Source organism: Xanthomonas sp. LF02-5 (genome assembly GCF_034105325.1).
Taxonomy (GTDB): domain Bacteria; phylum Pseudomonadota; class Gammaproteobacteria; order Xanthomonadales; family Xanthomonadaceae; genus Xanthomonas_A; species Xanthomonas_A sontii.
This window is the reverse complement of record NZ_JAXGGF010000009.1, coordinates 1-54,392: the sequence shown is the minus strand read 5'-3', so window position 1 is coordinate 54,392 and position 54,392 is coordinate 1. Positions and strand designations below refer to the sequence as shown.

Below are 54,392 nucleotides of genomic sequence, written 5' to 3'. Positions count from 1 at the left end.
GTAGGGCTGGTCCGCGGCCAGGCGTGCCGCCACGTCCGCGTCGGGCATCGGCTGCAGCAGCCGCTGCGGATCGGCGGCCATGGTGGACGAGACGAACACGGCCGCGGCCAGCCGCAACGGTGCCTGTGCCAGGCGCCCCTCGCCCTGGCGGATGTCCACCTCGTGCTTCAGCGCGCCGCTGCGGCGGCGGATCATCGGCGCCGCGGCGATCCAGGCGCGGGTCTGCGGATCGAGCAGGTGCAACAGTTCCGGCCGCAGATGCAGGAAGTTGCCGATGCCGGTGGCGAGCAGGTAGTGCGGGGCGACGAACAACGCGTCCTCGGCAAGGAACTCCAGCCCACGCAGCAGGCTGTGCAGCGCCAGGGTCGACTTGCCGGCGCCGCTGCCGCCGAGCAGCAGCACGCCGCGGCCGTCGCGGCCGACGCAGGCGCCGTGCAGCGGCACCAGGCGCATGCCGTGCGCGGCAAGCACGAACACGGCGAACTCGATCAGTTCGTAACGCACTTGGTAGGCGTGCGCGAGCATGTCCTCGGACACCACCACCAGCGCCCTGCGCTGCTCGGGCACCAGCACGACGTAGTTGTGCGCATCGATCACCCCGCTCAATACACCCGCGCCGGAATGGGTCTGCACCGGCGGCGGCTCCATTGCCAGCGCGTAGGGCGCGTCGCCGCGGTCCACCAGGGTCAGTTCGATGCGGAACGCGGCGCTCTCCGGCAGGCGATGCGCCGGCACCGCGCCGAATGCCGCTTCCACCAAGGCCAGCAGCGCCGGACTGTTGCTCTCGAAGTGGAAGCGTCCACCCAGCAGCTGCTTGCTGAGGGTGTGGGGGCGCCGCAGCTGGGTGTGGAACGGATCGCAGGCACCACCCGCAGCGACGACTGGCGTGGCGTGGTCGCTTGTTGCCACGTCCAGAACACGCACGGTCGATCGCTGCATCGGAGAAGAGTCGCTTGGGTGGATGCAGCGTGGGTGCGCCTGCCGCGACCAAAGGTTGCACGGGGTCATGCCGGTGTTTCGCGCAACCAAACGGCGCAGCCCCGGCACCTACCGCCACGGCCACCTGCGCGCGGCCATCGCTGCATGCGCCCCTCCCCCGCGGCGCCGAACGAGACCTTTCGCCGATGCTCAAGATCCAGGTCAGCCACTCCTACTTCCTGCGCTACGACCCCAAGCAATGGGAACGCGGCAAACCGTACCCGCCGCTGGCCACGCTGCAGGTGGCGGCACTGCTGCGTCAGCACGGACACCAGGTGACGCTGTTCGACGCGATGCTGGCCGAGGGCGTGGAGGACTACGACCACGCCGTCCGCACGCAGCGGCCGGACCTGGTGGTGTTCTACGAGGACAACTTCAACTTCCTCACCAAGATGTGCCTGAGCCGGATGCGCGAGGCCGCGTGCCGGATGATCGCCGAGGCGCGCGCCGGCGGCAGCCGGGTACTCGTCGCCGGCTCCGACGCCTCGGACCATCCGGAGGCGTTCCTTGCGGCCGGTGCCGACGCGGTGCTGATCGGCGAAGGCATCGCGGCCTTGCTGGACCTGGTGGCGCGGCTGCAGGTGGAACCGGACATCGGCCCGGCGCGCTGGGTGGCCGGCCTCGCCGAGGTGGCCAGCGCGGTGCTGCCGCAACTCAAGCGCGCGCAGATCGGTGCGCGGCCGCCGGATCCGCGGCTGTCGGTGACGGCGGCCTGGGACCTGCTGGATATCCCGCGCTACCGCGCGTTCTGGCAGCAGCGACACGGCCATTTCAGCCTGAACATGGCCGCTTCGCGCGGCTGCCCGTTCCGCTGCAACTGGTGCGCCAAGCCGATCTGGGGCAATCACTACAAGCGCCGCGAGGCGCAGGACGTGGCCGCGGAGATGACCCAGCTCAAGCGCAGCTTCGCGCCCGACCATGTGTGGATGGCCGACGACATCTTCGGCTTCCACGTGGACTGGGTGGAGGACTTCGCCGATGCGCTGGCCGCCGCCGACGGCGCGGTGCCCTTCACCATCCAGACCCGTGCCGACCTGTGCAGCGAGCGCATGACCGCCGCCCTGGCGCGGGCCGGCTGCCGCGAGGCCTGGATCGGCGCGGAGAGCGGCAGCCAGCGCATCCTCGACAAGATGACCAAGGGCACCGACGTGGACGGCGTGATCGCCGCGCGCCAGCGGCTGGGCGCGCAGGGCATCCGCGTCGGCTTCTTCCTGCAGCTGGGCTACCTGGACGAGCAACTCGACGACATCCTCGCCACGCGCCGGCTGGTGGCGCAGGCGCGCCCGGACGACATCGGCGTCAGCGTGTCCTACCCGCTGCCCGGCACCGTGTTCTACCAGCAGGTCAAGGACCAGCTCGGGCGCAAGACCCATTGGCAGGACAGCGACGACCTGGCGATGATGTTCCGTGGCGCCTACGATTCGGCGTTCTACCGCCAGGTACGCGATCTGCTGCACCGGCAGGTGGACCTGCAATGCCGCGAGGATGCGCGCCCGGCGCCGACGCACGCGCAGGACTGGGCGGCGCTGGACGCCGACTGGGCAGCGCTGATCGCGCGCGAAGCCGAGCATCGGACCGACGCGCCGCCAGCACCGGCGGCCAAGGCGGTCGCCGCCGGCGGCAGCCGCCGCATCCCGCTGGTGCAGCGCTCATGAGCGACCTGGCGACGCCCTCGTCTCCGGCCGTGGCGGCCGACCTGCCGACAGCGGCAGCCGCGGCGACGCCGGCACACCTGCCGTTGCGGCGCATCGGCCGTGGCCTGCGCCTGGCCACCGAAACCCTGGCGCATGAGCTGGCACGCCCCGGTGCGCCGATGCCGGACTGGAGCGGCCTGCACTGGCAACTGGCCGCAGCCGCGGCGGTCGCGCACGGCGTGGCGCCACTGCTGAGCCAGCGCTCGCAATGGCCGGACCGGCCGTGGCGCGCGTTCCTGGAGGGGCAACGCGAACACGTGGCGCAGCGCTACCAGCGCATCGCCGCGTTGCTGCAGCGAATCGACGCCCTGGCGCAGACCGCCGGCCTGGCGATCGTGCCGCTGAAAGGCGCGGCGCTGCATGCGCAAGGCCTGTATCGGCCGGGCGACCGGCCGATGGCCGACATCGACCTGCTGGTGCGCCCCGAGGACGCCGAGCGTGCCGCGACTTTGCTCGCCGCGCTGGGCTACGTGGCCGAGTTCGCGCAGTGGAAGCACCAGACCTTTCGTCCAGCGCAGGCGCAGGCGGTGGGTGGCCTGGGCGAGCACCGCGACACGCCGATCAACATCGAACTGCACGTGCGCATCCAGGAACGCCTGCCGCTGCGCACGGTCGACCTCGGTACGCAACTCCTGCCGCGCGACGGCAGGCCCGGCCTGAATCCCTACCCCAGCAACGGCGCGCTGATGCGCCACCTGCTGCTGCACGCGGCCGGCGGACTGTGCAGCCGCAGCCTGCGGCTGATGCACCTGCACGACCTGGCCTTGCTCGCCCCGCGCATGCGCGCCAGCGACTGGCAGATGCTGACCGGTACCGACGCCTGGTGGGTATGGCCGCCGCTGCGGCTGATGTTGCGCTACTACCGAGCCGCGATCCCGCCAGCCGTGCTGCAGCAACTGCGCTCGCAGTGTCCGCCGCTGTTGCGGCTGCGCGCGCGCGGACTGGATCTGACCGCGGCGTCGTGCTCGCAACTGTGGCTGCCGGCGCTACCGGGCATCGAATGGGCGCGTTCGGGCGGCGAGGTGCTGGACTATCTGCGCCAGCGCCTGCAGCCCTCGGCGGAAAGCCGCCAGGAACGCGCCGAGATGATTCGTACCCAACTGTGGTTGCAGGGCCAGGACTGGGTGCGCCTGCCGCAGCGCCGCCGCGTGCTGCAGCGTCTGCTGCGTCCGGTGCCGCGGATGGACACGCTGTACGCGGTGCGCACCGCGCTGCAGGGCTATGCGCCGTCGTCGGAGTGACGCACGCCCTCCTAGAGCGCGCAGTAAGCGACCGTCGCGGGAGCGGCTTCAGCCGCGACAGCCGTTGTGGCGGCGCACGTCGCGGCTGAAGCCGCTGCCACGAAAAGACACGAGGCCGCCTTAAAGGCGAAGCGCCTGCACGCCGCGCTGCGCGTCAACCGTTCTGCGCCGCGCGCCGCTCATCGGTGCTGCGCGGTGCGCACAGGCGCTGGTACAGCGCGGTGAAGCCGCGCACGCTGCAGTCGGCGTCCTCGCGCACGGCCCGGCATTGCGCCGCCCAGGCCAGGCGCAGGCGCAGGTCGTCGTCGCTGAGTACCTGGCGTAGCGCATCGGCCAGCCCGGCCCAGTCGCCCACGGGCACCGCCAGCGCCGCCGACGGCGCCCACTCCTGCAGATGCCCGACCGCGGTGCCCACGGTCGGCACGCCGGCCACGGCCGCTTCCAGCAACACCAGCGGCCCGGCCTCGTGCTGCGACGACAACACCAGCAGATCCGCCGCCTCCACCAGCGGCCGCAGGTCGCGCTGGGTCTTGAAGCCGAGGAAGCGCACGCGCGCGCTCAGGCCAAGCGTGGCGACCAGGCGCTGCATCGCGCCGTCGAGGGTGTCCACCCCGACCAGGTCGATGCGGAAGTCGACCCCGGCGCGGGCCAGTGCGGCGAGTGCGCGCAACAGGGTCGTCTGGTCCTTCACCGGATTGAGGCTGGCCACGTGCAGCAGCCGCGCCGGGCCCTCCCCCCGCGCGCGCGGCGGGCGCGGCGGCCAGGCGCGCAGGTCCACGCCCAGGGGCACGCGTTCGGCGGCGATGCCCAACGCCCGCAAGCTGTCGAGGATGGGCGCACTGGCGGCGGTCACCGCACTCGCCAGGCGCAACACCAGCGCCTCGCGCAGCCGCCCCTGCCATTTGCGCCGGCCGCCGTAGCCGATCGCATGCAGTGCGACCAGTTCGCCGCCGGCGATGTGCACCAGGCTCGGCCGCCGCAGCCAGCGCGCTGCCGCCACCGCGATCAGGCTGCAGTGGCCGGAAAACAGCGACTGCACCACGTCGAACGGCGCGCGGCGGTGCTCGGCGCGGATCGCGGCGATCGCCCGCCAGCGCGTACGCGCCGCACCGATGTTGTGGATCCGCGCGCCCAGCAGGTCCCATTGCGCCGGCAGCGGTTCCTGGTGCAGCACGAAGACGTGTAATTCATGCACGCGCGCCAGCCGCTCGATCAGGCTCAGGAAGGCCGGAATCACCCGGTACTCGCCGCTGCGGTCGACGCCGCCCGGCACCACCAGGGCCAGCTTCATGCCGCGCTCCGCGACGTGGCACCGAGCAACTGCGCATAGGCGCGCGCCCAGCGCCGGCCGACTGCCGCGAACGACAGCTGCGCATCGAAATGCGCGCGCACCAGCGCTCGCGAAGGCCCGTCGCGCGAGGCCTGCAGCAGCGCGGTGGCCAGGCGTTCGGCGTCGCCGCACGGCCACAGCGCGCCGACCCGGCCGCCGTCGCTGAGCGCACGGAACGCCGGGATGTCGGTCAACACCGGCACCGTGCCGCAGGCATAGGCCTCCAGCGCCGCGTAGCCGCAGCTCTCGCCCAGGCTGCCGGACACGAACAGGTCGGCCGCGCGCATCAGGGTCTGGATCTGCGCGTGCTCCACCCGGCCCAGCAGGTGCACGCGGCCGGCCAGCCGCGGATCGGCCTGGATGCGCTGTTGCACCACCGGCAGCAGCGGCGCATCGCCGAACGCGCAGAACAACTGCAGCCCGCTCAGTTGCTCGCTGGCGCGGGCCATGCCGTCGAGCACGGTGAGCGGATCCTTGCCCTCGCTCAGATGGCCGACCCACAGCACGCAGGGCGCGCCATGCAGCCCGCTGTCGCGGCGCGCCTGGTCGCGCTCGCCGGGAGTGAAGCGGCAACTGGATTCGGGAATGGCGAACAGGCGCGTGGATCCGGCGAACAGTCCGGCGCCGACGAAACCGCGCGCCAGCTCCAGCGAGGTGAAGGCGATGCCGGCGGCGGCGGTGTACCAGCGCCGCCACTGCGGCCGCCGCCACCAGCGCGGCGGACGGTTGGCGTGGTCCTGCAGCAGGATCGGCCGCGACGGCCGCCAGCGCGCCAGCGTCGCCGCCTCGCGCGCGAACTGCAGGCCGTGCACGTGCACCACGTCGGCCTCCAGCTCGGCCAGCAGCGCGGCGATGCGGCGCAGATGGCGCCGGCGCCCGGTCTCGGCACGGCGCACGAAGTGATAGTTCACGCCGTTGCGCTGCAGTTGCGCATCGACCGCGGCGGCCTGGATCACCGAAACGCGGGTGCCGGCGCTGGCCACCGCCTCGGCGATGTCGGCCAGCGACGGCCACAGCGCGAACGCCTGCTCCGGCGTCACCCCGTCCGGCAACGGCACGAAGTTGAGTTGCACGGCATGCACGGCGCGGTCGACGTTGCCGTCCATGCTCAGATCCCGGATACCTGCGGCCGTTGCAGGCGCACCAGCCGGTTGGCCAGGTTCAGTTCCCATGGCCGGTCGTAGCGCCGGTAGCGGTAGCGCCACGCGGCCAGCGCGCTGAGGCCGCGTTTGGCCCAGCCCGGCGAGCGCTGGTCCTGCGCGGTGGGATAGCGGCAGCCGAGCACGGTGACGAAATCGCGGATGCGCTGGCGCAGCGCATCGGTGAGCCAGGGCGCATCGGCGTGGCAGGCGTAGTCCACCCACTGCGGCTGCGCCCATTCCTCCGGTGTGCGCGGGAACTGCACCGGCACCCCGTCGCGGTCGAGCAAGGGTGTGCCGGCGCGGCGGCCGCGGTCCTTCTCGTGGCGGCTGCTGTCCGGCAGCGGCGTGTACACGTAGACGATGATTTCCGACTGCGGGTTGATCCGCTTCAGCTCGCGGATGAACTCGAAGGTCTGCTCGGTCTCACGCTCGCTGTCCTGCGGCGGCGCGACCATGAACGACAGCTCCGGAATCACCCCGTTGCGCCGGCACAGTTCGGCCACTTCCAGGGTCTGGTCCGGGCGCGTGCCCTTGCGGATCTCCTTGAGCATCGCCCCGCTCGGCGACTCGGCGCCGATGTAGGCCATGCGCAGGCGGCTCTTGCGCACCAGTTTCCAGGTGCTCTCGGACAGGTTGAGCAGCGCGTCGGCGCGGGCGTAGCACCACCACGGCAGTTCCAGCTTCGCCATCACCTCCAGCAGCGGGATCATGTCGGCTTCGCGGTCGAAGAAGTTGTGGTCGAAGAACTGGATCGAGTCCGCGCCCAGGCCGTATTTCAGATAGCCCAGCTCGCGTTCCAGGCGGGCCGCGGTCGGCAAGGCGGTGGCGCCGCCGAACATCGCCGCCACCCCGCAGAAGGTGCAGCGGAAGCGGCAACCCAGCGCGGCCTGGTGCGAGGCGGTGCGGCGGCCGAGGAAGGTACGGCCGAGATAGCGGCGCGGTTCGCCGAGCTTCTCGTACGGCAGCGATGGCAGCGCGTCGCCGCGCTGGAAGGCGCGGTTGCGGTTGTGCACCACGGCGCCGTTGTGCTTCCAGGACAGCCCGTCGACCTGCGCCAGCGTCGGCCCTTCGCCGCGCAAGGCGGCCAGCAGTTCCGGCAAGGTCTCCTCGCCCTGCGCGCGGATCGCGTAGTCCACGTACGGCGCGGCCAGCGCGGTGTCCGGGTACAGCGTGGGAAAATAGCCGCCCCACACGATCGGCAGCGCCGGGAAACGCGCACGGATGGCCTGCGACAGCGCGATCGACGGCGCCAGTTGCGGCCCGCCCATCACGCTGATGCCGACCGCATCGAAGCGCTGCTCCTGCAGCGCCTGCAGGCTGCGGTCGATGAAGTCGCGGTCGACGTTGCCGTCGATGATGCGGCTGTCGCCAGTGCGATCCAGCGCCGCCGCCAGGTTCAGCAGCGACAGCGGAAAGCGGGCGCTGGGCGGCTTGGTGATGGTGGGATTGACCAGCAGCGTGTTGGGTGTGGAGGACATACGGGGCGAACGCAGGACGGGGGTCACGGCAGGCGCCGCAGGCGCAGCACCAGGGCCACCGGCACCTGCAATGCAGCGGGATCGAAATGGGCGCTGGCGGGGATGTCCGCCGGGTCGAGCATCGGTTCGCTGACCGCGTCGATGGCCAGCCCGAGCGCGGCGCAGGCGGCGTGCCAGTGGCTGTACAGGTGCTGGGTGTGGCGCACCGCGTAGCGCCGGCCGCCGGCCTTGAAGTCGCGGCGCCAGCCCAGCGCCGGGCCGATCGGGTGCACGTCGCTGCACAGCACCCAGCCGCCGGGACGGGTGACGCGGCGCAGTTCCGCCAGGGCCGGCGGCAGCTGCGGCAGGTGCCCCAGCGCCAGCGCGCACAGGCTGAGGTCGACGCTGGCGTCGGCCAGCGGCAAGGCCTCCAGGCGGCCTTCGTGCAGCGTGTAGCGGCCGGTATCGACGTCGCCCAGTTCCTGCGCGGCGCGCGTCAGCATCTGTGGCGACAGGTCCACGCCGGTGACGTGGCCGGCGCCACGCTGCAGCGCATGCAGCAGGTAGCGGCCGCTGCCGCAGCCGGCATCGAGCACGTGCTGGCCGCGCAACGACGACGGCAGCAAGGCCAGCATGGCGCGCTGCTCGGCCTGCATCACCGGGTTGTGCGCCTGCGCCGGGTAGCTGTCCGCCCACAGCGCATAGGCGGCCAGCGGATCGAGGGTCGGGACGCCGCTCATGCCGGGCATTCCTGCGACAGTTGTGTCGTGTGTGAACGCGGTGGCGCAACGTGAAGTTCCAGGCCCGGCTCCAGCGCGAGCAGCGTCGGGTCGGCCAGCTCCACTGCGAGCAGCTTGGGGGTCCCGTCCAGCGTCACCGGTACCGTGTCCACGCCGGCGGCTGCGAACCACGCGGCGAAATCTGGATCGGCGATCCGCGGCCGCCCGTCGCGCACGACCGCGCGCAATGCGCTGCGCGGCAGCCCGACCAGGCTCTGCGCCGGCGCGCCGCCACGGTCGGCGACGATCAGCAGATCGGCGTGTGCGCCCGGCGCCAGATGCCCGCGATCCGGCATGCGCAGGATGTCGGCCGCGGCGGTCGTGGCCAGGCGCAGTGCCTGGGTCGCGTCCAGGCCGTGGGTGGCAGCCAGGCGCAGATCCTCGAGCAGGTCGCGGCCGCCGCTGACCCGCGCATCGCTGCCCAGCGTCAGGCGCCCGGCCGCGCTCAGGCGCTGCGGATCGAGGGTGCGTCCGAGCAGGGTCAGGTTGCTGCTCGGGCACCACACCACCGCCGCGCCGCAGGCGAGCACGCGGGTGACGTCGTCCGCGCCCAGGCCCACGCCGTGGATCAGCACCGTGTTGTCGGCCAGATAGCCGCGCCGCTCCAGCTCGGCGAGTTCGCCGGCGGCCACCGCGTCGGTACCTTCGGCCAGGTGGATCATCCACGGCCAGCCGGCGGCGGACGCCGCGGCGAAGCTCCGTGCCAGCGGCGGTCCGTAGTCGGGGCCGTGCAAGGTGTAGCTCCAGCCGAACTCGCGCAGCAGCGCCACCGGGAAGTCGGCCGCATCCAGCGCGGCATGCCAGGGATCGTGGTGGGCCACGCAGGTCACCCCGGCCAGCAGGTTCTTCAACCCGCCATGGCGCAGCCGCAGCGACTTGGGCAGGGCCAGCGCGGCGGTCACCGCCGGCGTGCGGAAATGCGCGGCGAAGGCGTCGATCCAGGCATAGCTGTTGGCGAACGGCGCAGCCTGCGGCAGCGGCGGCACCGCATTGACGTGCAGATGCTCGTGGGCGTTGATCAAGCCGGGCAACACCAACTGCCCGTGCAGATCGATGCGCAACGCGGCCGGCGTGGCGGCCGCGGCGATCCGGCCGGCGCGCAGCGCCAGCGGCGCGTGCACCGCCCCACAGGCGTGCGCAACACGCGCACCCTCCAGGCAGAGGTCGATGGGGGCGGCAGACGCGGCCATGCTCAGCGCTTGCGCAGCACGATCAGGAAGTGATCGCCCATGTCGCGCAGCAGCGGCCAGCCGCCGATGCGGTCGTCGAGGCGGCCGAGCGCCTCGCCCAGGCGCGGATGGCGCTGGTAGTGGTCGACCAGGTACGGCGGCGGCAGGCACAGGCTGAGCGCGCGGTACGACTCCAGCGCGAAATGCGGCGCGAACGCGCGGTAGAACTCGCGTGGGAAGTAGTACCAGGTCCAGATCGTGTGCCCGTTCATGCCCACGGCGGTGGCGCCACGTGCGGCGCGCACGGCAGCACGGCGAACGCGGCCGCGCAGCAGGTAGTGGCCCAGCTCCCACGGGCACAGGCGACCGATCACCGAGAACACCAGGCGCCCGTCGCGGCGCAGCAGCCGTGCGCAGTGGCGCGCGACGTCGGGCAGATCCGGCGCGCAGTTGAGCGGGCCGAAGTTGGAGTACATGCCGTCGAACTCGCCGTCGAGCAGATCCAGTTGCTGGATGCCGACATGGGCCACGCTGAGCCGGCCGCGCAGACTCGGATCCTGCGCGCGGGCGCGGGTGCGCTCCACCATCTGCGGCGACCAGTCGGTGGCCAGCACGCGGTAGCCGCGCTGGGCGAAGGCGTGCGCATCCAGGCCGGTGCCGCAGCCCAGATCGACCAGCCGCGAGCCGACCGGCAACTGCGTCGCCACGGTATCCCACAGGGTGGTGCGCATGCGCTGGATCAGCGCGTTGTTGCCGCGCGGGCCGTCGTAATCGGCGGCCACGCTGTCGAAGGCGCGCTGCGTGTCCAGCAACCGCACCGGGTCCAGAGTGGTCGTGTGCGCCATTGCACCCGCCTTGCCATTCGCTGTCACCTGCACCTCTCCACTGCCCTGCCCTTGTCGGAATCCGCGCGCATCGAGCGCGCGGTACTGCAGGTAGGTGCGGCGGCAGCGCCGTTTGGTTGAATCGACGAGCTGCTGTTATGCGGCGGCGACGCTCGCCCCTGTCGGCCGCGCCTGCCGCCGGCGCAGCGCATTGCGCGCCACCGCGGCCAGTACGCCGCCGCCGAGCCCTGCCAGCAGCGCCACCGCCAGCACCAGCACCGGGTTGGGAAACGCCGCGCGCGGCGGCACGTAGGTCTCCCAGGGTGCCGAGGTGTCGTAGGTGTAGCGCGTGCCGAGCCGGCCGAGCAGATCCTCGCGCTCGGCCTTGAGGCCGCGCAGCGTGGTGGTCTTCTCGGACAACAGCATGTTGCCGAGCAATTGCTGCTCGACGCTGCCGCGGCCTTCGCGTTGCTGCTGCAGCAGGCGGTCGCGCTCGGTCTGGGTGGCGGCGATGTCCGCGGCCAGCTCCTGCAGCCGCGCAGTGGCCTGCTGCAGCGGGCCGGCCTGGATGCGCCGGTGCAGCGCCTGTAGTTGCGCGATGGTGGCCGTGGCCAGTTGTCGTGCCTGCTGCGGCGATTGCGCGCGCAGGGTCAACTGGATCAGGTTGGCGTACGGGTCGGGGTCCAGCTTCAGGCTGTCGCGGTACAGCGCGGCCTGGCGGCTGTCCAGGGCCACGCCGGCGCTGTGCAGCACCTGTTCCTGGAACTGCCGGGTCTTGATCCGGTCGATCACCCGCTGGAACGGCTCCAGCTTGGGGTCGCGCCCGGACGGGGTCGGGCCGAACTCGCCGACCTGCACCCAGGCGGTGGCCTGCCACTGGCGGGTCGCGCCGTGCAGGAACAGCGCCGCCAACGCCAATGCCAGCAGCAGCGGCAGCAGGCACCAGCGCCATTCCCGCCGCAGGATCCGCCACAGGTCGATCAGGTAGATTTCGTCTTGTTGCATGGCGGTGTCGGTCATGGCAGCGAGGATCTCGGGGAAATGGAAGGCAGGGCCGTGGACGGCGCGGCGTCGCGGCGGTTCGGCAGCAAGGTGCTGCAGGCGTGCAGCAGCAGGCACAGCGCGACGAAGCCGGCATTGGTCCAGGTGAACGCCTGCGGCGCGAACGGCGACATCACGCAGGCGTAGGCGATGCGCAGGAACACCAGCAGGTTGAACAGCGCCACGCCGCGTCCGAGCAGGCGCACGCTCCACAGCAGCGCCGCGTACAGCGCCAGCATCGCCGCCAGCGCGGCACCGGGACCGCCGGCCAGCAGGAACGGCAGGAACTCGGTGCCGACATTGATGTTCGGCGCATCCAGCGGGATGCCGGTCCCGGCGGTGGCGATGGAACCGCTGAGCGGCACCAGTTGGTTGATCAGGAAACTGGCGTTGGCGTAGCCCTTGCTGAGCAGCGCGCCGAAGTTGTACGGGCCGGCGCCGATGTACAGCAGCAGCCACTTGATGCCCTGCGGCGCGGCCCGGTACAGCGCGCCGAACGGCAGCGCCACCGAATCCAGCGAGCCGGAACGCAGCGTGCCCAACAGCGAGAAGGCGGCGGCGCCGGCGCACAGCAGCGCCAGTACCCGTTTCCACGGCAGCGGCCGTGCCGGGTCGCGGCGCAGCAACAGCAACAGGCCGACGCTGAACACTGCCGCGAACAGGCGGTTGCGGTCGATCACCAGCACCGGGAAGGCGAAGCCGGCCAGCAGCAGCGTATTGCGCACGCTGCGCTCGCGCACGCACAGCAGGCCGATCGGCGGCAGGATCCAGCACATATTCGACACATGCCGCACGTGCGCTTGCAGCGGGCTCAGGTCGGCGTAGGCGGAGGGGTTGTGCAGCAACGGGATCGGGAACAGCAGCAGGTCCAGCAGGCAGAACAGCCCCACCGCCGCGGCCAGGCCGAGCGCGACGAAGGCCTCGCGCGTGCCGGCGTACTCGCGCGACCGGAACGCCGCCAGCGGCGGCAGGCGGATGCCGAGCAGCGCATCCAGGCCCAGCGTCGCCAGCGCCACGGCGGCCAGCAGTGCGATGCCGGCTAGATAGCCCGGCGGCGGGTCGAAGGTGAGCAGGGTCAGCGCGCAGCTCAGCAGCAGCGGCAGGCCGAAATACGCCGACGGCAGGCGCAGCAGCCGGCTCATCCGCGCTGGGCCAGCGTCGGTTGGCCGCCCTGGCGCAGCCGCGCCAACAGCGACAGCCACGCATGCGCCAGCAGGTGTCCGCCCAGCGCCAGCGGGCTGCGCCGCAGGAACGCGATCTTCGCGGCGATGTAGTGCGCCTGCGCGTGCAGCAGGGTGCGGCAGGCCGGATCGAACAAGCGCGCGCGGCGCAGCGCCACCTGTCGCGACTCGGCCAGGTTGGCCAGGCGGCTGGGCAGGTGCCGGGTGCGGCTGGCGTTGTGGTCGTGCACGCGGTAGGCGCAGACCGCCACGTCCAGGAAACCCAGCGCGTCGCGCGCGACCAGGCGCAGGAAGAAGTCCCAGTCCTCGATGCGCAGGCCCTCGTCCCATTCGGCGCCCGGCTGCAGCGCGCTGCGCCGGACCAGCGCCACCGCCCCGCTCACCGCCCAGTGCCGGATCACCGCGCGGCGGATGCCGGCCTCGCTCAGGTACAGGCGTTTGTCCACGCCGTGCAGGTCGCGCATGCTGCTCTGGTGCACGGTGCGGCCCTGGGTGTCGACCACGATGGCGTCGCCGATCACCGCGGCCTTGTGCGGATGCGCGCCCAGGTAGGCCACCTGCACGCCTAATCCACCGGGCAGCAGATAGTCGTCGCTGGCCCCCAGGCGCAGGAACTCGCCGCGCGCCATCGCCACCAGGTGGTTGAGCGTGGCGGCGATGCCGAGGTTCTCGCGCGGCCAGAAGCGCACGTGCAATCTGTCGCCGTGCTGCGCGATCCATTCGGCGATGCGCTCGGCGGTGCCGTCGCTGGAGCCGTCGTCGACGATCACCAGCTCCTTGTTCGGGTACGGGTCTTCCAGCACGCTGTCCAGGCAGCGCTGCACGAAGCGCGCGTGGTTGTAGGCCGGAATCAGCACCGACACCAGCGGCAGCGTTGGCGGGGTATACGTTGCGTCCATCAGCCCAGTCCTCGCAGGTAGCGGCGCACCACCAGCATGTTGAACGCCAGGTACAGCGCGTAGTTGCAGGCGAACGCGTAGACCGCGCCGATCAGGCCCATGCGCGCGGTGAACAGCACCACCAGGCCAAGGTAGCTGGCGGCGAACAGACATTCGGAGAGCACGAACAGCCGCGTCATCGCCTTGGCCAGCATCAGGTAGGACAGCACGAAGGAGGCGATCTTGAGCACGTCGCCGAGCAGTTGCGGCGCGTACAGCGACAATGCAGCGGCGAAATCGGCCGAGAACAGCAGTCGGGTGATCCAGTCGCGGCACAGGTACACCGCCGCTGCGGCGAGGAGCACCGCCGGCAGCACGTAGCGATAGGCACCGCGCAGTTCCTGCCACAGCGCCTGCCGCGTATGCAACGCCGCCAACTTGGGCAGGTAGTAGACGTTGATGGCGGTGGTGAAGAACAGCAGATAGGCATCGGAGACGCGGCTCACCGCCTGCCAGTAACCGACCTGCTGCCAGCCGAACTGGCCGGCCAGATGATCGCGCACGCCGATGTTGACCAGCAGCGGCAGCAGCGCGGAGGCCAGGGTCATGACCGAGAAGCCGGCCAGTCGCCGCACCATCGCCGGATCGAAACGGATGCGCAGCATCTCGCGGCGGAAATACGGGCTGCGTCGCAGCGCCGGCACGCCGGCGCACAGCCAGGCCACCTGCCCCAGCACCAGGCCCAGCAGCGCCCCGGACAGGCCCATGCCGTGCGCCAGCGCGGCCACCAGCAGCACGCTCAGCACCGCGCCGCTGACCTGGACGAAGGCCAGCCGACGCACGTCCATGAAGCCGTTGACCACCGCCAGGATGTAGTTGGCCAGCGCAATGCCGAGCTGCGCCACCGCCAGCACGCAGATCAGCGGCTGGTACTGCGCATCGCCGAGCAGGCGCTCGGCGATCAGGCGGCTGCACAGCAGCGCGGCCACGCCCATCGCGATCGCGGCGACGCAGGCGTAGCCGAGTGCGCTGCCGAGCAGCCGGGCCAGTGCCGGCGCATCGTCGCGGTACTCGGCCACGTACTTGACCACGCCGGCGCCGATGCCGCCGCCGGCCACCACTGCCAGCAACGACATCAGGCTGGTGAACTGGCCGAGCCGGGCGACCCCGGCCGGGCCGGCGTACACCGCAACCAGCTTCAGCACCAGCAACGCGGACAGCAGCTTGGCCGCAGTGGCCACGCCGCTGTACACGCCGCTGCGCAGCACGTTCATGCCGCCACATCCCCGAAACGCTGGCAGGCATCGATCACCTGCGCCACGGCCGCAGCGTCCAGCGTCGGGCCGATCGGCAGGCTCAACACCTCGGCACCCAAGCGCTCGCACAGCGGCAACTGCAGGGTGGCCAGTTCCGGATAGGCCGGCTGACGATGCGGCGGCGTCGGGTAATGCACCAGGCAGTGCACGCCCTGGGCCTGCAGATGCCGTTGCAGCGCGTCGCGCTGCGCGCAGCGCACCACGAACAGGTGCCAGGCATGCGCGGCCGGGTCGGCCACCTGCGGCACGGCGATCTGCGGATGCGCGATGCCGTCGAGATAGCGCTGGGCGATCGCGCGGCGCGCGGCGATATCGGCGTCCAGGTGGCGCAGCTTGACCCGCAACAGCGCCGCCTGCAGCTCGTCCAGGCGCGAGTTCACGCCTTGCACGAGATGCCGGTACTTGATGTCCGAGCCGTAGTTGCGCAAGACGCGTAGCTGCGCCGCAAGTTCGGCGTCGTCGGTGGTCACGGCGCCGCCGTCGCCCAACGCGCCCAGGTTCTTGCCGGGGAAGAAGCTGAAGCCGGCGGCATCGCCGAAGCTGCCCGCATGGCGGCCGTCGCGGCGCGCGCCGTGCGCCTGCGCCGCGTCCTCAAGCAGCAGCAACCCATGGCGCTCGGCGATGGCGCGGAGCGCGGCCATGTCCGCCAGCTGCCCGTACAGGTGCACCGCCAGGATCGCCCTGGTGCGTGGGCCGATTGCCCGCTCCACCTGCGCCGGATCCAGATTGAAGCTGGCCGCCTCCGGCTCCAGCGGCACCGGCCGCAGCCGGTTCTCGCTGATCGCCAGGAAGCTGGCGATGAAGGTGTTGCCCGGCACCAGCACCTCGTCGCCTTCGTGCAGCCGGCCCAGCGCACGGTAGCCGCGCAGGATCAGGGTCAGCGCGTCCATGCCGTTGCCGACGCCGATGGCGTGAGCGGTGCCGCAGTAGGCGGCGAACTCGCGCTCGAACGCCTCCAGCTCCTCGCCGAGCACATACCAGCCCGAATCGATCACCCGTGCCGCTGCGGCCTTGAGCTCATCGGCATAGCGTGCATTGCTTGCCCGCAGATCCAGGAACGGCACGCTGGCCGGCGGCAGGCTCATTGCAACTCCCAACGGTAGAAATCGTGAACCAACGCGCGCGCGCCGAAGCGCTCCTTCTGCTCGACCAGGCCGGCATTGAGCACCTGGCCCTGCTGCTCGGTGGAAATGCCCAGGCTGAGGAAGTCGCGCTGCGCGTAGACCTGCTCGATGAGCTCGGCCAGCAGCAGGCTCAGCGCATCGGTGCGGCGGCCCTGCTCCGAGCAGGCCAGGTATTGGGTGTGGACGACGTGGCCGAAGTCGTACACCAGCGTGCCGGCCAGCAGGTCGCTGCCGTCGCGGACTTCATACGGCACGATCTGCGCCGGGAAGCGCGCGCACAGCAGGCGCAGTTCGTCCAGGCTGTGGGTCGGACGCGCGTCGTGGCGTTGCAGGACCTCGCCCAGCAGCGCATGCAGCGGCGCCGGGTCGTCCACACGCTGCACCTGCAGCCCGGCGCGGCGCGCCTTGGCCACCGAGCGTTTGCGTGCGGCAGCGAAGCGCGGCGGCGCGCGCAACGGCACCGCCGAGGACAGGTCGCGGCGGTAGAGACGCGCCCCCAGCCGATGCAGCGCGTACAGATCCTCCTCCGCCGGGCTGCGGTGGAACAGATGCGGCACCGCCTTGTACAGCAGCGTGCGCACGCCGGCGTCGCGGTAATGCGCCGCGATGCGCTCGAACACCTCCAGCGTGGCAGTCGCGCGCAGCGCGTGGGTCGACACCAGACCGGCATAGCTGAGTCCGGCATGGCTGGTCACCACGTCGCCGTCGCGGTTGGCCGGGAACACCGCCACCGGCGTGCCGGCACCCTCGACCAGCAAGGAGGCATCGACGAAGCGCGCCGCGTGATACTCCATGTAGCCGCGCCGGTGCAGCAGATTGCCGTTGCGCGAGGCCTCCACCACGGCATCCCACAGCGGTGCGTCGGCCGCGGTGTAGGCCCTAACCGACAGCATCGGCGTCCTCCCACACCATGCCGGCGGGCAGTTGCGCCTCGGCCACGCCGAAGCCGTCGCGGCCCATGTCGTTGCCGTTGTAGAACAGCAACAGCCGCTCGTCGTGGCGGAGCAGCGCCGGGTAGCACAGCGTGCGCGCATCCCAGCCCTCGGCCGACAGCGGCAGGCCCAGCGCCGTGTCGCAGCGCTGCCAGTGGCGGCCGTCGTCGCTGACGGCCATGCCTGGCAGATAGGCACCATCGCGGCTGCCGTGGGTGAAACACATCAGATAGCGGCCACCGTGCCGGTACACCCGCGGGCGGCCGATACGGTATTCGTCGCCTTGCGGTTGCAGGCAGACGGTGTCCTGCCGCGGGACCGCCTGCAGGTCGTCGGTCTCCACGCAGCGGATGTGGTAGCGCGGATACGGCGTGCCGCCGAGCCATTCCCAGTCGTCGCCCACCGCGTACCAGAGCTGCCAGCGGCCAGCGCGATAGCGCGCCGAATGCACCGCGGCGATGGTGCTGCGGCCCGGCGCGCGGTCCAGCAGCGGCGTGTCCTGGCGGCGCTGGAACGTGTCGCCGCCGTCGGTGGACACCGCCAGGCCGGTGAAGGCCAGGAACTTGGCCTTCGCCACCTGCTGGAAGCCGACGTAGAACATGTAGAGACCGTCCGGCCCGTGCACCACGTCGCCGAGGATCATGCCGTTGTCGTCGAAACAGCCGGCGCGGCCGATGTCCAGTACGGGTGCTGCGCTGACGCCCAGCACCCGGGTCGGATCGTCGGCGCGCACGTCGACGTAGCCGATGCGGCTGACCCCGGCGTCGTCGCGAAAGCCGGCGTAGATGCGCAGACGCTCGGCATCCAGGCGCAGCGGCGTGGGCGTCAGCGCCGAATGCCGCATCCAGCCGCCGACGCCATCGCGTGCGGTGTCGAAGACAAGACCGCGTTTGTGCCAGGCGAACATGTGCCTCACAGGTCCACGTCGAAGCTGGATTTGCCGGCCACCGCCCGCGCCGGCGCACCGACGTAGATGCGTCCCGGCTCGGTGTCGCGGGTCAGCAGCGCGCCGGCGCCGATCACGTTGTCGGCGGCCACCTTGACCCGGTCGCTCAGCGTGGCGTTGACCCCGACGAAGCTGCCCGCGCCGATCTCGCAGTAGCCGGAAATCACCGCATGCGAGGCCACGAACACGTGGTCATGGATCACCGTGCGGTGGCCGACGTGGTTGCCGCTCCACAGGATGCAGTTGGCGCCGATGCGGGTGAACGGCTGCAGCACGTTGTGCTCGAACACGAAGCAGTGCTCGCCCAGCTCCACGTTGCGCCAGACGAAGGCCTGCGAACTGACGTAGCTGGCCATGCGGTAGCCGCGGCGCTTGGCGTCCAGGTAGAAGCGCGTGCGCAATCGGTTGAGGCCGCTGGCGGGAATCGCCACGAACACCTCCACCTGCGACGGCGGATAGCGTTGCTCGAGTTCCTCGTAGGCCACCACCGGCAGGCCGGCCAGGGTCGGCGTGGACAGGTAGTCGCGCTCCACGCTGAAGGCCAGCACGGCGTAGTCGCTGTCGTGGGTGAAGTATTCGCAGGCGATCTGCGCCAGTTCGCCGGCGCCGACGATGACCAGGGGACGTGCCATGGCTTCAGGCCTCCTGGCGGCGCAGGCCCGCGGCTTCGCGCAGGAACTCGTCGTAGTCGAAGATGTAGTCGGTGGGATCGTAGGCCTGGTCGGCGAGCACCATCAGCACGCAGTCTTCGCTGAAGTCGTAGAGATCGCGCCAGACCATGCTGCCGAGCAGCAGGCCCTGCCGCGGATCGTCCAGCACCACCTGCATCGGTCCACTGCCGTCGTCGAGCAGGAACGACACCGAACCGTGCAGCGCCACCGCCAACTGGTTGAGATGGCGGTGCGCATGCTGGCCGCGATGCACGCCGTTGCGGGTGGCGAACAGGTAGTACACGCGGCGGATGTCGAAAGGCACGTCGCGCTGTTGTTCCAGCGCCACGAGCTGCCCGCGCGCATCGCCGTGCGTCCGCAACTGGATTCGTTCGATTGCCATCAGAGTGCCCGACCGGGCTCCACATCGGAGTGTCCAGGCTGAGTGCCCTCGGTCTGCGGAAAGGTTGCGCGAGGCCGACGCGCCGCGCGACGCAACCTTTCGCCGCAGCGCCGGCACCCATCGACGACCACCGCTGCCGCGATGCCCCGCCGGCATCGGGCTGCGCCCCACTTCGTTGCCCCCAAGGACACCGCGTACCGCCATGACCTCGCCCACGCCGGCCGCTCCGAAACCCCCTGTGTCCCCTGCCGCCGCGCAGGCCGCGTTGCCGCGGCCGATGGTGTGGCTGCACTGGCTCACCGTGCTGTGCCTGGTGCTGGCGGCGGGGCTGATCCTGCTGCGCGAAGAGGTCGAAGGCCGCATGTGGCGGCAGTGGCTGCTGGAAGGCCACCGCCACTTCGGTCTGTTCGTGCTCGGCCTGTTCTGCCTGCGCGTGGTGCTGCGGATGCGCTTGGGCAAGCGCCACGACCCGGAGGCCGGTTCGGCGCTGATGCGCCTGCTGGCCGGCGCCACCCACGTGGTGATGTACGCGCTGCTGCTGACCCTGCCGGTGCTGGGCTGGGCGCTGAGCCAATCGATGGGCAAGCCGGTGCATCTGTTCGGCGCGACGCTACCGGAGCTGGTCGCGCCCGATCCCGATCTCGCCGACACCCTGGGCGCCTGGCACGTGGACGCGGCCTGGCTGCTGCTCGGCCTGATCCTGCTGCACATCGGCGCGGCGCTGTGGCACCACCTCGTCCGCCGCGACGCGGTGCTGCAACGGATGCTGCCGTTCCTGCGCCGCCGCTGAGCCGCGTCTTCCTTCCCCGTTTGCGTCCGTCGCCGCCCCCACCCGCCCGCCAAAGGACTTTCCGCATGCACCAGGCCCCGTCGTCCCCCTCCACCTTCTCCCGCAGCGACAGGACGCGCGGCGCCGAGCAGGCGCTGCTGTGGTCGGCGCTCGGTTCGCTGCTGCTGGTGCTGAGCCCGCGCGCGGCCGCGGTGCCGGCATTCGCGCGGCAGACCGGCTCGTCCTGCGCCGACTGCCACATCGGCGCCTACGGCCCGGCGCTGACTCCGTACGGCATGCGCTTCAAGCTCGGCGGCTACACCGACAGCGACGGCAACGGCACCAAGATCCCGGTCTCCGCACAGCTCACCGCCACCCGCAGCGTGCCGGCGCGCGGCGAGAGCCGCACCCGCTTCAGCGAAGCCGACCTGTACCTGGCCGGACGCATCACCGACAACGTCGGCGGCTACGTCAAGGTCGCCAGGACCAACAACGGCAAGAACGACTACACCACGCGCCTGGACAACGTGGACCTGCGCGCGGTGGTCAAGAGCTTCCAGCTCGGCGGCAAGGACACCCTGCTCGGCGTCAGCGTCAACAACAATCCCGGCAGCCAGGATCCGATCGGCATGCTGCCCAACGCCTCCGGCCTGGGTCCGGCCTCGGCCTATGCCAGTTCGACCACCCTGCTCAACCAGTCGTCGCTGTCCAACCGGGTGATCGGCACCAGCGTCTACGGCCTGTACGACCGCAACTGGTACGGCGAGGTCGGCACCTACACCGCACTGCCGGTGTCGACCCAGGACGATCTCGGCTACGCCATCGGCGGCGATCCCGGCAAGCTCAGCGACACCGGCTACCTGCGCCTGAGCTACATGAAGGACCTCAAGCGGCAGTTCTTCTCCGCCGGCGTCGTCGCGCTGACCACGCGCCGGCAGCTGCCGCGCAGCACCGGCCCGCGCGACGACTTCACCGACCTCGGCTACGACCTCAACTACCAGTTCCTGGGCACCCGCGAGCACATCCTCAAGCTCGGCTACCTCAACATCTACGAGCGCCGCCGCTACGGCAGCGCACTGATCGACCCGACCAACCCGGCCCTGGCCGGCCCGCGCCGGGCCAGCGTGCGCGACCAGTCGATCAGCCTCAACTACACCTACAAGCAGAGCTACAGCCTGCTGCTGGCGCACTTCATCAACACCGGCTCGGACGATCCGTTCCGTTACCGCCCGTACGGCGCGCCGGACACCACCAGCAACCTGATCAGCGCCTCGTGGGCACCGTTCGGCAAGGACGACAGTTACTCGTCGATCTCCAACCTGCGCCTGTCCGCGACCTGGTTCCGTTTCAGCAAGTTCAACGGCAGCACCGGCAACGTGTTCGGGGCCACCCCGGTCACCCGCCCGCGCGACCTCAACCAGTTCGCGCTGAGCCTGAGCCTCGCTTTCTGATTCCCCCGCACGGAGCTTCCCCCATGAAACGCACCCATGCCCTCCCCCTGTGCACCCTGCTGGCCGGCCTGCTGCCGCTGGCCGCCGTGGTGGCGCCGTCCGCACGGGCCGCCGGCGGCATGCCCGGCGCCGGCGTGTTCGCCAGCGAATGCGCCGAATGCCACAGCGCCGCGCCGGCCAAGAACAAGAAGGGCCCGACCCTGTTCGGCGTGGTCGGGCGCCGCGCCGGCAGCGTGCCGGACTACGCCTACTCCGAGGCGATGAAGCAGAGCCAGTGGACCTGGAGCGACGACAAACTGCGCAGCTACCTGTCGCAGCCGGCGTCCAAGGCGCTGCCCGGCGGCAAGATGAAGTACGACGGCCTGGACGACGCCAAGCAGTTGCAGGACCTGATCGCCTACCTGCACAGCCTGCATTGAACTGGCTGGCCGATCCGGTCATATTCGGCGCCCGACGGGCCGGCCAGCGCGCCGCGCCCGTGCCCGATTCCTGACCTGCGAGCATCGAGCCACCGTGCGTTTGTCCCCTGCCGCCTGCGGCGCCTCGTCGCTGCTTCCCGTCGCACCCCGGCGCCACAGGGCGGACCGCGCATGCTGAGCGCACGCGCGTCCGTGCGTCCAGGCGCCAGCGCGGCATTGGCAGCAGGCCTGGCACTCGCCGCCCTGCACGCACCTGCGGCCAACGCCGGCGACATCGGCGGCGCCGCCGGGATCAGCTCGCAACTGGTCGACCGCGGCATCGCCGTGACCCGCGCTACCCCGACCCTACAGGGCGCGCTGTTCTGGCTGCCGGCGCCGGGCTGGTCGCTGAGCGGCTCGGCCAGCGTGGCGCTGGACGCGCCGGGCAAGGTGCTGATGGGCAGCGTCGGCCTGTCGCGCAGCTGGACCGTGTCCGACAGCTGGCAACTGCAGGCCGAGGCGCTGCTGTACCGCTACCCTGGCGCACGCGCCAACCGCCTGTTCAACCGCGACGAGGTCAGCCTGGGCTGGAGCTACCGCGACCGCCTGAGCCTGTCGCTGGCCGCCTTCCGCATGCCCGACAGCGGCCTGCAGCAGCGCTGGTACGGGGCGCTGGACCTGACCGCGCACCAGCCGCTGACCGGCCCGCTGTCGCTGTCGGCCGGGGTCGGCGTCAGCCAGGCACCGCCGGCGCTGTACGGACTGGAGTACACGGCGCACTATCGCTACGGCCACGCCGGGCTGATCTGGAACGCCGGGCGCTGGAGCCTGGAGGTGGACCGTGTGTTCAGCAACGCCCGCACCGGCTATGCCGACCGCGGCCTGTGGCCGTGGGTGGTCAGCGTCTCCCGCAGCTTCTGAGGCCAGCGCAACCTTTCCGTGCCGCCCCGGCACATACCGGTGCCCGTTGCCACACCTGCCCCCATGAACGACACCGACCTGCTCGGCGATGCCACCGACCGCATGCTGCTCCGGCGCATGGCCGCCAGCGACCGCGAGGCGCTGACCCGCCTGTACCGCGCCTACCACGGGCGCCTGTGCCGGTTCCTGTCGCGGCTGACCCGGCGCCCGGACATCATCGAGGAAGCGATCAACGACTGCTTCTGGATCGTCTGGCAGAAGGCCGGCGACTTCCGCGGCGATTCGCAGGTCTCGACCTGGATCATGGGCATCGCCTACCGCTGCGGGCTCAAGGCGATCCGCCACCACAGCGACGACGCCATCGACGACGGCGTGGCCGCCGAGGACCACGCCGCGGCGGCCGACCCGGACGAGGACCGCGAGCTGCGCGACTGGCTGGGCAAGGGCCTGGAACGCCTGTCGGCCGACCAGCGCCTGGTGGTGGAACTGGTCTACGGTCTCGGCCACAAGCTGGAAGAGGTCGCCGCGATCATGCAGTGCCCGGTGGGCACCATCAAAGCCCGGTTGTTCCATGCCCGGGTCAAACTTCGCAACGTGTTGCCGGGATTGGCCGGCGATGCGTCCACGCTGACGGAGAGCGCGTGATGAAAACGGGCTTCAACGAGCCGGGCAACGAGTGCGCGCATGCCTGGGACCTGATGCCGTGGGTGCTGCAGGACAGCGCCACGGAAGCCGAAAACGAGTGGCTGGTCGCGCACCTGGCCAAGTGCCGGCACTGCAGCGCCGAGTTCGCGCAGCAGAGCCGCCTGCGCATGGCCATGACCCTGCCCAGCGACGTGCCGGTGGACGCCGAGGCCGGGCTGCAGCGCCTGCTGCAGCGCCTGGACGCGCCGGTTCCGCAGGCGCCGCCGCAGCGCAGCCGCGCCAGCTGGACCACGCGGGCGCTGGTCGCCGCCGCGCTGCTGCAGGCGGTGGGCCTGGGCGTGCTGGGCATGCGCCTGTCCGCCGAGCACGAGCGCAGCACCGCCTACCGCACCCTCAGCGATGCCGCGCAGCCGCTGGCGGCCGATGCGATCCGGGTGGTGCCGGACGCGCGCATGACCCTGGCCGACTGGGACGCGCTGTTGCGCAAGCTGCAGTTGCGGGTGATCGGCGGCCCCAACGCTGCCGGCGCCTACACCGTGGTGCCGACCCAGGCCGGGTCGCCGGCGCAGCCGCAGCGCAGCGTGCAGCAGTTGCGCGCCACCGCCGGCATCCGCCTGGCGGAGCCGATCGCCGCGCCATGAAGCTGCGTCTCGCCAGCCTGCTCCTCGCCTGCCTGGGCCTGGGCGCCTGCGCCCATGCCGCGCCGGCGGCCGTCGCCGATCCGGCGCCCGCCACGGACGCCAAGGCGCCCAGCCTGGATCCGTCGCCGGCGTTGGACAGCCAGCGCCAGATCGTCCTCGCCGTGGCCAACCCAATGGCCGCGCCGAGCCGCCACGCCGGCTCCAACCTGCTCGGCTACGCCTCCGCCCGCTACTACGGCGCCGGCACCCAGGCGGTCGCCACCCTGGACGCGCTGAACAAGCGCTACGGCCTGCGCCAGGTCGCCGGCTGGCCGATCAAGGCGCTGGGGCTGTACTGCGTGGTGCTGGAGCCGGCGCCGGGCAGCGACCGCGCCGCGCTGCTGGCGCAACTGGCCAAGGACGACCGGGTGGCGCTGTCGCAGCCGCTGCAGGACTTCGGCACCTATTCGACCGACAGCCAGGCTGCGGCCGCACCGGCGCAGCCGCTGCGCTACAACGATCCCTACGTGGACATGCAGCGCGGCTTCGCCGCGACCAACGCGGCCACCGCGCAGGCGCTGAGCCAGGGCCAGGGCGTGGACGTGGCGATCGTCGACACCGGCGTGGACACCGCGCACCCGGACCTGCGCGGGCGCCTGCGCAACACCCGCGACCTGGTGGCCGCCGACCCGGGCGCGTTCAACCGCGACCACCACGGCACCGAGGTCGCCGGCATCATCGCCGCCGGCAGCAACAACCACCTCGGCATCGTCGGCATCGCACCGAAGGCGATGCTCGACGTGTACAAGGCCTGCTGGTATCCGCAGCGCCCCGGCGCCGGCGCCGGCTGCAACTCCTTCACCCTGGCCAAGGCGCTGGCGGCGATCGGCGACACCCGCACCCGCATCATCAATCTCAGCCTCGGCGGCCCGGCCGACCCGCTGCTGCGCAAGCTGCTGGAACAGCTGCTGCGCGAGGGCCGCATCGTGGTTGCCGCGATGCCGCCCAACGGCCGCCTGGACGGGTTTCCCGACGGCATTCCCGGGGTGATCGTGGTGCGCAGCAGCGCCGCCGCCCCGGCGCCGGCGGGCGTGCTCAGCGCGCCGGGCGAGGACATCCTCACCACCCAGCCCAACGGTGGTTACGACTTCACTTCCGGCTCGTCGATGGCCACTGCCCACGTCAGCGGCGTGGTCGCGCTGCTGCTGGCACTGGCCCCGCAACTGGACGCGCGCAGCGTGCACGACCTGCTGCTGCGCACCAGCCGCACGCGCGACGGCCTATTGCAGGTCGACGCCGCCGCCGCGGTACAGGCGTTGCCGCGCAGCGCGCCCCTCGCCCGCTGAAGACCTCCATGCGTTCCTGGATCCCGCTCTGGTTGCACCGGCTCGGCGCGCCGCCGACCTTCTACCGCGTGGCCGGCGCGGTGCGCCCGTGGAGTCTGGCCGCGGCCGTGCTGCTCGGCGCCGTGGCCTGTTACGGCGGGCTGGTGCTGGCGCCGCCGGATTACCAGCAGCATGACGCCTACCGCATCATGTTCGTGCACGTGCCATGCGCGTGGATGAGCCTGTTCGTCTACGCCGCGATGGGGGTGGCCGGCCTGGTCGCGCTGGTGTGGCGGGTGAAACTGGCGGAAATCGCCTGCATGGCCTCGGCGCCGATCGGCGCGGCCTTCACCTTCGTCACCCTGTGCACCGGCTCGCTGTGGGGCCGGCCGATGTGGGGCACCTGGTGGACCTGGGACGCGCGGCTGACCTCGGAACTGGTGCTGCTGTTCCTGTATCTGGGCGTGATCGGCCTGCACCGTGCCATCGACGATCCGCGCCAGGGCGCGCGCGCCGCCGCGCTGCTGGCGCTGGTCGGACTGATCAACCTGCCGATCGTGCATTACTCGGTGGTGTGGTGGAACACCCTGCACCAGGGCTCCACGGTGCGCGTGCTGGGCCCGTCGAAGATGCCGCTGTCGATGCTGTGGCCGCTGCTGACCGGCGTGGTCGCCAGCAAGTGCTACTACGTCGCCAGCCTGTGCGGGCGCATGCGCAGCGACCTGCTGGCGCTGGAGCGCGGCAAGGCCTGGGTGCGTGCGATCGCGTTGCAGGCCGCGCCGGTGCCGGCGACGCCCGCCGATGTCGTGCCGCTGCCCGCGGAACACGCGGCATGAGCGGGTTCTGGGCGATGGGCGGCTACGCCGTCTACGTGTGGAGCGCGTACGCACTGGTCTTGGTGGTGCTGATTCTGGACAGCGTGCTGCCGCGCCGCCGCCAGCGCCGCCTGCTCGCCGGCATCCGTGCGCAAGTGGCGCGCGAACAGGCACGCCGTGCCCGCGGCAACGTTGCGATCAACGGAGCGCACGATGCATCCCACCCGTAAGCGCCGCCTGCTGCTGGTGCTGCTGTTGCTCGGCGCCGCGGCGCTGGCCACCGGCCTGTTCGTGCTGGCCCTGCAGCACAACGTCAGCTACCTGTTCACGCCCAGCCAGGTGCAGGCCGGCGCGGCCAGGGACTACCGGGTGTTCCGGCTCGGCGGCATGGTCAAGGCCGGCTCGATCACGCGCAGCGCCGATGCGCTGCAGGTGCAGTTCACCGTGATCGACAAGGCCGGCGCCACCGCGGTCGCCTACACAGGCATCCTGCCCGACCTGTTCCGCGACAACCAGGCAGTGATCGCCACCGGCTCGATGCAGGGCGCGCGCTTCGTCGCCACCGAAGTGCTGGCCAAGCACGACGAGACCTACATGCCGCAGGAACTGAAGGACGCGATGGCGCAGGCGCATGCCGATCGCGCCCACGTCGGCAGCAACACCGCGGCGGCCGCTGCGGCGACGGCAAGGCCATGAGGCCGATCGCGCCCCACCGCGCCGGGAACGACGCGCGATGAGCGCCGAACTCGGCCAGTGCGCGCTGATCCTGGCCCTGCTGCTGGCATTGGTGCAGGCCGTATTGCCGCTGCTCGGCGCCTGGCGCGGCCAGCGCGCCTGGATGGCGGTGGCGCGGCCGGCCGCCTACGCCCAGGCCGGCTTCGCCTGGCTGGCCTTCGGCCTGCTCGGCTACGTGTTGCTGCAGTTGGATTTCTCGGTGCGCTACGTCGCCGCCAACGCCAACCTGGCGCAGCCCTGGTACTACCGGCTGGCCGCGGTGTGGGGCGCGCACGAAGGCTCGCTGCTGCTGTGGATCGCCATCCTCAACCTGTGGACGGTGGCGCTGGCGCGCAGCGGCCGGCACTTGCCGGAGGCGTTCGCCGCGCGCGTACTCGGCGTGCTCGGGCTGATCTCCAGCGGCTTCCTGGCCTTCGTCCTGTTCACCTCCAATCCCTTCGTGCGGCTCTCACCGATGCCGCGCGACGGCAGCGAGCTCAATCCGGTGCTGCAGGACCCGGGCATGGTGCTGCATCCGCCGGTGCTGTACACCGGCTATGTCGGCTTCTCGGTGGCCTTCGCCTTCGCCATCGCCGCCCTGCTCGGCGGCGAACAGCAGCAGGCCTGGGTGCGCTGGGCGCGGCCGTGGACCAATGTCGCCTGGGGCTTCCTCAGCGCCGGCATCGTCGCCGGCAGCTGGTGGGCCTATGCCGAGTTGGGCTGGGGCGGCTGGTGGTTCTGGGACCCGGTGGAGAACGCCAGCTTCATGCCGTGGCTGGTCGGCGCCGCGCTGATCCACACCCAGGCGGTCACCGAGAAACGCGGCGCGCTCGGCGCCTGGACCCTGCTGCTGTCGATCCTGGCGTTCTCGCTGTCGTTGCTGGGCACCTTCCTGGTGCGCTCGGGCGTGCTGACCTCGGTGCACGCCTTCGCCGCCGACCCGCGTCGCGGCCTGTACATCCTCGGCTTCCTGGTGCTGGTGGTCGGCGGCTCGCTGCTGCTGTACGCGCTGCGTGCGCCGCGCCTGGCCGCGGGCAAGCCGTTCGCCGCGCTGTCGCGGGAGACCGCGATCCTGGTCGGCAACCTGATGCTCAGCGTGGCCGCGGCGATGGTGCTGCTGGGCACGCTGTTCCCGCTGCTCGGCGATGCGCTGCGGCTGGGCAAGATCTCGGTCGGGCCGCCCTACTTCGGCCTGCTGTTCCCGCTGCTGATGCTGCCGGTGGTGCTGCTGTTGCCGTTCGGTCCCTACCTGCGCTGGGGCCGCACCGAACCCGGCGCACTGCGCGCGGTGGCCGCGCGCGCCGGTCTGGCCGCACTGGCCTGCGCGCTGCTGGCGTGGCTGTTGAGCGCAGGCACGCTGCGCGCGGTGGCCGGCGTCGCCGCCGCGGTCTGGGTCGGCGTCGGCACCGCGTTGTATGCACTCACCCGCTGGCGCAGCGCGCCGCGTGGCCGGCGCTTCCCCGCCGAACTGGCCGGCATGCTGCTGGCGCATGCCGGGGTCGCGGTGTTCGTGGCCGGTGTGCTGTTGTCGGACAGCCTGTCGGTGGAACGCGATGTGCGCCTGGACCCCGGCCAGAGCGCGCAGATCGGCGCGCACAGCTTTCGCTTCGATGGCGTGCAGTTGATCGATGGCCCCAACTGGAAGGCCGAGCAAGGCACGGTGAGCGTGCTGCGCGACGGCGCCCTCGTCGCGGTGCTGCACCCGCAGAAGCGTCTGTACAGCAGCGAGCGGATCCAGACCGAGGCGGCGATCGACGCCGGCGTGCTGCGCGACCTGTATGTCGCCCTCGGCGAGCCGGTCGACGACCAGCACATCGAATACGGCTGGACCCTGCGCCTGTACGACAAGCCCTTCATCCGCTGGATCTGGGCCGGCGGCCTGCTGATGATGCTCGGCGGTTTCGTCAGCGCTGGCGCGCGCCGCTTGCGAGCGCAGCCGGCTGCGGCGAGCGCTACCGCGCCGGCCGCGCTCGCCGGAGCCACGCCATGAGCCGGCTGCTGCCGCTGGCCGCGTTCGTGCTGCTGGCCGCGCTGTTCGGGTTCGGCCTGTGGTGGAGCCGCAGCCACGACCCGCGCGAGGTGCCCTCGCCGCTGCTGGGCAAGCCGGTGCCGGCGTTCGCGCTGCCGCGCCTGGACCGCCCGGACCTGCGCAGCGGCAGCCAGGCGCTGCGCGGCCGCCCGTATCTGCTCAACGTGTTCGGCAGCTGGTGCATGGCCTGCAGCGAGGAGCATCCGCTGCTGATGGCGCAGGCGCGGCAACTGGGCGTGACCCTGGTCGGCTATGCGTACCGCGACGATCCGCAGGACACCGCCGCCTGGCTGGCGCAGCGCGGCAATCCGTATGCGCTGGTGCTGGTGGACACCGGCGGCCAGCGCGCCATCGACCTGGGCGTGTACGGCGCTCCGGAAACCTTCCTGATCGATGCCGACGGCGTGGTCCGCTACAAGCACGTCGGCGTACTGACGCCGCAGGTGCTGGCCGACGAACTGCGTCCGGCGATTGCCGCGCTCGACGGAGCACGTCGATGAGCGTGCTGGTCGCACGGACGCGCAGGCGCACGCCGTGGTGGCGGCTGTTGGTGCTGCTGTGGCTATTGGGCGGTGCAGTGCCGGCCTTCGCCCAGGCGGTGGACCCACTCCCCTTCAAGGACCGCGCGCAGGAACAGCGCTTCCAGCACCTGACCGCGCAGTTGCGCTGCCTGGTGTGCCAGAACGAGAACCTGGCCGACTCCGACGCGACGCTGGCGCGCGACCTGCGCCACCAGGTGTTCGCGCAACTGCAGGCCGGGCGCAGCGATGCGCAGATCAAGCAATACATGGTCGATCGCTACTCGGCCTTCGTGCTGTACGACCCGCCGCTGGCGCCGGGCACCTGGCTGCTGTGGTTCGGGCCGGCGCTGTTGCTGCTGGGCGGCGCCGCGATGGTGCTGGCGACGCTGCGGCAACGCCGCCGCGCCCTTGGCGCCGTCACGACGGAAGCGGAGGACGCCTGGTGACGCCCGGCTTTCTGCTCGCCGCCGCCGCGATGCTCGGCATTGCCCTGTTCGCGGTGTTGCGCCCGTTGCTCGTCCAGCGTTCCGGCGCAGGTCGGCAACGCGGCGTCGCGCTGCTGCTTGCGCTGCTGCTGCCGTTGCTGGGCGCCGGCCTGTACTGGCGCATCGGCACACCCGCAGCCCTGGCCGGCGTCCCGCTGCAACCGCTGCCGCCGCCCGCGCCGGACCAGACCGCGCAACTGCTGCAAGGCTGGCTGCAGCAGGCCTGGGATGCGCAACAGGCGCAGCACCCGCACGAAGCGCAGCAGGCCTATGCGCAGGCGCTGCGGGTCGCCCCGGACAACGTCGAGGCCCTGCTCGGCTGGGCCGAGACCGACATGGCGCAACGCGCCGATCTCACGGTGGGCAGCGCCGCACGCGCCATGCTCGACCGGGTGCTGGCGCAGCAGCCGGACAACCAGCGGGCGCTGTGGATGCACGGCATCGCCGCCTTCCAGCAGCAGCGCTATGCCGATGCGGCCGGCGACTGGCGCCACTTGTCGACCTTGCTGCCGGCGTCGTCGCCACTGCGCGAGGCGGTGACGCAGAAGATCGCCGCCGCCGACGCGATGGTCGCAAAAACAGGTGCAGCGGCCGCCACACCACACTGATGCGAGCACCAGATCACACCGGCGCTCGGTGGTCCACTCACAGCGCGGACGCGATCTTCTCCTTCAGCATGTCCGCATTGAACGGCTTGACGATGTAACCGCTGACACCGGCTTCGCGGATCTCGATCACCTTGTCGCTGCGCCCCTCGGTGACCGTCATCAGGAACGGCGTGCTTTTCAGTTTCGCGTCGCTGCGAACCGCCCGCAGCAGCTCCAGCCCGGTCATCGGCGCCATGTTCCAGTCGGAAATGACCAGGCCGATCTTCTCCGCCCGCATCGCGGCCAGCGCCGCCTCGCCGTCGGCTGCTTCGACGATGTCGTCATAGCCGAGTTGGCCCAACAGCATGCGGATGACGCGCCGCATCGTGCGGTAGTCGTCGACAACCAGAATCTTCATGACGTTCCCAGGCAGTCCGATGGCAGGACCGATGGTGGAGGAGTCCTGCCCCCGATGCCACCGACCAAGCCGGGTACCTGGTTTGAGAGGCCGGGACAACGCGAAAAAACGGGATGAAACGTCACGAAACCTAGTGATGGCGCGGCTTTCGGCGCCACGCGGCCGCCGACGCTGAGCTGCGGCTTAGGCTTGCGAAATCGGCGCCAGACTGGCGAGAGAGACACTTGAAATGAAAAACGCCGCCCCCGAGGGAGCGGCGTTCTATGGGCGTTTGAAGGTCCTACCAGGTGTAAATGTCTGAACTGACAGGGTGCATGTCAGGGTAAAATTTCAGCAAAGAAAAACGGCCTTTTAGGCCCGTTTTTTTGGTCGCAGATTCCTTGCCGCAGATGTCGAAGATACGCTTAGCTCAAGCCCCTTCGGAGCCGCAGGCTTTCCTAGCGTACTTGTAGTCGACCAACACCCAAGTGCCTCCGTTCGAGCCAGAAACGAACTTGTAGCTCCACGACTGGGAGACGCCACCAGTGCAGTTCGAGACGGAATATGTGTCTCCGGGCTGTCCGGGGGGTAGCGGGCCCGGCGGGGCATCCCCAGGCGACTGCGGGCGTACGCGACCGTCCGTTGTACGGGTATATGTGACGGTAACGTCCTGTAGCTTATCGAACTCCCCGATCAGATGCCCGTTTACATACTGAGCATGCTGCCGAAGCCAAGCCACAACCGCCTGCTGCTCAGGAGACTTGTCGGCATAGGTTGCCGTGGTCGTGATGATGAATGGCGACGAGGGGGCAGCGCCGGCGAAAAGGGGGGCAACGAGAAGCTGAGCCGCGAATACAACTTTCAGCAGGTTCTTTGCGAGGTTCATGGTGATCTTCCATGGCGGATAGGCGCTTACACCAAAACGCTATTCCCATCCATAACCAGCCACAAGACCTGGTGACATTTGTCTACCAGATAAGCCATTCAGCTAGACCAAAGCGAGGTCTCTCAGCCCTGGAGATCGACGGCGATAGCATTAGCCCATGCTTCCGGACGACTTCCAGTGGGACCCGGAAAATCAGTGGCGCCAGCACTGGCTGAGGTGTGGCAGGGTGATCGTCGCTGGTATGAGCACGACTGCATTTGGTGGGATATGGATTGGCAGCGTCAGTCAATCGGCACGAGGAGCGCTCAGCACACTACGCCTACTTCGGAAAGCGGGAGGTGGCCCCGCGTATGGCCGAGCGATGGGCATGCGCATGCGCATGCGCGGTCCGAATACGCCATGAGATCCTGACGGGCAGCCGCCGACTGGCCGCCTGAGAGGCCGGCCAGTCGGGAAGAAGCGGATGCAGCGCCGGCTAAGGGGATAGGCTCCCAGCCCGCCAGGGCTGCACGGCCCGTTTTACTAATCGGAGGCTTCTCATTGATGGGCCTTCAAAGGGACTTCAAACTGGCCTGTAGGACTTTGCAGACCATGTGTCCCGGCTTCGCAAACCATATGTGCGCTTACACCGGGGGCAACCTGCAGACGCCGCAGTGCCGATCCACCTGCACATTGCGCCGAAAATAGGAATGCGTATCATTAACGAACTGACCGCCTCGCTGCCATCCCGCTCCGCCTAGCCCTGTCGCCAAGCCGGTGCCTCTCCCGACGGGCCCCCATGCATCCAGTTCCGCCAGCGCCGCCGCGCCTCTCCACGCCGCCCACCGCCGCCTCGCGCGGGCTGCCGCCCTGGCTGGGCGTGCTGGCGCGGACCCTGGCCGCGATCGTCGGCGGCTATGCGCTGGCCGCGGCCACGTCCGTGCTGCTGCCATTGCTCTGGCCATCGGTGCGTGCGCAGGCGGTGTTGAGCGGCATGATGCTGGGCATCCTGGTCTGCGCCTGCACCGCGCTGTGGGCGTTCGCCGCGCGCAGCGCCGGGCGCGCCTGGCTGGGCATCGCCGCGCTGCTGGCGCCGATGGCGCTGGCCATCGCCTGGCTGCAGCAGCACGCGCCATGAAGCAGGGATTCCGCCAATCGATGGCCTGGCTGCACACCTGGAGCGGCCTGCTGGTGTCGTGGGTGCTGCTGCTGATCTTCATGGCCGGCACCGCCAGCTATTTCCGCAACGAGATCAGTCAGTGGATGCGTCCGGAACTGCCGCGTGCGCAGCCGAGCACCGACGTGGTCGCCGCCCGCGCGGTGGCGCTGCTGCAGCGCGAGGCGCCACGGTCGCCGCAGTGGTTCGTGTCGCTGGCCAACCCGCGCGCGCCGTTCACCGACCTGTTCTGGCGCAATCCGCCGCCGGCCGACGGCAGCCGCCCGAGCCGCAAGGAACTGTTCGGCAACGCACTGCTCGACCCGGTCAGCGGCGAGGCCAGCCAGACCCGCGAGACCCGCGGCGGCGACTTCTTCTACCGCCTGCACTTCGACCTGCACTACATCCCGGCGGTGTGGGCGCGCTACATCGTCGGCTTCTGCGCGATGTTCATGCTGGTGGCGATCATCAGCGGCGTGATCACCCACAAGAAGATCTTCAAGGACTTCTTCACCTTCCGCCCGGCCAAGGGCCAGCGCTCGTGGCTGGACTTCCACAACGCCAGCGCGGTGCTCGCCCTGCCCTACCACGCGATGATCACCTACACCGGGCTGGTCACGCTGATGTTGATGTACCTGCCCTGGGGCATCCAGACCGCCTATCCCGACGCCGAGCAGGCGTTCTATGCCGAGGCCTTCCAGGAGCCGCAGAACCTGCGCGAGGCCAGCGGCACGCCGGGGCACATGCTGCCGATCGCGCAACTGCTGGACGTGGCCCGCCGCGAATGGGGCGCGCAGGCGCCGATCGCCGGCTTCACCGTGTACAACGCCGGCGACGCCGCCGCGGCGATCCAGATCCGTCAGGGCGACGGCCAGCGCCTGGGCTACAGCACACCGTCGCTGCTGCTGGACGCGGCAAGCGGGCAGATCCTCGGCCGCAGCGGCGAACTCGGCGCCGCCGCGGAAACCCGCAGCACCCTGTACGGCCTGCATCTGGCGCACTTCGCCGGTCCCTGGCTGCGCTGGCTGTTCTTCGGCTGCGGCCTGCTCGGCTGCCTGATGGTGGCCAGCGGCGCGATCCTGTGGGCGTTCAAGGAGCGGCCCAAGCACGCCAAGGCCGGCCGCATCGGCCTGGGCCTGCGTCTGGTCGACGCGCTCAACATCGGCACCGTGGCCGGGCTGCCGATCGCCTTCGCCGCCTATTTCTGGGGCAACCGGCTGCTGCCGCTGCACCTGGAATCGCGCCCGGAAAGCGAAGCGGCGGTGTTCTTCCTGGCCTGGGCGGCGGCCCTGGTCGCGGCGCAGGTGTGGCCGAAGCGCGCGATGTGGGCCTGGCAGCTGTATGCGGGCGCGGCGCTGTTCGGCCTGCTGCCGCTGCTCAACGCCCTCACCACCGATGCGCACCTGGGCGTGAGCCTGCTGGCCGGCGACTGGGCGCTGGCCGGATTCGACCTGGTCTGCCTGTTACTCGGTATCGCGCTGGCGCTGGCCGCGCGGCGCATGCAGCGCTGGCAACCGCCGCTGTCGGCGGCCGAACGCCGCGCCCGCGACCGCGGCGGATCTGGCAAGCCGGTCCTGGCCACGGAGGCCGCATGACCGTCCTCGGCCTGTGCCTGGCCTTCTCCGGCTTCGTCGCGCTGTGCCTGGGCATGGAGAAGCACCAACTCGACCTGTACGGCGCACGCCGCGCCACCGCGCCGCGCCTGCGGCAACTGCAGGCCGCCGGCTGGCTGCTGCTGGGCACGGCGTTCGCCTGCTGCGTGGCCGCGCGCGGCTGGGGCATCGGCCCGGTGCTGTGGGTGGGCTCGCTCAGCGCCAGCGCGGCGCTGCTGACCCTGGGCCTGCTGCCGTACCGGCCGCGGCTGATCGTGCCGCTGGCGTTGCTGGCGCCGCCGCTGGGCGTGGGCGCGGCCCTATTAGGCTAGGCGCCCCGCCTCGCTCAGCGGTCGGCGGTCACCGTCGGTGCCCGCAGTTCGGCCGCGGTGCGCGCGCCGGCGAACACCAGCACCAGCCCCGCCGCCAGGGTGATCGCCAGGTACAACGGCACCATGCCGAGGCGGCCGTTACGCACGAACACCATGCTTTCCATCATCAGCGAGGAGAACGTGGTCAGCCCGCCGACCAGGCCGACGATCAGCAGCGCCCGCCAGTACGGCGCGCTGGCGCCGCGGCCCTCGATCCACACCAGCAGGAAACCGCCGACGAAGGCGCCGGCCAGGTTCACCGCCAGCGTACCCCACGGGAAGCCGGCGCCGTAGCGCTGCAGCAGCGCACTGCCCACCGCGAAACGCAGACCGGAGCCGACCGCACCGCCGGCCATCGCCAGCAGCAATTGCTGCCACCACAGGGTCAGGTTCATGCGCGCCTCCGCGAAACGAACGCGGGAGCGGCAGCAGAAAAAAGAGAAGGAACGGGCATCGGATTCTCCACAAGGACGATGCCGGGGCGCATGCCTGCCACCCCGGCGGGGGTTGGGCAGGCATCATCAGCGCGCAATGCTGCGGGCGGTTCGAGGAGGAATGCCATCTCCTGTACGCCGATTATGAAGCCGATCGCCCGGCCTTGTCAGCCCGCGCCTGCTCGCGCGCAGCGCGCAGGCGATCCAGCTTGTCCTTGAGCTTGATCTCCAGGCCGCGTTCCACCGGCCGGTAGTAGACGCGCTCGCCCATCGCATCGGGAAAGCCGGTCTGGTCCAGGGCGATGCCGCCTTCGGCATCGTGGTCGTACTGGTAATCCGCACCGTAACCCAGGGTCTTCATCAGCTTGGTCGGCGCGTTGCGCAGGTGCAGCGGCACCTCCTGGGTGCCGGTCTCGCGCACTTCGGCCTTGGCCTGGTTGAACGCGGCATAGCCGGCATTCGACTTGGCAGTGCTGGCCAGGTACAGCACCAGCTGCGCGAAGGCCAGTTCGCCTTCGGGGCTGCCCAGGCGCTCGTAGATATCCCAGGCTTCCAGCGCCATCGACTGCGCGCGCGGATCGGCCAGGCCGATGTCCTCGATCGCCATGCGGGTCAGCCGCCGTGCCAGGTAGGACGGGTCGCAGCCGCCATCGAGCATGCGCGTGAGCCAATACAGCGCCGCGTCCGGATTGGAGCTGCGCACCGACTTGTGCAACGCCGAGATCTGGTCGTAGAACTGCTCGCCGCCCTTGTCGAAGCGGCGGGTGCGGTCGGCCAGCACCTGCTGCAGGGTCTGCGCGGTGATCTCGCCGCCCTCGTCCTGGGCCAGTTCGGCGGCGATTTCCAACAGGGTCAGCGCGCGCCGCACGTCGCCGTCGGCGGCGCCGGCGATCTCCAGCAGCGCCGCATCGGAGACCCGCAACGGCTCGGCGCCGAGCCCACGCTCTGGATCGTGCAGCGCCCGCTGCAGCGCCTCGGCGATGTCCTGCGGCGACACCGCCTCCAGCACGTGCACGCGGCAGCGCGACAGCAGCGCCGAATTCAGCTCGAACGAGGGATTCTCGGTAGTGGCGCCGACGAACAGGATGGTGCCGCGTTCGATATGCGGCAGGAACGCGTCCTGCTGCGCCTTGTTGAAGCGATGCACCTCGTCGACGAACAGCACCGTGCGGCGCCCGTCGGCGAAACGCTGCGCGGCCTCGGCCAGCACCCCCCGCACCTCCGGCAGGCCGGACAGCACCGCCGAGATCGCCTTGAACTCGGCCTCGGCGTACTGCGCCAGCAGCAGCGCCAGGGTGGTCTTGCCGCAGCCCGGCGGCCCCCACAGGATCATCGAATGCACCCGGCCGGACGCGACCGCACGGCGCAGCGCACTGGTCGGCGCCAGCAGGCGCTTCTGCCCGACCATCTCGTCGAGCGTGCGCGGACGCATGCGCTCGGCCAGCGGGCGCATGGCCTCGCGGTCCACGCTCAACAGGTCGGGGGTATCGGAAGCGAAGGGTCTGCGTTTGGCCATCTGCCCATTCTATCGCCGAGGCCCGTATACGCCGTGCCGCAATCCTGCGTGGCACCGACGCCAGCGCTAGAATCGCGGCGCCTCCCTGCCCGGCCGACCCCGCCATGAGCCACCACGACACCCTGGACGCGTTCACCCATCAGCACGACTTCCTCGGCACCCGCCACGAGCGCAATGCGCGCCGGACCTGGTCGGTGGTGGCGCTGACCGCCGCGATGATGCTGGTGGAGATCGTCGCCGGCTGGTGGACCGGCTCGATGGCGCTGCTGGCCGACGGCCTGCACATGGCCACCCACGCCGGGGCGCTGTCGCTGGCGGGCTTCGCGTACTGGTTCGCGCGCCGGCACCGGCACAACCCGCGCTTCACCTTCGGCACCGGCAAGGTCGGCGACTTGGCCGGCTTCTCCAGCGCGCTGATCCTGGCGCTGATCGCCCTGGGCATCGGCGTGGAGTCGGCACTGCGCCTGGCGCAGCCGGTGCACATCGCCTACGACGAGGCGCTGTGGATCGCGGCGCTGGGCCTGCTGGTGAACCTGCTCAGCGCCTGGATGCTCGGCGCCGATCACCACCACGATCACGGGCATGGCCATGGCCACGGGCACGGGCACGGGCATCATCACGACCACGCTCATGCCGCGCACCGGCATGGCGACCATGCGCACGCGCACCACGATGGGCACGACCACGATCATGCGCACGGTCACGGCCATCACCACCCGCACGATCACCACGGTCACGCGCATGCCCATGCTGCGCAAGCGCACGCGGGCAGTCACGACCGGCACGCGCACGCCGACCACAACCTGCGCTCGGCCTACATGCACGTGCTGGCCGACGCGCTGACCTCGGTGATGGCGATCGTGGCCCTGTTGCTGGCCAAGTACCTGGGCTGGACCTGGACCGATGCGTTAATGGGCATCGTCGGCGCCATCGTCATCGCCCGCTGGTCGCTGGCGCTGCTGCGCGACACCGGCGCGGTGCTGCTCGACGCCTCGGCGCCGGCGGCGCTGCAGGCGCAGATCCGCGACCGCCTGCAGCAGGACGACGAGCGCATCGCCGACCTGCACGTGTGGCGGGTCGGCCCCGGCCAGCACGCGGCGATCGTGTCGCTGGTGACGCACCGGCCGCGGCCGGCGGCGTTCTACCACGCCCGCCTGCAGGGCGTGGCCACGCTGGGCCACGTCAGTATCGAAGTGCAGACCTGCCCCAACTGAGCGGAAAGGCCGCCGCGCACCGACCCGGCGCGCGGCGGCGGGGCGGCCGGCTCAGCGGTCGCCGACCACGTCCACGTCCTTGTCCGGGACGTAGCGGAAGGTGCCGGCGGTGAAGGCCGGATTGCGCTTCCAGTCGCTGAAGCTGATGTCGGTGCGCTGGCCGACCGGATCGACCACTTCCATACGCGCCAGGCCGTTGCGGTCGAAGCCGAGCTTGGCCATCTGGAAGCTGGCCTCGGTGTCCACCTTCGGGGTCATGGTCAGCCACTGCAGCCCGTCGCGGGCCACCGCCTCTTCGCTGACGTCGTACTGGCGGTCGAGCCGGCCCGGATCGATCAGCGCGGTCAGCGGGCTGTTCTGTTCCTCGCTGCCCTGCGCGCGCACCGTGGCCTGCTTCAGGTCTGGGTCGTAGACCCAGACCTTGCTGCCGTCGGCGACGATCAGCTGGGTATACGGCTTGCGGTACTCCCAGCGGAACAGGCGCGGCGCCGACAGCGCGACGCGGCCGCTGGAGCTTTCCTTCAGCGTGCCCTTGCCGTCGTAGACCTTCTGCGCGAACTGACCGTCCAGGCCCTTCAGCCCGCGGGTGAAGGCGGTGAGGTCCTCGCGGGCGCCGGCGAAGGCGGAGCCGGCCAGCAGCGCGGTGGCGAGGACGGTGTAGCGGAGTGTGCGAAGCATGCGGATGGGTTTCCGGATGGAGTGTGGGAAGTGTGACGCGCCGCGCCTGAATAGGCGATCAGAGGATGGCCGGCCGCGCCAGGTCTACGGCCCGGTCTGCATCCGGCCGAGGTCGCCGTACAGGATCTGGCCGCGGAAGCCGCGCCGCACCTGCTGGTACAGCTCGCGGAAGGCGGCGTAGTCCTGCGGCTCGCACAGCGCCGCCGGGCCGTGGATCGCGCGGCGGTGCAGCGTATGCGTGGCGGTCACGGTCTGCCCGTCGCGCACCCAGGTCGCGGCGTACTCGCCGGCGGCGTTGCGGAAATGCGTGTCGGCCGGAATCGCGATGATCGGCACGCTGTCCGGGAAGGTCAGCCGGTAGGTCTCGCTGCGCGCGTTGTCGTTGCAGTAGAACGGGGTCAGGTTGCGCTCGGCCGAGGCGGTGCTGTAGACCCCGCGCACCGAATCGGCGCCGGGCATCAACGGCAGGCTCATGCCGCCGACCACGCCGAAGTCGACGTAGTCGTGGGCCTGGAAGCGGTAGGCGTAGCCGAACGGCCGGCTCAGGTCCTGCGGCGTGCCCTGCAGCAGCAACTCGCCGCTGCCATCGAAGCCGGACGCGGCGACGATCGATTCCTCGATGCGGGTGCGGTTCTGCGCGTTGAGCTGTACGAACATCGTGCGCAGGCCGACCTCGCCGACGTCGCCGCTATCCAGCCTGGTGATGCCGCTGACGCCGCCGTCGGCGTCGAAGCGGTAGTCGGTCTCGGCCAGGTAGCGGTTGCGCTTGGCGTCGTCCGGCGGCGTGCGCGCCACGGTGCCGTCGGCCGTGTGCAGCACCGGCGCGCCCAGATCGCCGGCCGGCAACTGGCCGAAACGCGCGTATGGGCTGGTCGAATCCACGTACAGCTTGAACTCGGGCAGATAGGTGATGGCGTGGTTGAACCGGCCCAGCACCGGCACCTCCGGCAGGGTCGGCCCGCCCTGCGCGCCGATCAGCACCGGCGTACTGGCGATGCCCTTGGCCGCCAGCAGCGCTTCCAGCACCACGGTGTGGTCTTTGCAGTCGCCGTAGTGGTTGTCGAGGATGCTGTCGGCGCTGTTCGGCTGCAGCCCGCCGTTGCCCAGGTACACCGCCACGTAGCGGATGTTGCGCGCCACCCACTCGTACAGCGCCGCGGCCTGCGCGCGGCGATCGACGATGCCGGCGGTGATCTGCTCGGCGCGGGCGCGCACCTTGGGCGTGACCTGCGCGGCGGCGGCACTGCTGTGCTGGTAGGCCTGGGCCATCTGCGACCAGCGGCGGAAACTGCTGGCCATGATGGTCGGGCTGAATTCCCAGGTGGCCGCCGACCAGTTCTGGCTCTTCATCGGCTCGCGGCGGCTGTAGCGCCACTCCCAGCGGGCCTGTTCGCCGTCGATCGTCGGCGTATCGCTGCCCTGCACGCCGCGCGTGTACAGGTGCATCTGCAGGCGCCGCGGCGCCACCAGGGTCACCGTGGCGTCGTCGTACTGGGAGAACACGCTGAAGGTCTCCCACAGGCTGAAGTAGCCGGGGAAGTACGGCACGTTCTGGGTGCGCCGCACCCGGTACACCAGGCGCGCGCCGGGCATCAGGTTGGGGAACACCACCACCTTGACCTTGCGGTCGGCGTACATCGCCGCCGTCGCGCTGGAATAGCTCTCCTGGGCATAGATCTTGTCGGCCGGCACGTCGTGGCGCAGCCCGTCCGGAGTCAACGTGTAGGCGGCCAGCACCTCCAGCGTCTCCAGCTTCTCGCTGTAGCCCAGCCGCACCTGGCTGAACTGGTCGACGCCGGCCTTGGTCTTGAGCAGCAGCTCGTACTCGTCGGTCTCGACGCTGGTGGCGTCCTCGCGCACCTCGTAGTCGGCGCGGTAGCGCACGTAGCTGTAGTTGTTGCTGACCACGGGGGCAGTCGCCGCGCCCGCGGTCTGGTCGGCATTGGAATGCGCGGCCGGCGCCGGTTGCGCGCCGGCGAGGCCGGACAGCGCCAGCAGCGCCGCGCCGAACAGCCAGCGCGCGGTGCGCACAGGCCTCCGGTCAGGCAGACGCCGGCCATGGCTGGCGGTCGGCGCGGTGCGCCTCACTTCGGCGGCGGCGGCGCCAGCACGCTGCGGTCGCCGTTGTGTTCGGGCGGGCTGACCACGCCGGCGGCTTCCATCGCCTCGATCAGCCGCGCGGCGCGGTTGTAGCCGATCTTCAGCCGCCGCTGCACGCCGGAGATCGAGGCGCGACGGGTCTCGGTGACGATGCGCAGGGCCTCGTCGTACAGCGGGTCGGATTCGTCGCCGCCACCGCCGCCGGCTTCGGGCAGTCCGGTGGCGCCGATCACGGTGCCGTCGCCCATGGTCTGCACCTCGTCCAGCACGCCCTCGATGTAGTCGGCCGGGCCGCTGGCCTTGAGGTGCTCGACCACCCGGTGCACTTCCTCGTCGCTGACGAAGGCGCCGTGCACGCGGTCCGGCATCGCCGTGCCCGGCGGCAGGTACAGCATGTCGCCATGGCCCAGCAGGGTCTCGGCGCCGGACTGGTCGAGGATGGTGCGCGAGTCGATCTTGGAGCTGACCTGGAAGGCGATGCGGGTCGGGATATTGGCCTTGATCAGACCGGTGATCACGTCCACCGACGGGCGCTGGGTGGCCAGGATCAGGTGGATGCCGGCGGCGCGGGCCTTCTGCGCCAGGCGCGCGATCAGCTCTTCGACCTTCTTGCCGACGATCATCATCATGTCGGCGAATTCGTCGATGAAGATGACGATGAACGGCAGCGTGTCCAACGGCCGCGGCGCCTCGGCCAGGTCCGGGTTGGGCTTGAACAGCGGGTCCATCAGCGGCTGCCCGGCGTCCTGCGCATCCTTGACCTTCTTGTTGAAGCCGGCCAGGTTGCGCACCCCGACCGCGCTCATCAGCTTGTAGCGGCGCTCCATCTCCGCCACACACCAGCGCAGGCCGTTGGCGGCCTCCTTCATGTCGGTGACCACCGGCGCCAGCAGATGCGGGATGCCCTGGTAGACGCTCAGTTCGAGCATCTTCGGGTCGATCATCAGCATCCGCAGGTCCTTGGCCGAGGCCTTGTACAGCAGGCTCAGCACCATGGCGTTGACCGCCACCGACTTGCCCGAGCCGGTGGTGCCGGCGACCAGCAGGTGCGGCATGCGCGCCAGATCGGCCACGGTCGGGCGCCCGGCGATGTCCTTGCCCAGGGCCAGGGTCAGCGGGCTGGCCGACTTGTCGTATTCCTTCGAGCGCAGCAGCTCGCTGAGATAGATCATCTCGCGGCTGACGTTGGGGATCTCCAGGCCGATCACCGACTTGCCCGGGATCACGTCGACCACGCGCACCGACTTCACCGACAGACCGCGGGCGATGTCCTTGTCCAGCGAGCTGATCTGGCTGACCTTGATGCCCGGCGCCGGCTCGATCTCGAAGCGGGTGATGACCGGGCCCGGATAGGCACCGACCACCTGCGCCTCGATGCGGAAGTCCTTGAGCTTGAACTCGATCTGCCGCGACAGGGTCTCCAGGGTCTCCTCGGAATAGCCCTTGGCCTGCGGCTTGGGGTCGTCCAGCAGGGCCAGCGGCGGCACCCCGGACGGGTCGCTGCCGGTACCGTGGAACAGCGGGATCTGCTGCTCGCGCTTGGCGCGCTCGCTCTTCTCCACCACCGGCGCCGGCGGCGGCTCGATCTTGACCGGCTCGCGCTTGGCGCGCTGCACCGCGTCGACCTTGCGCACTTCCTCGCGTTCCTCGCGCATGGCGCGGGTCTGCTGCCATTCGTTGGCCTGCTGGGTGCCGCGCCGGGCCAGCGCCGGCAGGGTCATCACCGCCTTGCCGATGCGCTCCATCACCGCGAACCAGGACAGCCCGGTGGCCAGGGTCACCGACACCAGCAACAGCACCAGCACGAACAGGTTGGCGCCGAGCGCGCCGAAGCCGGCGCCCAGCGAATTGCCGACCAGCTTGCCGAGGATGCCGCCGGCCCCGGCCACGTCGCCGGCGAACAGGCGAAGGTGCAGCAGCCCGGTGGCGGCGATCAGGAAGCCGACGATGCCGACCAGGCGCAGCGCCGGGCCGAGGTCGGCCTCGCCATCGCCGTCCTGGTCCATGCCGAACAGCGCGATCCAGGAGATCGCGCCGATCACCACCGGCAGCAGGAAGGCCACGTAGCCGAACAGCTGCAGCAGCACGTCGGCGATCCAGGCGCCGAACTTGCCGCCCATGTTGTGCACCGGCGCGACCACGCTGCCGGTATGCGACCAGCCCGGATCGGTCGCCGAGTACGTGGCCAGGCTGGCCAGCAAGTACAGCAGCAGCGGCGCGATCGCGATCAGCGCCAGATCGCGCCACAGCTTCTGCCGGCGTGGGTTGGGCGCGGCGCCCTGCTTGCGTGCCGCCGCATTGGCGCCCTGGGTTTTGCCGCGTTCCGGAACCTGCTTCGCCACGCTATGACCAGACCTTAGAAATGCATCGTTAGTGATTGATAATAAACGACTCGCCCTTGCATTTCAGCAGGCGGTACCTGAATCGTCCGGACTTGCGCAGGCCGATGCTGGCAGCGCCCGAACGAGGCGGGCAACGACGCGCGAAACCCGAAGTCTGTCGCCGCGGGCCGCAGCGTTTCCGCCACGCGGCTTGATTCGTTCCAGGCCGGCCGCCACTCTATGCGCCTTCGCCGGAACCCGCGCAATGCCGCGTTTCCGCCGCCATTTCACCCTGTTCGCGAGTATACATGAGCCCCTCTGCCGCCAATTCCGCCAAGCATTCCCGCCTGCTGATCCTGGGTTCCGGCCCGGCCGGCTGGACCGCCGCGGTCTACGCCGCGCGCGCCAATCTCAAGCCGGTGGTGATCACCGGCCTGCAGCAGGGCGGCCAGCTGATGACCACCACCGAGGTCGACAACTGGCCGGGCGATCCCCATGGCCTGATGGGCCCGGACCTGATGGCGCGCATGCAGGCGCATGCCGAGCGCTTCGAGACCGAGGTGATCTTCGACCACATCCACACCGCCGACCTGTCGCAGCGCCCGTTCCGGCTCAGCGGCGACAGCGGCGACTACACCTGCGACGCGTTGATCATCGCCACCGGCGCCACCGCCAAGTACCTGGGCATTCCCTCGGAAGAGGCGTTCAAGGGCCGCGGCGTGTCCGCCTGCGCCACCTGCGACGGCTTCTTCTACAAGGACCAGGATGTGGTCGTGGTCGGCGGCGGCAACACCGCCGTGGAAGAGGCGCTGTACCTGTCCAACATCGCCCGCAAGGTCTATCTGGTGCACCGCCGCGACACCCTGCGCGCGGAAAAGATCATGCAGGACAAGCTGTTCGCCAAGGTCGCCGCCGGCAAGATCGAGACCGTCTGGCATCACCAGGTGGACGAGGTGCTGGGCAACGAGGCCGGCGTCACCGGCGTGCGCGTCAAGTCGGTGCAGGACGGCAGCACCCGCGACCTGGAGGCGCACGGCTTCTTCGTCGCCATCGGCCATCACCCGAACACCCAGCTGTTCGACGGCCAACTGGCGATGCACAACGGCTACCTGGAGATCCGCTCCGGTCTGGGCGGCGCCGCCACCGAGACCTCGGTGCCGGGCGTGTTCGCCGCTGGCGACGTCGCCGACCAGCACTACCGCCAGGCGATCACCTCGGCCGGCTTCGGCTGCATGGCCGCGCTGGACGCCGAGCGCTATCTGGACAAGGGTGCCTGAGTCCGCGCACGCCTTGAACTGCCGGCGTCAGGCCGGCAGCGGCCGTGCGCCCGCGCGCGCGGCCGATGACGCCGGCGGCCGCTGCGCCGCCTTCCACCGCGAGCAGCGCCGGCGATGAGCCGGATCCGCTGGCTGCACCAGCTCGATACGGTCGCCGCCGCCGACTGGGACGCCCTGCACGACGGTCGCAACCCCTTCGTCGCCCACGCCTTCCTGGCCGGCCTGGAACAGCACGGCTGCCTGCGCCCGGACTGGGGCTGGAGCCCGCTGCATCTCACCGTGTGGGACGGCGAGACGCTGGTCGCGGCGGCGCCCGGCTACGTCAAAAGCAACTCGCACGGCGAATTCGTGTTCGACCATGCCTGGGCGCATGCCTATGCGCGCTACGGCCAGGACTACTTCCCAAAGTGGCTGTGCGCGGTGCCCTACTCGCCGGTGACCGGGCCGCGGCTGCTCGCCCGCGACCTGGCGGCGCAGCAGGACCTGCTCGCGGCCATGCAGGCGCTGACCGAGCGCACCGGCCTGTCCTCGGCCCACGTCAATTTCCACCGCGCCGACGAGGACGCCGCATTCGGCGCCGACTGGCTGGAACGCAACGACGTGCAGTACCAGTGGCACAACGACGCCGGGTGGACCGGCTTCGACGATTACCTGGGCGCGATGGACCACAAGCACCGCAAGAACATCCGCCAGGAGCGGGCCAAGGTGCAGCGCGCCGGCATCGGCTTCCGCGTGCTGCACGGCGACGAGGCCAGCGCCGCCGACCTGCAGGCGATGTACGGCTTCTATCTGCGCACCTTCGACGACTACGGCAATTCGCCGGCGTTGACCCTGGACTTCTTCTCGCATCTTGCGCGCACGATGCCGCGCAACCTCTTGATCTTCCTCGCCATCCATGACGGCACGCCGGTGGCCGGTGCGTTCTGCCTGCGCGGCGGCGACACCTTGTACGGCCGCTATTGGGGCGGCGAGCCTCTGCCCGGCCTGCACTTCGAGACCTGCTACTACCAGGGCATCGAGTACTGCCTGCGCGAGGGCCTGACCCGCTTCGAGCCGGGCGCGCAGGGCCAGCACAAGATCGCCCGCGGCTTCCTGCCGCGGCTGGTACGCAGCCGCCACTGGATCGCCGACCCGGGCTTCCGCGTGCCGTTGGCCGAGTGGTGCGCGCAGGAGCGCGCCGAGGTGCGCCAGCACGCGGCGGCGCTGCAGCGCCACTCGCCGTTCCGCCACGACGCCTGAGGCATCGGCTACGCTGCCGGCGATGCGTCGTCTCCCTGTCCTGCTCGCGGCCGATCCCGCCGCCCCGTTCCCGCCGCCGTCCAGCGCCCTGCGCGAGCCGGACGGCCTGCTCGCGGTCGGCGGCGACCTGTCGCCGACGCGCCTGCTCGCGGCCTACGCCCAGGGCATCTTCCCCTGGTACTCCGACGGCGAGCCGATCCTGTGGTGGAGTCCGGACCCGCGCACCGTGTTCCGCAGCGACGGCGTACGCCTGTCCTCGCGCTTCCGGCGCAGCCTGCGCCACTGTCCGTGGACCGTGCGCGCCGACACCGCCTTCGCCCAGGTCATCGATGCCTGTGCGCAACTCCCCCGCCGCGGCCAGGACGGCACCTGGATCACCGCGCCGATGCGCGACGCCTATCTGGCCCTGCACCAGGCCGGCCACGCACATTCGGTGGAAGTGTTCGACGGCGACGAGCTGGTCGGCGGCATCTATGGGGTGGCGCGCGGGCGCATGTTCTTCGGCGAGAGCATGTTCAGTGCGCGCAGCGGCGGCTCCAAGGTCGCGCTGGCGGCACTGGCGCGGCGCCTGCACGGCTGGGGCTGGCCGCTGATCGACGCGCAGGTGGAGAACGACCACCTGCTCAGCCTGGGCGCCGAGCGCTGGCCGCGTGCGCGGTTCCTGGACACCATCGCGCCGCTGGTGGCGGCGACTGCCGAGACCGCGCCGTGGACGCTACGCTTCGGCACCCTGGCGGCCGCGGAACTGGCCCAGGGCTGAGCGGGATTAACGCAAACTTTGCATGGCGCGGCCCAGGCGAGTAAAATCCTCGCTCTTCAGGCCTTTGGCCGTTCCGAATCGCACAGGATTACATGTCGAAAGACGACTCCATCGAATTCGAAGGCACCGTCAGCGAGACGTTGCCCAATACCACGTTCCGGGTCAAGCTGGAAAACGGGCACGAAATCATCGCCCACATCTCCGGCCGCATGCGCAAGAACTACATCCGCATCCTGACCGGCGACCGGGTGAAGGTCGAAATGACCCCGTACGACCTGACCAAGGGTCGCATCACCTACCGCATGAAGTAATCCGCCCCGGGCGGACATGAAGAAGGCGGCCACTGGCCGCCTTTCGCGTCTGCAACGATGGAACGACGGTGACCTCGCCAGGCGGCTGCAGCCTCTGCAGCCGCCTTTCGTCGTGCCTGTCGGCCCGGCCTCAGTCCACCGTGGCCGGCAGCAGGCGCTCCGGCTCGGCCTGGGTCTCCACCACCAGCTCGCCGTCGCGCACGTCGATGGTGACGCGGCCGCCGTTGACCAGCTTGCCGAACAGCAGTTCGTCGGCCAGCGGACGCTTGACCTTGTCCTGGATCACCCGCGCCATCGGCCGCGCGCCCATCAGCGGATCGAAGCCGTGCTGGGCCAGCCAGTCGCGCGCGGTCGGGGTCGCCGACAGCGACACGTGCTTCTCCTGCAGCAGCATCTCCAGTTCGATCACGAACTTGTCGACCACGCGCAGGATGTGGCTGAAGGCCAGCGGCTGGAACTGCACCACCGCGTCCAGGCGGTTGCGGAACTCCGGGGTGAAGCTGCGGCGGATGATCTCCATCGCATCGGTGGAATGGTCCTGCTGGGTGAAACCGATCGAGCGCCGCGAGGCCTGGGTGGCACCGGCATTGGTGGTCATCACCAGGATCACGTTCTTGAAGTTCGCCTCGCGCCCGTTGGTGTCGGTGAGCACGCCGCGGTCCATGACCTGCAACAGGATGTTGAAGATGTCCGGGTGCGCCTTCTCCACCTCGTCCAGCAGCAGCACGCAGTGCGGGGTCTTGACGATCTTCTCGGTCAGCAGGCCGCCCTGGTCGAAGCCGACGTATCCCGGGGGCGCACCGATCAGGCGGCTGATCGAATGCGGCTCCATGTACTCGGACATGTCGAAGCGCACCAGCTCGATGCCCAGTTGCAGCGCCAGCTGCTTGGTGACCTCGGTCTTGCCCACGCCGGTGGGGCCGGCGAACAGGAAGTTGCCGATCGGCTTTTCCGGATTGGCCAGGCCCGAGCGCGCCAGCTTGATCGACGAGGCCAGCGTCTCGATCGCCGGATCCTGGCCGAAGATCACCATCTTCAGGTTGCGCTCCAGGTGCTGCAGCACGTCCTTGTCGGTGGCGCTGACCTGCTTGGCCGGGATCCGCGCCATCTTGGCGACGATGGTCTCGATCTCCTCGATGTCGATCAGCTCCTTGCGCTGGCCTTCCGGCAGCAGCCGCTGGCGCGCGCCGGCCTCGTCGATCACGTCGATCGCCTTGTCCGGCAGCAACCGGTCGCCGATGTGCTTGACCGACAGGTCCACCGCCGCCTGCAACGCATCGTCGGCGTAGGTCACGCCGTGGTGCGCCTCGTACTTGGGCTTGAGGCCCTGCAGGATCTCGAAGGTCTCGCCCACGGTCGGCTCGACGATGTCGATCTTCTGGAAACGCCGCGCCAGGGCGCGGTCCTTCTCGAAGATGCCGCGATACTCCTGGAACGTGGTTGAGCCGATGCAGCGCAGCTCGCCCGAGGACAGCGCCGGCTTGATCAGGTTGGAGGCGTCCATGGTGCCGCCGGAGGCGGAACCGGCGCCGATGATGGTGTGGATCTCGTCGATGAACAGCACCGCGTTGGGCACCTTCTTCAGCGAGGTCAGCACGCCCTTCAGGCGCTTCTCGAAGTCGCCGCGGTACTTGGTGCCGGCGACCAGCGCGCCCAGGTCGAGCGAGAAGATCACCGCGTCGGCCAGCACCTCAGGCACCGTGCCCTCGACGATGCGCTTGGCCAGGCCCTCGGCGATGGCGGTCTTGCCGACACCGGCCTCGCCCACGTACAGCGGGTTGTTCTTGCGGCGGCGGCACAGCACCTGGATGGTGCGCTCGATCTCGTCGGCGCGGCCCACCAGCGGGTCGATGCGGCCGTTGCGGGCCTGCTCGTTCAGATTGGTGGCGTACTCGGCCAGTGCGTCGCCCTTGGGCTCGCCCTCGCCCGCCTCGCCCTTGGGCTCGCCGTCGGACGGCGCGGCGTGCTCGCCGTCCTCGCCCATCTTGGCGATGCCATGGGACAGGTAGTTGACGATGTCCAGACGGGTGATGTCCTGCTGGTTCAGGAAGTACACCGCGTGCGAGTCCTTCTCGCCGAAGATCGCCACCAGTACGTTGGCGCCGCTGACTTCCTTTTTGCCCGAGGACTGCACGTGGTAGACGGCCCGCTGCAGCACCCGCTGGAAGCCCAGGGTGGGCTGGGTGTCGCGGCCATCGTCGTCGGCCAGGCGCGCCACCGAGGCTTCGATGGCCTGTTCCAGGTCGCCGCGCAGGCGGTCGACGTCGGCGCCGCAGGCCTTGAGCACGGCCTGGGCGGAGGGATTGTCGAGCAATGCCAACAGCAGGTGCTCCACCGTCATGAACTCATGACGGGCTTCCCGGGCGCGCTTGTAGCACTGGCCGATGGTCTGCTCGAGATCTTTGCTGAACATGGTGTACTCCGACGTCTGTTGCCGACAATATGTGGCTTGAGTTGCGAATTTCCACAACCCTATCGGATCAGTGTGTTCACACCGCGTTAGTCCGGGCAAACCGGTGACCGACGCCTCCCACTATCAGGCTTTTTCCATCGTGCACAACAGGGGATGCTGGTTCATCCGCGAGAACTCGTTCACCTGAGCCACCTTGGATTCAGCCACCTCGCGGGTATAGACCCCGCACACCCCGCGGCCGCGGGTATGCACGTGCAGCATCACCTGGGTGGCGCGCTCCAGGTCCAGGGAGAAGAACTGCTGCAGCACGGTCACCACGAAGTCCATCGGGGTGTAGTCGTCGTTCAGCAGCAGCACCTGATACATGGGCGGGCGGGCGACTTCCGGCTTGCCGGTCTCCACCATGACGCCATGATCGTGCTCGGGGGAATTCTTGCGGGGCATCCGCACATTATATACGGGGGTCGCCGGCCAGGATTGGACGATCGCCGGCCCTGCCCGCACAATTCCCCTCCTTTCGATGGCGCTCCGCATGCATTCGACGATGTTCCTCAAGCTTCCGCTGCTCGCCGCGCTGCTCGCCGCCGCCCTGCCGGCCGCCGCCGAGACGCCGGATGCGGCGCTGGGCAAGCGCCTGCAGGCGCTGGGCTACGACGTACAGGCGGACGAGGACGGCGACTACCAGGTGCTGTTCGGCCTGCGCGACCACGGGCAGGAGCGCAAGCAGCTCACCTATGTGCGCTCGCCGGTTGAGACCTTCGGCAGCTACCGCATCCGCGAGGTGTGGTCGCCGGCCTACCAGGCGCAGGGCGACAGCCTGCCCGCCAAGGTCGCCAACCGGCTGCTGGAGGATGCGCAGTCGGACATCCTCGGCGGCTGGGTGCGCCAGGGCGGCACCGCGGTGTTCGTGGTCAAGATCCCCGCCGATGCCGACGATGCGGCGCTGCGCGAAGCACTGGAGGCGGCCGCGCGTGGCGCCGACGCGATGGACGCCGAACTGAACGGCGGCAAGGATCTGTTCTGATGACGGCGGCCGCGGAACCCTGGCAGCCGGACGTGACCGTGGCCACGGTGGTGGTGCGCGACGGACGCCTGCTGCAGGTCGAGGAAGCCATCGCCGGTGCGCTGGTGTTGAACCAGCCGGCCGGCCACCTGGAGCCGGACGAGAGCCTGATCGAGGCCGCGGTGCGCGAGACGCTGGAGGAAACCGGCTGGCAGGTGCAGCCGACCGCGTTCATCGGCGCCTACCAGTGGAAGGCCGACACCGGCCGCCACTACCTGCGCTTCGCCTTCGCCGCCGATCCGGTCGCGCACGATGCGCAGCGGCCGCTGGACACCGGCATCGTGCGCGCGCTGTGGATGACCCCGGCCGAACTGGAGGCCGAAGCGCCGCGCTGGCGCAGCCCGCTGGTGTGGCAGGTGGTGGCCGACTACCTGGCCGGGCGCCGCTACCCGCTGGATCTGCTGCGGCAGGTGGCATGAGCGGTGCAGCGGTCATGGTCGGGGTCTCCGGCGGCGTGGATTCGTCGGTGGCGGCCTGGCAGCTGGTCCAGCAGGGCGCGGCGGTGTCCGGCCTGTTCATGCAGAACTGGGCCGACGACGGCAGCGGCGACTGCCGCGCCGACGACGACCGCCGCGATGCGGTGGCGGTGTGCGGGCGACTGGGCATCCCCTTCCATTTCCGCGACTTTTCGCAGGAGTACTGGCAAGGCGTGTTCGCGCACTTCCTGGCCGAATATGCCGCCGGGCGCACGCCCAACCCGGACGTGCTGTGCAACCGCGAGGTCAAGTTCAAGCATTTCCTGGACGCGGCGCGCGAGCTCGGCGCCGAGCGCATCGCCACCGGCCACTACGCGCGGGTGGACAGCCTCGGTGGTCGCTGGCGGCTGCTGCGCGGGCTGGACCGCAACAAGGACCAGAGCTACTTCCTGCACCAGCTGGGCCAGGCGCAACTGGCCGCGACCCTGTTCCCGGTCGGCGAACTGCCCAAGGAACAGGTGCGCCGCATCGCCCGCGAAGCCGGCCTGCCGACCCACGCCAAGAAGGATTCCACCGGCATCTGCTTCATCGGCGAACGCGATTTCCGCGAATTCCTCGGCCGCTACCTGCCGGCGCGGCGCGGCGAGATCCGCGACCCGCACGAGCAGGTCGTGGCCGAGCATCCGGGGGTGTTCTACTTCACCTTGGGCCAGCGCGAGGGCCTGAACATCGGCGGGGTGCGCGGCCGCGCCGCGGCGCCGTGGTACGTGGTCGGCAAGGATGTCTCCCGCAACGTGCTGTACGTCGACCAGGACCGCGACAGTCCCTACCTGATGGCCAACGGGCTGCAGTCCGAGGCCGCCCACTGGATCGCCGGTGCACCGCCGGCACGGCGCTTCGAGTGCACCGCGCAGACCCGCTATCGCCAGGCCGACGAGCCCTGCACGGTCGAGGTCGGCGACGACGGCACCCTGTCGGTCCGCTTCGCGCGCCCGCAGCGCGCCGTCACCCCCGGGCAGTCGCTGGTGCTGTACCTAGGCGAGGAATGCCTGGGCGGCGCCGTGATCGCCACCACCGATGCCCCGCTGGAGCGCCGCCTGGCGCAGCAGGCCCCCGCCGTACACGAGGACCCCATTCGATGACCGATTCCATGGACGCGCGCATGCTGGCGCTGGCGGGCATGGCCCAGGCCCTGCAGCAGGTGCGGCGCATCGCCGAGACCGGCCAGTCCGAGGCGTCGCTGGTGCGTACCCTGCTCGACAGCGTGTTCCGCATCGACGCGCCCAGCCCCGAAGCGGTCTATGGCCGCCGCGCCGACCTGGCGCCGGGCCTGCGCCTGCTGCACAACTACTTCCGCAACCAGGGCCAGGACGAGGTGCTGCCGCGGCTGGCGCTGGCGGTGATCCAGCTGGAACGGCGCTTCGCCGGCGATGCCGAGACCGACGCCAAGGTCGATGCCGGCCTGGCCCGGATCGCGCCGCTGCTGGAGCGCCATGCCGACAGCACCCACCCCGAGGTGATCGCGGCGTTGGGCCAGCTCTACGCCGACACCATCAGCCACCTGCGCCCGCGGGTGATGGTGCAGGGCAACCCGCATTACCTGGGTCAGGCCGGGGTGGTGGCGGAGATCCGCGCACTGCTGCTGGCGGCGGTGCGTTCGGCGGTGCTGTGGCGGCAGATGGGCGGCAGCCTGTGGGATTTCCTGCTGGCCAAGCGGCGCATGCGCGAGACCGTGGACCGCGCCTTGCGCTGAGTCCCCGGGGTGCCGGCGCCGGGCCGGCAGCGCGCCGCCCGCGGTGGTTCTGCGACGCGGATCGTACGAATGTCGGCAGGTTTCGATGATCCGCGCACCACGTTGCTAAAGACCCGGGGGGGGCGGCCGATACAGCAATCGTGAATCTGCCGAGAACTTCCATGTACTCACGCCTCCTGATCCGTCTGGCCGCCCCGCTCGCCCTGACGCTGCTGTTCCCCATCGCCGCCGGCTTCGATTGGCCGGCCCCGGTCCGTTGGGCCATCCTCACCACCATGACGCTGAGCTGGCTCGGTTTCGCCGGCTGGACCGCGTACAGCCAGAGCCGGCGCTCGCCGGAGCAGGCCAAGGTCATGCGCGAGCAGGACCACCTGCTGACCGAGCTGCGCAGCTTCGTCGGCAACGAGATCGAGGGCTCGCGCTCGGAGATCGAACGTGCCCGCGAACTGATCCGCCAGGCGGTCAGCGGCCTGGGTGGCAGCTTCGAGGCGATGAACCGCAAGTCGCGGCAGCAGAGCGTGGCGCTTGCCCGCATCGTCGACCGCGCCGGCGAAGACGGCGGCGCCGGGGTGGACGTGGCCCGCTTCGCCCAGCATGCCAGCCAGCGCATGGAGCAGTTGGTGGAGGCGCTGGAGCAGGTCAGCGGCCAGAGCAGCACCACGGTGCACTACATCGACGACATGTCCCAGCACCTGGACGGCATCTTCGCCCTGCTGGAGGACGTCAAGTCGATCGCCGACCAGACCAATCTGCTGGCGCTGAACGCGGCGATCGAAGCGGCGCGCGCCGGCGAGGCGGGCCGCGGCTTCGCGGTGGTGGCCGACGAGGTGCGCAACCTCTCCGAGCGTTCGACCACCTTCAACGAGCAGATCCGCAAGCTGGCGCACAGCTCCAAGGACGCCATCGCCAAGGTCCGCGAGACGGTCTCGAACATGGCCTCCCGCGACATGGACCGCTCCCGCGAGGCGCGGGCCGAGGCCGCGGCGATGCTGGACAACGTGGCCGCGATCAACCACTCGCTGGGCGACGGCATGCGTGAGATCTCCGAGTGCGGCCGCGCCATCGACAGCAGCGTCGCCGAAGCGGTGCGCGCCCTGCAGTTCGAGGACATCGCCACCCAGGCCCTGGGCGGCGTGCACACCCACCTGGACCGCCTGACCGCGATCAACCGCGAGGCCGTGGCGCTGCAGGAACTGCTGCACCGCAATGGCGGCGTGTTCGACCACGAACTGCTCGACGCCCTGCAGCGGGTCGGCAACCGCCTGCGCGACATGCGCACCGAGTGGGAGCGTCCGCCGCACAAGCCGGTGGCGCAGCAGAGCATGGGTGCCGGCACGGTCGAGTTGTTCTAAGTCCGCCTTGTCGCGCTCCGCGCCATGAACCGACGAGTCCCCGGCCCCTGCCGGGGCTTGTCGTCTCTGCCCTTCCCGTCCGGCCCCGTCGATGTCGATGCATCTCCAGTCCCTGTCCCGAGTTGCGGCCATGTCCTGCGATGACAGCAGCAGCGCGCACGTGCCTGCGTCCGAGCCGGTGGCCGCATCCGGCATCCGGCCGGTGACCGCACCGCGCCAGCCCGGCCACGCCCTGCGACGGCTGGAAACGCTGGCCCAGGCCGAACTGCGGCAGTTGCTGATCGCACGCGCACCGGCGCAGCAGGACGCGCGCATCGCCGACCCGGTCTGGGCCGGCCTGGCCTGGGACATGGGCCTCAACGGCAGCGCGGTCGCCGCTGCCGGCACGCCGGCGCCGCTGGTGCACTTTCCGCTGTACGACGGCGATTGAGTCGATCGCGGCGGTTGCGTTGGCATCGCGCGGTGCCTGATGTGGCAGCGCGTTCGGGGCGCCGCGCTAGAGAGTCACCCGGCCCCATCTCTCGATTTCGCTTGCTGCAGGAGGCCGGGCAGCCCGTGCATTCTTCGCGGCTGCAGGAGCGGCTTCAGCCGCCAAAGGCGGTACCGGGAATGCTCCTGTCGCGGCTGAAGCCGCTCTTGCGAGGCGACGGCTGGTTTCACTGAACCACGGCAACAAGCAGCGATGCGCGATGCCATTCGGTCGCGAAACGCGAGCGACACGTGCCTGGCCGGCCGCCTGCAGTCGGGACTGAAGTCCCTCCCACAACGCCCCCGATCAGATCGCGACATCGTTGCTGCA

At 70.4% G+C, this 54,392-nt stretch carries 55 protein-coding genes and 1 riboswitch (1 of these 56 running past the window's edge); of the genes, 30 read left to right on the top strand and 25 right to left on the bottom strand.

The genetic code is table 11. The annotated features are described in order from the left end of the window. On the bottom strand, positions 1-939 hold the 5' portion of the coding sequence (locus SLW52_RS19545) for a serine kinase (protein WP_320740989.1). Its footprint begins 123 nt before the window's first position; only the first 939 of its 1,062 coding nucleotides appear in the window; the start codon lies at positions 937-939; its stop codon lies off the left edge, out of view. A 185-nt stretch (positions 940-1,124) separates the two neighbouring features. Between SLW52_RS19545 and SLW52_RS19540 the strand changes: the two genes are divergently transcribed. Together SLW52_RS19540 and SLW52_RS19535 are read left to right on the top strand one after the other, a co-directional pair. After that, a complete protein-coding gene (locus tag SLW52_RS19540; RefSeq protein ID WP_152236910.1) occupies positions 1,125-2,633 on the top strand; it encodes a radical SAM protein in 1,509 nt (502 codons plus the stop codon). Further along, complete coding sequence (locus SLW52_RS19535) at positions 2,630-3,913, top strand: nucleotidyltransferase family protein (RefSeq protein WP_267092227.1); 1,284 nt, start codon at positions 2,630-2,632, stop codon at positions 3,911-3,913. Before SLW52_RS19540 ends, SLW52_RS19535 begins: the two co-directional genes overlap by 4 nt. A gap of 154 nt (positions 3,914-4,067) precedes the next feature. On the opposite strand, the gene SLW52_RS19530 is transcribed toward SLW52_RS19535, so the two are convergent. The 15 genes from SLW52_RS19530 to SLW52_RS19460 form a co-directional block, all read right to left on the bottom strand. Next, complete coding sequence (locus tag SLW52_RS19530) at positions 4,068-5,204, bottom strand: glycosyltransferase family 4 protein (protein WP_152236908.1); 1,137 nt, start codon at positions 5,202-5,204, stop codon at positions 4,068-4,070. Continuing rightward, positions 5,201-6,349 (bottom strand): glycosyltransferase family 4 protein, encoded by a 1,149-nt coding sequence (locus SLW52_RS19525; protein ID WP_320740992.1) that lies wholly within the window; start codon positions 6,347-6,349, stop codon positions 5,201-5,203. The genes SLW52_RS19530 and SLW52_RS19525 overlap by 4 nt, the downstream gene beginning before the upstream one ends. A 2-nt stretch (positions 6,350-6,351) precedes the next feature. Continuing rightward, a complete protein-coding gene (locus SLW52_RS19520; RefSeq protein WP_320740995.1) occupies positions 6,352-7,863 on the bottom strand; it encodes a radical SAM protein in 1,512 nt (503 codons plus the stop codon). Positions 7,864-7,886: 23 nt separating this feature from the next. After that, entirely contained in the window at positions 7,887-8,582 is a 696-nt protein-coding gene (locus tag SLW52_RS19515) for a class I SAM-dependent methyltransferase (protein ID WP_320740997.1), read from the bottom strand. After that, the gene (locus SLW52_RS19510) at positions 8,579-9,811 is read right to left on the bottom strand and encodes an amidohydrolase family protein (RefSeq protein WP_320740998.1); all 1,233 of its coding nucleotides are present in this window, start codon (positions 9,809-9,811) and stop codon (positions 8,579-8,581) included. The genes SLW52_RS19515 and SLW52_RS19510 overlap by 4 nt, the downstream gene beginning before the upstream one ends. A gap of 2 nt (positions 9,812-9,813) precedes the next feature. Continuing rightward, complete coding sequence (locus SLW52_RS19505) at positions 9,814-10,635, bottom strand: class I SAM-dependent methyltransferase (RefSeq protein WP_320741000.1); 822 nt, start codon at positions 10,633-10,635, stop codon at positions 9,814-9,816. A 135-nt stretch (positions 10,636-10,770) separates the two neighbouring features. After that, a complete protein-coding gene (locus SLW52_RS19500; protein ID WP_320744256.1) occupies positions 10,771-11,619 on the bottom strand; it encodes a Wzz/FepE/Etk N-terminal domain-containing protein in 849 nt (282 codons plus the stop codon). Positions 11,620-11,630: 11 nt separating this feature from the next. Next, on the bottom strand, positions 11,631-12,797 hold the full coding sequence (locus SLW52_RS19495; protein WP_320741005.1) for a hypothetical protein: 1,167 nt from the start codon (positions 12,795-12,797) through the stop codon (positions 11,631-11,633). After that, positions 12,794-13,735, bottom strand: coding sequence for a glycosyltransferase (locus SLW52_RS19490; protein ID WP_267103363.1), 942 nt, complete (start codon positions 13,733-13,735; stop codon positions 12,794-12,796). Before SLW52_RS19490 ends, SLW52_RS19495 begins: the two co-directional genes overlap by 4 nt. Beyond that, positions 13,735-14,988 (bottom strand): O-antigen translocase, encoded by a 1,254-nt coding sequence (locus SLW52_RS19485; RefSeq protein ID WP_320741007.1) that lies wholly within the window; start codon positions 14,986-14,988, stop codon positions 13,735-13,737. The genes SLW52_RS19490 and SLW52_RS19485 overlap by 1 nt, the downstream gene beginning before the upstream one ends. Further along, on the bottom strand, positions 14,985-16,115 hold the full coding sequence (locus SLW52_RS19480; RefSeq protein ID WP_267099835.1) for a DegT/DnrJ/EryC1/StrS family aminotransferase: 1,131 nt from the start codon (positions 16,113-16,115) through the stop codon (positions 14,985-14,987). The genes SLW52_RS19485 and SLW52_RS19480 overlap by 4 nt, the downstream gene beginning before the upstream one ends. Further along, positions 16,112-17,047 (bottom strand): GNAT family N-acetyltransferase, encoded by a 936-nt coding sequence (locus tag SLW52_RS19475; RefSeq protein WP_295939569.1) that lies wholly within the window; start codon positions 17,045-17,047, stop codon positions 16,112-16,114. Before SLW52_RS19475 ends, SLW52_RS19480 begins: the two co-directional genes overlap by 4 nt. After that, a complete protein-coding gene (locus tag SLW52_RS19470) occupies positions 17,034-17,993 on the bottom strand; it encodes a hypothetical protein (RefSeq protein ID WP_295939567.1) in 960 nt (319 codons plus the stop codon). Before SLW52_RS19470 ends, SLW52_RS19475 begins: the two co-directional genes overlap by 14 nt. A gap of 5 nt (positions 17,994-17,998) precedes the next feature. Then, entirely contained in the window at positions 17,999-18,664 is a 666-nt protein-coding gene (locus SLW52_RS19465; RefSeq protein ID WP_267094095.1) for an acetyltransferase, read from the bottom strand. 4 nt (positions 18,665-18,668) lie between these two features. Continuing rightward, positions 18,669-19,085, bottom strand: coding sequence for an FdtA/QdtA family cupin domain-containing protein (locus SLW52_RS19460; protein WP_017909879.1), 417 nt, complete (start codon positions 19,083-19,085; stop codon positions 18,669-18,671). 277 nt (positions 19,086-19,362) lie between these two features. Here SLW52_RS19460 and SLW52_RS19455 point away from each other — a divergent pair, with 277 nt between their 5' ends. The 14 genes from SLW52_RS19455 (at position 19,363) to SLW52_RS19390 (ending at position 30,386) form a co-directional block, all read left to right on the top strand. Further along, positions 19,363-19,875 (top strand): cytochrome b/b6 domain-containing protein, encoded by a 513-nt coding sequence (locus tag SLW52_RS19455; protein ID WP_043092009.1) that lies wholly within the window; start codon positions 19,363-19,365, stop codon positions 19,873-19,875. Between the two features lie 65 nt (positions 19,876-19,940). After that, positions 19,941-21,305 carry a hypothetical protein gene (locus SLW52_RS19450; protein ID WP_017916197.1) on the top strand — a complete coding sequence of 455 codons (1,365 nt, stop codon included), beginning with the start codon at positions 19,941-19,943 and terminating at the stop codon, positions 21,303-21,305. Positions 21,306-21,328: 23 nt separating this feature from the next. Further along, the gene (locus SLW52_RS19445; RefSeq protein WP_320741010.1) at positions 21,329-21,724 is read left to right on the top strand and encodes a c-type cytochrome; all 396 of its coding nucleotides are present in this window, start codon (positions 21,329-21,331) and stop codon (positions 21,722-21,724) included. A gap of 171 nt (positions 21,725-21,895) precedes the next feature. Next, complete coding sequence (locus SLW52_RS19440) at positions 21,896-22,624, top strand: hypothetical protein (protein WP_320741012.1); 729 nt, start codon at positions 21,896-21,898, stop codon at positions 22,622-22,624. 63 nt (positions 22,625-22,687) lie between these two features. Continuing rightward, positions 22,688-23,269 (top strand): sigma-70 family RNA polymerase sigma factor, encoded by a 582-nt coding sequence (locus SLW52_RS19435; protein WP_017913785.1) that lies wholly within the window; start codon positions 22,688-22,690, stop codon positions 23,267-23,269. Continuing rightward, on the top strand, positions 23,269-23,910 hold the full coding sequence (locus tag SLW52_RS19430) for a zf-HC2 domain-containing protein (protein ID WP_153752740.1): 642 nt from the start codon (positions 23,269-23,271) through the stop codon (positions 23,908-23,910). Before SLW52_RS19435 ends, SLW52_RS19430 begins: the two co-directional genes overlap by 1 nt. After that, positions 23,907-25,235 carry a S8 family serine peptidase gene (locus SLW52_RS19425; protein ID WP_152244745.1) on the top strand — a complete coding sequence of 443 codons (1,329 nt, stop codon included), beginning with the start codon at positions 23,907-23,909 and terminating at the stop codon, positions 25,233-25,235. The genes SLW52_RS19430 and SLW52_RS19425 overlap by 4 nt, the downstream gene beginning before the upstream one ends. 8 nt (positions 25,236-25,243) lie before the next feature. Further along, positions 25,244-26,050, top strand: a complete 807-nt coding sequence (locus SLW52_RS19420; RefSeq protein ID WP_295843896.1) for a heme ABC transporter permease — start codon at positions 25,244-25,246, stop codon at positions 26,048-26,050. Further along, on the top strand, positions 26,047-26,259 hold the full coding sequence (gene ccmD / locus SLW52_RS19415) for a heme exporter protein CcmD (RefSeq protein ID WP_320741014.1): 213 nt from the start codon (positions 26,047-26,049) through the stop codon (positions 26,257-26,259). Before SLW52_RS19420 ends, ccmD begins: the two co-directional genes overlap by 4 nt. Continuing rightward, on the top strand, positions 26,243-26,725 hold the full coding sequence (ccmE, locus tag SLW52_RS19410; protein ID WP_295925773.1) for a cytochrome c maturation protein CcmE: 483 nt from the start codon (positions 26,243-26,245) through the stop codon (positions 26,723-26,725). The genes ccmD and ccmE overlap by 17 nt, the downstream gene beginning before the upstream one ends. A 37-nt stretch (positions 26,726-26,762) precedes the next feature. Further along, positions 26,763-28,733, top strand: coding sequence for a heme lyase CcmF/NrfE family subunit (locus SLW52_RS19405; protein ID WP_320741015.1), 1,971 nt, complete (start codon positions 26,763-26,765; stop codon positions 28,731-28,733). Further along, positions 28,730-29,272 carry a DsbE family thiol:disulfide interchange protein gene (locus tag SLW52_RS19400; RefSeq protein WP_320741017.1) on the top strand — a complete coding sequence of 181 codons (543 nt, stop codon included), beginning with the start codon at positions 28,730-28,732 and terminating at the stop codon, positions 29,270-29,272. The genes SLW52_RS19405 and SLW52_RS19400 overlap by 4 nt, the downstream gene beginning before the upstream one ends. Continuing rightward, positions 29,269-29,739, top strand: coding sequence for a cytochrome c-type biogenesis protein (locus SLW52_RS19395; protein ID WP_017915625.1), 471 nt, complete (start codon positions 29,269-29,271; stop codon positions 29,737-29,739). The genes SLW52_RS19400 and SLW52_RS19395 overlap by 4 nt, the downstream gene beginning before the upstream one ends. Continuing rightward, complete coding sequence (locus SLW52_RS19390) at positions 29,736-30,386, top strand: tetratricopeptide repeat protein (RefSeq protein ID WP_320741019.1); 651 nt, start codon at positions 29,736-29,738, stop codon at positions 30,384-30,386. Before SLW52_RS19395 ends, SLW52_RS19390 begins: the two co-directional genes overlap by 4 nt. 37 nt (positions 30,387-30,423) lie before the next feature. On the opposite strand, the gene SLW52_RS19385 is transcribed toward SLW52_RS19390, so the two are convergent. Further along, positions 30,424-30,783, bottom strand: coding sequence for a response regulator (locus SLW52_RS19385; protein ID WP_150409093.1), 360 nt, complete (start codon positions 30,781-30,783; stop codon positions 30,424-30,426). A 409-nt stretch (positions 30,784-31,192) separates the two neighbouring features. After that, positions 31,193-31,648 (bottom strand): hypothetical protein, encoded by a 456-nt coding sequence (locus tag SLW52_RS19380; protein ID WP_267094087.1) that lies wholly within the window; start codon positions 31,646-31,648, stop codon positions 31,193-31,195. A 778-nt stretch (positions 31,649-32,426) separates the two neighbouring features. Here SLW52_RS19380 and SLW52_RS19375 point away from each other — a divergent pair. From SLW52_RS19375 to SLW52_RS19365, 3 genes are read left to right on the top strand one after another with little or no spacing between them, the layout of a single operon-like run. Then, complete coding sequence (locus tag SLW52_RS19375) at positions 32,427-32,765, top strand: DUF3649 domain-containing protein (RefSeq protein ID WP_267094086.1); 339 nt, start codon at positions 32,427-32,429, stop codon at positions 32,763-32,765. Beyond that, complete coding sequence (locus SLW52_RS19370) at positions 32,762-34,378, top strand: PepSY-associated TM helix domain-containing protein (protein ID WP_320741022.1); 1,617 nt, start codon at positions 32,762-32,764, stop codon at positions 34,376-34,378. The genes SLW52_RS19375 and SLW52_RS19370 overlap by 4 nt, the downstream gene beginning before the upstream one ends. Beyond that, entirely contained in the window at positions 34,375-34,707 is a 333-nt protein-coding gene (locus SLW52_RS19365; RefSeq protein ID WP_043091995.1) for a DUF3325 domain-containing protein, read from the top strand. Before SLW52_RS19370 ends, SLW52_RS19365 begins: the two co-directional genes overlap by 4 nt. 14 nt (positions 34,708-34,721) lie before the next feature. Here SLW52_RS19365 and crcB read toward each other — a convergent pair whose 3' ends face one another. Together crcB and SLW52_RS19355 are read right to left on the bottom strand one after the other, a co-directional pair. Then, a complete protein-coding gene (gene crcB / locus SLW52_RS19360) occupies positions 34,722-35,141 on the bottom strand; it encodes a fluoride efflux transporter CrcB (RefSeq protein ID WP_017909551.1) in 420 nt (139 codons plus the stop codon). 110 nt (positions 35,142-35,251) lie between these two features. Then, positions 35,252-35,321: riboswitch (Fluoride riboswitch) on the bottom strand. Position 35,322: 1 nt separating this feature from the next. Continuing rightward, the gene (locus tag SLW52_RS19355; RefSeq protein WP_150409089.1) at positions 35,323-36,696 is read right to left on the bottom strand and encodes a replication-associated recombination protein A; all 1,374 of its coding nucleotides are present in this window, start codon (positions 36,694-36,696) and stop codon (positions 35,323-35,325) included. 104 nt (positions 36,697-36,800) lie between these two features. On the opposite strand from SLW52_RS19355, the gene dmeF reads away from it, so the two are divergent. Then, a complete protein-coding gene (dmeF, locus tag SLW52_RS19350) occupies positions 36,801-37,910 on the top strand; it encodes a CDF family Co(II)/Ni(II) efflux transporter DmeF (protein ID WP_320741024.1) in 1,110 nt (369 codons plus the stop codon). Between the two features lie 51 nt (positions 37,911-37,961). Here the strand turns inward: dmeF and lolA are convergent, their stop codons facing one another. The 3 genes from lolA to SLW52_RS19335 all read right to left on the bottom strand — a co-directional run bounded on the left by lolA (position 37,962) and on the right by SLW52_RS19335 (position 43,030). Continuing rightward, entirely contained in the window at positions 37,962-38,588 is a 627-nt protein-coding gene (gene lolA, locus SLW52_RS19345) for an outer membrane lipoprotein chaperone LolA (RefSeq protein ID WP_267120890.1), read from the bottom strand. 84 nt (positions 38,589-38,672) lie between these two features. After that, entirely contained in the window at positions 38,673-40,472 is a 1,800-nt protein-coding gene (locus SLW52_RS19340) for a DUF3857 domain-containing transglutaminase family protein (RefSeq protein WP_267122543.1), read from the bottom strand. A gap of 200 nt (positions 40,473-40,672) precedes the next feature. Beyond that, on the bottom strand, positions 40,673-43,030 hold the full coding sequence (locus tag SLW52_RS19335; protein WP_017913921.1) for a DNA translocase FtsK: 2,358 nt from the start codon (positions 43,028-43,030) through the stop codon (positions 40,673-40,675). 287 nt (positions 43,031-43,317) lie between these two features. Here SLW52_RS19335 and trxB point away from each other — a divergent pair, with 287 nt between their 5' ends. The 4 genes from trxB (at position 43,318) to infA (ending at position 46,596) form a co-directional block, all read left to right on the top strand. Then, entirely contained in the window at positions 43,318-44,286 is a 969-nt protein-coding gene (gene trxB / locus SLW52_RS19330; RefSeq protein ID WP_010341722.1) for a thioredoxin-disulfide reductase, read from the top strand. A gap of 114 nt (positions 44,287-44,400) precedes the next feature. Further along, positions 44,401-45,525 carry a GNAT family N-acetyltransferase gene (locus tag SLW52_RS19325; RefSeq protein WP_267120891.1) on the top strand — a complete coding sequence of 375 codons (1,125 nt, stop codon included), beginning with the start codon at positions 44,401-44,403 and terminating at the stop codon, positions 45,523-45,525. Between the two features lie 22 nt (positions 45,526-45,547). Further along, positions 45,548-46,285 carry a leucyl/phenylalanyl-tRNA--protein transferase gene (gene aat, locus SLW52_RS19320; RefSeq protein ID WP_148828693.1) on the top strand — a complete coding sequence of 246 codons (738 nt, stop codon included), beginning with the start codon at positions 45,548-45,550 and terminating at the stop codon, positions 46,283-46,285. Between the two features lie 92 nt (positions 46,286-46,377). Beyond that, positions 46,378-46,596, top strand: coding sequence for a translation initiation factor IF-1 (gene infA / locus SLW52_RS19315; RefSeq protein ID WP_004425677.1), 219 nt, complete (start codon positions 46,378-46,380; stop codon positions 46,594-46,596). Positions 46,597-46,726: 130 nt separating this feature from the next. Here the strand turns inward: infA and clpA are convergent, their stop codons facing one another. Together clpA and clpS are read right to left on the bottom strand one after the other, a co-directional pair. Next, positions 46,727-49,009, bottom strand: coding sequence for an ATP-dependent Clp protease ATP-binding subunit ClpA (gene clpA, locus SLW52_RS19310; protein WP_043091985.1), 2,283 nt, complete (start codon positions 49,007-49,009; stop codon positions 46,727-46,729). Positions 49,010-49,132: 123 nt separating this feature from the next. Beyond that, positions 49,133-49,453, bottom strand: coding sequence for an ATP-dependent Clp protease adapter ClpS (gene clpS / locus SLW52_RS19305; protein ID WP_010341728.1), 321 nt, complete (start codon positions 49,451-49,453; stop codon positions 49,133-49,135). 76 nt (positions 49,454-49,529) lie between these two features. Here clpS and SLW52_RS19300 point away from each other — a divergent pair, with 76 nt between their 5' ends. The 6 genes from SLW52_RS19300 to SLW52_RS19275 all read left to right on the top strand — a co-directional run bounded on the left by SLW52_RS19300 (position 49,530) and on the right by SLW52_RS19275 (position 54,023). Beyond that, on the top strand, positions 49,530-50,033 hold the full coding sequence (locus tag SLW52_RS19300) for a hypothetical protein (protein WP_320741030.1): 504 nt from the start codon (positions 49,530-49,532) through the stop codon (positions 50,031-50,033). After that, positions 50,033-50,491: an NUDIX hydrolase gene (locus SLW52_RS19295; RefSeq protein ID WP_017908262.1), complete on the top strand. Its 459-nt coding sequence runs from the start codon at positions 50,033-50,035 to the stop codon at positions 50,489-50,491. The genes SLW52_RS19300 and SLW52_RS19295 overlap by 1 nt, the downstream gene beginning before the upstream one ends. After that, entirely contained in the window at positions 50,488-51,630 is a 1,143-nt protein-coding gene (gene mnmA, locus SLW52_RS19290; protein ID WP_295964458.1) for a tRNA 2-thiouridine(34) synthase MnmA, read from the top strand. The genes SLW52_RS19295 and mnmA overlap by 4 nt, the downstream gene beginning before the upstream one ends. Further along, positions 51,627-52,241 carry a high frequency lysogenization protein HflD gene (hflD, locus tag SLW52_RS19285; RefSeq protein WP_017908264.1) on the top strand — a complete coding sequence of 205 codons (615 nt, stop codon included), beginning with the start codon at positions 51,627-51,629 and terminating at the stop codon, positions 52,239-52,241. The genes mnmA and hflD overlap by 4 nt, the downstream gene beginning before the upstream one ends. A gap of 161 nt (positions 52,242-52,402) precedes the next feature. Beyond that, the gene (locus tag SLW52_RS19280) at positions 52,403-53,593 is read left to right on the top strand and encodes a methyl-accepting chemotaxis protein (protein WP_017908265.1); all 1,191 of its coding nucleotides are present in this window, start codon (positions 52,403-52,405) and stop codon (positions 53,591-53,593) included. Between the two features lie 130 nt (positions 53,594-53,723). Further along, positions 53,724-54,023, top strand: a complete 300-nt coding sequence (locus tag SLW52_RS19275) for a hypothetical protein (protein WP_150409083.1) — start codon at positions 53,724-53,726, stop codon at positions 54,021-54,023. The last annotated feature ends 369 nt before the right edge of the window (positions 54,024-54,392 follow it).

What these genes read in the sequence shown, in the direction of transcription:
- SLW52_RS19515 (WP_320740997.1), bottom strand. Translation starts at nt 8,582, where the DNA reads ATGAGCGGCGTCCCGACCCTCGATCCGCTGGCCGCCTATGCGCTGTGG.
- SLW52_RS19355 (WP_150409089.1), bottom strand. Translation starts at nt 36,696, where the DNA reads ATGGCCAAACGCAGACCCTTCGCTTCCGATACCCCCGACCTGTTGAGC.
- SLW52_RS19295 (WP_017908262.1), top strand. Translation starts at nt 50,033, where the DNA reads ATGACGGCGGCCGCGGAACCCTGGCAGCCGGACGTGACCGTGGCCACG.
- aat (WP_148828693.1), top strand. Translation starts at nt 45,548, where the DNA reads ATGCGTCGTCTCCCTGTCCTGCTCGCGGCCGATCCCGCCGCCCCGTTC.
- mnmA (WP_295964458.1), top strand. Translation starts at nt 50,488, where the DNA reads ATGAGCGGTGCAGCGGTCATGGTCGGGGTCTCCGGCGGCGTGGATTCG.
- SLW52_RS19475 (WP_295939569.1), bottom strand. Translation starts at nt 17,047, where the DNA reads ATGCTGTCGGTTAGGGCCTACACCGCGGCCGACGCACCGCTGTGGGAT.
- SLW52_RS19465 (WP_267094095.1), bottom strand. Translation starts at nt 18,664, where the DNA reads ATGGCACGTCCCCTGGTCATCGTCGGCGCCGGCGAACTGGCGCAGATC.
- SLW52_RS19280 (WP_017908265.1), top strand. Translation starts at nt 52,403, where the DNA reads ATGTACTCACGCCTCCTGATCCGTCTGGCCGCCCCGCTCGCCCTGACG.
- lolA (WP_267120890.1), bottom strand. Translation starts at nt 38,588, where the DNA reads ATGCTTCGCACACTCCGCTACACCGTCCTCGCCACCGCGCTGCTGGCC.
- SLW52_RS19300 (WP_320741030.1), top strand. Translation starts at nt 49,530, where the DNA reads ATGGCGCTCCGCATGCATTCGACGATGTTCCTCAAGCTTCCGCTGCTC.
- SLW52_RS19400 (WP_320741017.1), top strand. Translation starts at nt 28,730, where the DNA reads ATGAGCCGGCTGCTGCCGCTGGCCGCGTTCGTGCTGCTGGCCGCGCTG.
- SLW52_RS19470 (WP_295939567.1), bottom strand. Translation starts at nt 17,993, where the DNA reads ATGTTCGCCTGGCACAAACGCGGTCTTGTCTTCGACACCGCACGCGAT.
- clpA (WP_043091985.1), bottom strand. Translation starts at nt 49,009, where the DNA reads ATGTTCAGCAAAGATCTCGAGCAGACCATCGGCCAGTGCTACAAGCGC.
- SLW52_RS19435 (WP_017913785.1), top strand. Translation starts at nt 22,688, where the DNA reads ATGAACGACACCGACCTGCTCGGCGATGCCACCGACCGCATGCTGCTC.
- SLW52_RS19510 (WP_320740998.1), bottom strand. Translation starts at nt 9,811, where the DNA reads ATGGCCGCGTCTGCCGCCCCCATCGACCTCTGCCTGGAGGGTGCGCGT.
- SLW52_RS19370 (WP_320741022.1), top strand. Translation starts at nt 32,762, where the DNA reads ATGAAGCAGGGATTCCGCCAATCGATGGCCTGGCTGCACACCTGGAGC.
- SLW52_RS19480 (WP_267099835.1), bottom strand. Translation starts at nt 16,115, where the DNA reads ATGAGCCTGCCGCCGGCCAGCGTGCCGTTCCTGGATCTGCGGGCAAGC.
- SLW52_RS19380 (WP_267094087.1), bottom strand. Translation starts at nt 31,648, where the DNA reads ATGAACCTCGCAAAGAACCTGCTGAAAGTTGTATTCGCGGCTCAGCTT.
- SLW52_RS19535 (WP_267092227.1), top strand. Translation starts at nt 2,630, where the DNA reads ATGAGCGACCTGGCGACGCCCTCGTCTCCGGCCGTGGCGGCCGACCTG.
- SLW52_RS19365 (WP_043091995.1), top strand. Translation starts at nt 34,375, where the DNA reads ATGACCGTCCTCGGCCTGTGCCTGGCCTTCTCCGGCTTCGTCGCGCTG.
- SLW52_RS19540 (WP_152236910.1), top strand. Translation starts at nt 1,125, where the DNA reads ATGCTCAAGATCCAGGTCAGCCACTCCTACTTCCTGCGCTACGACCCC.
- SLW52_RS19325 (WP_267120891.1), top strand. Translation starts at nt 44,401, where the DNA reads ATGAGCCGGATCCGCTGGCTGCACCAGCTCGATACGGTCGCCGCCGCC.
- SLW52_RS19450 (WP_017916197.1), top strand. Translation starts at nt 19,941, where the DNA reads ATGCACCAGGCCCCGTCGTCCCCCTCCACCTTCTCCCGCAGCGACAGG.
- infA (WP_004425677.1), top strand. Translation starts at nt 46,378, where the DNA reads ATGTCGAAAGACGACTCCATCGAATTCGAAGGCACCGTCAGCGAGACG.
- SLW52_RS19445 (WP_320741010.1), top strand. Translation starts at nt 21,329, where the DNA reads ATGAAACGCACCCATGCCCTCCCCCTGTGCACCCTGCTGGCCGGCCTG.
- SLW52_RS19505 (WP_320741000.1), bottom strand. Translation starts at nt 10,635, where the DNA reads ATGGCGCACACGACCACTCTGGACCCGGTGCGGTTGCTGGACACGCAG.
- trxB (WP_010341722.1), top strand. Translation starts at nt 43,318, where the DNA reads ATGAGCCCCTCTGCCGCCAATTCCGCCAAGCATTCCCGCCTGCTGATC.
- SLW52_RS19375 (WP_267094086.1), top strand. Translation starts at nt 32,427, where the DNA reads ATGCATCCAGTTCCGCCAGCGCCGCCGCGCCTCTCCACGCCGCCCACC.
- crcB (WP_017909551.1), bottom strand. Translation starts at nt 35,141, where the DNA reads ATGAACCTGACCCTGTGGTGGCAGCAATTGCTGCTGGCGATGGCCGGC.
- SLW52_RS19495 (WP_320741005.1), bottom strand. Translation starts at nt 12,797, where the DNA reads ATGAGCCGGCTGCTGCGCCTGCCGTCGGCGTATTTCGGCCTGCCGCTG.
- SLW52_RS19500 (WP_320744256.1), bottom strand. Translation starts at nt 11,619, where the DNA reads ATGCAACAAGACGAAATCTACCTGATCGACCTGTGGCGGATCCTGCGG.
- SLW52_RS19385 (WP_150409093.1), bottom strand. Translation starts at nt 30,783, where the DNA reads ATGAAGATTCTGGTTGTCGACGACTACCGCACGATGCGGCGCGTCATC.
- SLW52_RS19485 (WP_320741007.1), bottom strand. Translation starts at nt 14,988, where the DNA reads ATGAACGTGCTGCGCAGCGGCGTGTACAGCGGCGTGGCCACTGCGGCC.
- ccmE (WP_295925773.1), top strand. Translation starts at nt 26,243, where the DNA reads ATGCATCCCACCCGTAAGCGCCGCCTGCTGCTGGTGCTGCTGTTGCTC.
- clpS (WP_010341728.1), bottom strand. Translation starts at nt 49,453, where the DNA reads ATGCCCCGCAAGAATTCCCCCGAGCACGATCATGGCGTCATGGTGGAG.
- SLW52_RS19275 (WP_150409083.1), top strand. Translation starts at nt 53,724, where the DNA reads ATGTCCTGCGATGACAGCAGCAGCGCGCACGTGCCTGCGTCCGAGCCG.
- SLW52_RS19455 (WP_043092009.1), top strand. Translation starts at nt 19,363, where the DNA reads ATGGTGTGGCTGCACTGGCTCACCGTGCTGTGCCTGGTGCTGGCGGCG.
- SLW52_RS19425 (WP_152244745.1), top strand. Translation starts at nt 23,907, where the DNA reads ATGAAGCTGCGTCTCGCCAGCCTGCTCCTCGCCTGCCTGGGCCTGGGC.
- SLW52_RS19490 (WP_267103363.1), bottom strand. Translation starts at nt 13,735, where the DNA reads ATGGACGCAACGTATACCCCGCCAACGCTGCCGCTGGTGTCGGTGCTG.
- SLW52_RS19395 (WP_017915625.1), top strand. Translation starts at nt 29,269, where the DNA reads ATGAGCGTGCTGGTCGCACGGACGCGCAGGCGCACGCCGTGGTGGCGG.
- SLW52_RS19525 (WP_320740992.1), bottom strand. Translation starts at nt 6,349, where the DNA reads ATGGACGGCAACGTCGACCGCGCCGTGCATGCCGTGCAACTCAACTTC.
- SLW52_RS19530 (WP_152236908.1), bottom strand. Translation starts at nt 5,204, where the DNA reads ATGAAGCTGGCCCTGGTGGTGCCGGGCGGCGTCGACCGCAGCGGCGAG.
- SLW52_RS19460 (WP_017909879.1), bottom strand. Translation starts at nt 19,085, where the DNA reads ATGGCAATCGAACGAATCCAGTTGCGGACGCACGGCGATGCGCGCGGG.
- hflD (WP_017908264.1), top strand. Translation starts at nt 51,627, where the DNA reads ATGACCGATTCCATGGACGCGCGCATGCTGGCGCTGGCGGGCATGGCC.
- SLW52_RS19405 (WP_320741015.1), top strand. Translation starts at nt 26,763, where the DNA reads ATGAGCGCCGAACTCGGCCAGTGCGCGCTGATCCTGGCCCTGCTGCTG.
- SLW52_RS19440 (WP_320741012.1), top strand. Translation starts at nt 21,896, where the DNA reads ATGCTGAGCGCACGCGCGTCCGTGCGTCCAGGCGCCAGCGCGGCATTG.
- ccmD (WP_320741014.1), top strand. Translation starts at nt 26,047, where the DNA reads ATGAGCGGGTTCTGGGCGATGGGCGGCTACGCCGTCTACGTGTGGAGC.
- SLW52_RS19520 (WP_320740995.1), bottom strand. Translation starts at nt 7,863, where the DNA reads ATGTCCTCCACACCCAACACGCTGCTGGTCAATCCCACCATCACCAAG.
- dmeF (WP_320741024.1), top strand. Translation starts at nt 36,801, where the DNA reads ATGAGCCACCACGACACCCTGGACGCGTTCACCCATCAGCACGACTTC.
- SLW52_RS19430 (WP_153752740.1), top strand. Translation starts at nt 23,269, where the DNA reads ATGAAAACGGGCTTCAACGAGCCGGGCAACGAGTGCGCGCATGCCTGG.
- SLW52_RS19420 (WP_295843896.1), top strand. Translation starts at nt 25,244, where the DNA reads ATGCGTTCCTGGATCCCGCTCTGGTTGCACCGGCTCGGCGCGCCGCCG.